The following is a 45,724-nucleotide window of genomic DNA, read 5'->3' on the forward strand; positions in this document are numbered from 1 at the left end:
GCTGCTGGCATGTCCGCAGATGCGAACGCGGGCGACGTCGAGACGCCGGCGGGCAGTGAGACGCCCCGCGAACCCTCGAACGAGACCGTCGCCGTCGACGACTCGATCGTGAGCGCGCTCCGAGCCGAGGGGCGAACGGCGACGGGAAACCGAGACGCCGGACGGGTCGCCGCCCCGCGTCCAGATCAGACCGTCGCCGTCGACGACTCCATCGTCGCGGCGCTCCGGGCGGAAGGCCGCACGGCGACCGGGGACCGCGACGCCGGGCCCGCCGGTCCTGATCGCGACGGGGACGGCGCATCCGCTCCGCAAGTGACGGCCTCCGGCGCACAATCCGGCCAGACGACGCCCCGAACTCCCGCCGATACGGCCCCGCCGACCGCCGCGATGCCGGTCGTGACACAGCTGCGGGACGTCCCCGTCTCCGAAGCGCTCCCGGCGGCGCTCGCCCTGCTCCGCGGCTGGCGCGAGCAGGTGGCCGACGCCGACGCGAAGCGGGCCGCCGCGGTCGAGGCCGCCTCGAGCTCCCGCGCGAAGCGTCGCGCCGACACGACCTCCGAGCTCGACCGTGTGCTCAGCGGGCCGGACGGCGAGGTGTTCCTCCGCTCCCTCATCGACGAGGTCATCCGCCCGGACGACGCGATCGCGGCCGGCAACGGCCTCGGCGACCTCGCCCCCAAGCTCCCCGCGAGCCTCTCGACCGGCACGAAGCGCGTGTTCCAGCTGGGCGCCTTCGCCGGCCCGGGAGTGCCGTGGCTCGCGGTGCCCCTCATGCGCCGGGCGACGGCAGCGTTCTTCGGGGAGGACACCGTCAGGAACGCGCCAGCCGACATCTCGGCCGCAGTCGAACGGGCCGCGTCCCGAGGGGCCGTCCCCCGCATCCGCCTGCTCGGCGACGAGGTCCTCGGTGAGCGCGCCTCCAACGCGCGGCTCGAGACCTACACGCAGCTGCTCGCCGCCGGCCAGATCCGCGAGGTCGAGCTGCGCGTCGTCGACATCGAAGCGCAGCCAGCCCTCTGGGACTTCGACGGAACGCTCGAGCGCGTCGTCTTCAAGCTCTCCGCACTCGGCCGGGCGGCCCTCACCGCGCAGACGCCGCCACTGCTCATGCTGCGAGCTCAGTCGTCGACCGACCTCGAGCTGACCGTGCAGGCCTTCATGCGTACCTTCGAGCAGGACGAGCTGCGCGGCCTCCACGTCGGCATCTCGCTGCCAGCCCAGTTCCCTGAGACGACCGGCCTGCTCCGCCGCATCGGCGGATGGGCGCACATGCGCCGCGAGGACCTCGGCTCCGACATCACGGTCGCGATCACCCGCGACGCGAACCACGAGCTCGAGCGCGCCGACGCCGTCATCAACGGCTGGCGCCTCGCGACCTACGCGTCCGACGCCGACGTCGACGCCAACTTCGCGCGCCTCCTCGACGAGGCGCTCGCGATCGACCACGTCGCCGCGTTCCGGGTCGAGGTCGAGGCGGATGCGCGCCGAGACGTGGCACTCGCCGCCGCCATCGCGAACGCGCGAGGACTGCCGAAACCGGTCAGGGTCGTCGTTCCTCGCTCGGCAGACGACGCGACCCTCGCGCGCATCCGCTCGACCGGCGTCGAACTCATCGAACGCACCCCCGTCGTCGACGGAACCACGCAGCGCCACGCGGCCAGCTACCTGCAGCATCGGGTCGATGTGCGGGCCAGGCAGCTCGGCGCGGAACCGGCCGACGCGGCATCCGTGACGGCCGCCGTCACGCCAGGCGTGGGCGCCGACGTCGTGCATCCCGACGACGAACGACTCCTCAGCGCCACCGCCCGCATGCGGCAGATCGACTCGGGCCCGAACCGCGAGCAGGACCGCGTGCTCGCCGACGACGCCGCCACCGTGACCGCGAGCATCCAGCTCGAGCTCTTCCCCGACGGCCTCTTCGAGGACGAGGAGCCCGCTGCAGAACGGCCGGCGCGCGTGAAGAAGCTGAAGCCGGCCTCGAAGCCCATCATCGACGACGAAGAAGAGGTCACCGAGAACCCGGCGGACACCGGACCGAGCCCACGCCTCACCGAAGTCGTGCTCGGGCTGAAGCGCGGCCGCCTGCTGCGCAACACGTTCCGCAACGCGCCAGGCACCGATCCGTCGCTCGCCAGCAACCGCGACTGGCTCCTCTCCATCCAGCGTCGAGTGCCTCGCAGCGAACTCGGCATCGACGAGGTCGAGCGGCACCTGCTGCACGAACCAGACGACGTGGACGCGCTGCTGTCGCGCGCCGAGCGCGCAGCCGAACCCTGGGCGCAGAAGCCGGGTTGGGAGCGGGCGGCCGTGCTCGAGAAGGTGGCGAAGGCGCTCGAAGCGAACCGGGCGCGCCTCATCGAGGTGGCCGTCTCCGAGACGGGGACCCCACTCCCCGACGTCGATGCCGACGTGAGCCGCTGCATCGACCTCGCCAACTACTACGCGCACCTCGCCCGCCAGCTCGACCGCATGCAGGGCGCCGACTTCGAACCCGTCGCCGTGACCGTCGTCACTCCATCCTGGGTGCCCGCCGTCGCCGGCAGCGCGGGGCACACGGCGCAGGCGCTCGCGGCCGGCAGCGCCGTCGTCCTGAAGCCCTCGCCCCGAACGCGCCGCACGGCGGCCGTCTTCGCCGAGGTGCTGTGGGATGCGGACATCCCGCGCGACCTCGTGCAGCTCGCGATCTGCGACGAGAGCCTCCTCTCGGACGAGCAGCTCGGACAGATGCTCATCACCGACGACCGCGTGCAGCGGGTGCTGCTCAGCGGCAACTGGGAGACGGCGCGATCGTTCCTGCGGTGGCGACCCGACCTGCCGCTCATCGCCGCGACGAGCGGCAAGAACTCCATGATCATCACGCCGAGCGCTGATCTCGACCGGGCCGCCCTCGATGTCGCCCGCAGCGCGTTCCTCAGCGCGGGGCAGCGCCCCGGTCACGCCGGCACGGTCATCCTCGTCGGCTCCGTGGCACGCTCGAAGCGCTTCCACGAGCAGCTCGCCGACGCCGTCGCATCACTGCGCATCGGCTACCCGAGCGACCCGGGCGCCGTCGTCGGCCCGCTCGTGTCCCCGCCCGACTCGCAGCTGCGTTTCGCGCTCACCTCCCTCGGCGAGGGCGAATCGTGGCTCGTCGAGCCGCGCCAGCTCGACGACACCGGTCGCCTCTGGTCGCCCGGCATCCGCGTCGGCGTCAAGCCGGGCAGCTATCAGCACGTCACCGAGTTCTTCGGCCCAGTGCTGAGCGTCATGCACACGCACACCCTCGACGAGGCCATCCGCCTGCAGAACTCGACCCAGTACGGGCTGACAGCTGGCATCCACTCGCTCGACCGCACCGAGATCGCCGAATGGCTGCGGCGCGTCGAGGCCGGCAACCTCTACGTGAACCGAGACATCCTCGGCAACACGCCTCAGCGGCAGCCGTTCGGCGGCTGGCTCCGCTCCATGGTCGGAACCGCCACGAAGTTCGGGGGCCCCAACTCGCTGCTCTCCCTCGGCGCGTGGCGCCCGAACCATGGCGAGCAGTCCCAGACCCTCCACCTGCGCGGCATCGACGAGCAGGCGACGGCGCTCATCGAGTCGGCGGCACCCTTCATGGACTACGAGACCTTCGACCGCCTCCGCCGTGCATCCCTCAGCGACCAGATCGCCTGGAACGAGGAGTTCGGCGAGGTCTCCGACGTCTCCAACCTGAAGTTCGAGCGCAACCTCATGCGGTACATCCCGGCGCGCGCGACGATCCGCGCGGCCGAGGACGCAACCCTCGCCGACCTGATCCGCGTCATCGTCGCCGCCCGCATCGTGCGTTCGAAACCGCTCGTCACGTCAGGCGTCGAGGTGCCGGATGCGGTGCTCGCCGAGCTGCACGCGCAGGGCCTGACCGTGCAGAGGGAGACCGACGCCGAGTTCGCCGAGCGCGCCCGCAGCGGCGGCATCGAGACGTTGCGCGTGCGCCTCATCGGCGGCAAGCGGCGTGAGTTCTGCGACGCCCTCCAGGGCGACCCGGATATCTCCATCTGGTCAGACGAGGTCACGCCCGCCGGTCGCATCGAGGCGCTCCCGTTCCTGCGCGAGCAGGCGATCTCCATCACCGCGCACCGGAACGGGCACCCCGATCCGCGCATGCAGCAGCTCTTCCCGTACGAGCAGACCATCGACCCGGACGCGCCCATCACGCAGGGGCCTATCAAGTCCCGCGGGTAGTGCGCTCGGGATTCCCGGGAGCGCTGTCCAACATCAGTGCGATTTCGAGCCGAAATTGCGGTTGGAAGGTTTCAGCCGAGGATTCTGCACTGATGTTGGTCAGGTGTTGGGCGGACGGCGCAGAAGCCGCGCCGAGGCAGCGCTTCGCGTGATGAGGGCACGCCGGCTGTGGCGTGCAGAGCATGTGCGCGCACCGACCAGGCGGACTTCTTCCGAGGCTGATGGGTTTCTACCCATCACCGGTCAGAGAAACCCAGCACGCCTATCCGCAGAACCCATCACCGTCGGAGAAACCCCGCACGTGGCGGCACGGCGTGGGGGAGGGCTGCTGCGGCCTCGGCCATCAGGGGACTGAGCGGTCGGATGCGGGTGTCCTCGGTGCTCCGAGGCCGGTCGCCTACGATCGAGCGCATGACTGTCGACGCCGCCGGAACCCCCGACTCCCCGCGAACGCCTGACCTCGCGCGAGCCTTGGAGGCCCTGTCCCGCGAGCTGCCTGGCAGGGTGGTCACCGACCCGGAGGCTCTTGAGCCGCTGCGCGTCGATCGCTCCGGTGTGGTCGCCGCCGGCGTTCCGCTCGCGCTGGTCGAGGCGGAGTCGGTCGAGGATGTGCAGGCCGCGTGCCGCGTCGCGAGCGAGTTCGGCGTCCCCATCGTCACGCGCGGAGCCGGCACTGGCCTCGCGGGAGGCGGCGCGGGCGGCGAGGGCGAGATCGTGCTGTCGACGCTGCGCATGAACCGGGTCCTCGAGATCTCCCCGGCGAACCAGCTCGCGGTCGTGCAACCGGGAATCCTGAACGGCGCCCTCAACGAGCAGCTCGAGGGGCACGGCTTCTGGTGGGCGCCCGACCCGGCCTCCAAGCACATCTCGACGGTGGGTGGCAACATCGCGACGAACGCCGGTGGCCTGCTGTGCGCGAAGTACGGGGTGACGCGCGAGGCGGTGCTCGGGCTCAAGGTCGTGCTCATCGACGGCTCGGTCATCGAGGTCGGCCACCGCACGGTCAAGGGGGTCACGGGTCTCGACCTGTGCGCGCTCATGGTCGGCTCGGAGGGCACGCTCGGCGTGATCGTCGAGTGCACGCTCAAGCTGCGTCCGCTCGTGGCCGGGGTCGTGCCGACCATCGGCGCGTACTTCACGGATGTGCGGCGTGCGGCCCGTGCATCCGCCGCCGTAACCGCGTCTGGCATCCAGCCGGCGATCATGGAGCTCATGGACAAGGGCGTGCTGGCCGCCGTCTCCGCGTACACGGGCGTCGACCTCGCCTCGCACGGCGACTCGTATCTGCTGATCCAGACCGACGGCGCGAACGCGGTCGCCGAGGCCGAGGGCATCGTCGAGGTGCTGCGCGCGAACGGCGGCACGGTCGAGATGACCACCGACCCGCAGTCGGCGCTGACGCTCGTGGATGTGCGGCGGCAGGCGTACGCCGCGAAGGAGGCGCTCGGGAACGTGCTGGTCGAGGACGTCTCCGTGCCCCGCGACCGGCTGCCGGACATGTTCGCGAAGATCGACGAGGTCGCGGCGCGCACCGGCACCACGATCGTCACGGTCGCGCACGCCGGAGACGGCAACCTGCATCCGACGTTCATCTACGACCGCGCGGAGACGGTCGTGCCGCGGGCGGTGTGGGATGCCGCCGACGAGCTCTTCACGTACGCCATCTCGATCGGCGGCACGCTCACGGGCGAGCACGGCGTGGGCCTGCTCAAGCGCCAATGGCTGGGTGAGGAGCTCGGCGAGCGTCAGTACGAGCTGCAGCGCGGCATCAAGCGCCTCTTCGACCCGCAGGGGCTTCTCAACCCGGGCAAGGTCTTCGCCGAGTAGGTCCCGCCGTCCCGCCGTCCCGCCGTCGCGCCGTCGCGCCGCGTGAGATCGCGGCTTGGCAGCCCGCGCGGTCTGGTTTCGGGATGGGTTCAGGGCTTCCGGATGGGTTGCAACCCATCCGCAATCGCTGAACCCATCCCGAGACCCTGCGTCGGGTCCTGCCCGACCAGCTTCCGTGATGGCTGCCGCAGCGGCGCCTCCTTGCGCGATCTCGACAGGATCGGTCACGCGAGTCGGACGCGCTCAACCCGAAACCTCCCAATTGACGGGAAATTTTGCGGGACCTCGGGCGTGCCGTTCAGGAGGATCGTCCGCGAAACAAGGGCGTCACATTCCGTCCACTAGTCTCGGGACATGGGTGACCTCTTCGACGGCTACAGCCAGGCTCTGACCAGGCAATCCCAAGCGGCGCTGTCGCCGCCATTCGACGAGATGTTCATGGGGGAGGCGCCTGAGGGCGAGCTGGATCCGCGGCGCACGTACCGAGATCTCTACGACGTCCTCTCGGGGATGACGCAGGAGCAGATCCGCCACCGCTCCGATTCGCTTGCCGACTCGTACCTCGCGCAGGGCGTCACGTTCGACTTCGCCGGCGAGGAGCGTCCGTTCCCGCTCGACGTGGTCCCGCGCGTCATCGAGCGCGCCGAGTGGCAGAAGACGGAAGCGGGCATCAAGCAGCGCGTGCGCGCGCTCGAGGCGTTCCTCGACGACGTGTACGGCGACCAGCGGGCGATCGCCGACGGCGTGATCCCGGCGAGCCTCATCGCCTCCTCGGTGCACTACCACCGGGTCGCGAAGGGCATCCGCACGGCGAACGGGGTGCGCATCCACGTCTCCGGCATCGACCTGATCCGGGATGAGCATGGCGAGATGCGCGTGCTGGAAGACAACGTTCGCGTGCCGTCCGGCGTCTCCTATGTCATCTCCAACCGCCGCGCCATGGCGCAGACACTGCCGGAGCTCTTCTCCCGCATGCGCGTCCGCCCGGTCGGCGACTACCCGAACCGTCTGCTCGGCGCGCTGCGTGCATCCGCGCCGGACGGCATCGAGGACCCGACGGTGGTCGTCCTCACGCCAGGCGTCTACAACTCGGCGTACTTCGAGCACACCCTGCTCGCGCGCCTCATGGGCGTCGAGCTCGTCGAGGGCCGCGACCTGTTCTGCTCCGGCGGTCGGGTGTGGATGCGCACGACGGCTGGCCCCCAGCGCGTGGACGTCATCTACCGCCGCGTCGACGACGACTACCTCGACCCGCTGCAGTTCCGCCGCGACTCGATGCTCGGCTCGCCCGGCCTCATGATGGCGGCGCGTCTCGGCAACGTGACGATCGCGAACGCGGTCGGCAACGGCGTCGCCGACGACAAGCTCGTCTACACGTACATGCCCGACCTCATCCGCTACTACCTGTCGGAAGAGGCGATCCTGCCGAACGTCGACACGTGGCGCCTCGAGGAGCCGGACGCGCTCGAGGAGGTGCTCGACCGCCTCGACGAGCTCGTCGTGAAGCCGGTCGACGGCTCCGGCGGCAAGGGCCTCATGATCGGCCCGAACGCCAGCAAGCAGGAGCTGGACGAGATGCGGGTGCGGCTGCTCGCCGACCCGCGCGGCTGGATCGCGCAGCCGGTCGTGCAGCTGTCGACGATCCCGACGCTCGTGGACGACGGGATGCGGCCGCGTCACGCCGACCTGCGTCCGTTCGCCATCAACGACGGCCACGACGTGTGGGTGCTGCCTGGCGGCCTCACGCGCGTCGCGCTGCCCGAGGGCCAGCTCGTCGTGAACTCGAGCCAGGGCGGCGGGTCGAAGGACACGTGGGTGGTCGGTGCCGAGCGCAGCTTCTCCAAGCCTGTGCCGCACGGCGTCGAGGAACTGCTCGACGACCAGGCCGACGTGTCGGAGACGCCGCACCCCGTGACGGGTGTGCTGCGCATCATCCCGCACCGTCAGGACCACATGCCGCAGGATGCCCCGAAGCGCAGCGACCAGCAGCAGACGCAGCAGCAGACGCAGGGTCGGGCCTCGCAGGCCCAGTCGCATTCGCACGCTCAGTCAGAGCAGATCCAGCAACAGCAGCAGGCGCGCACGGAAGCGCCGGCTGCGGCTGGAGCAGCCGACACGAACCAGAAGGGAACGGACGCATGCTGAGCCGTATCGCCGAGTCGCTCTTCTGGATCGGCCGCTATGTCGAGCGGGCCGACGGCACCGCCCGCATCCTGGACGTGCACCTGCAGCTGCTGCTCGAAGACCCGTGGGTCGACGAGGCGACGGCCTGCCGCTCGCTCCTGAGCGTCATGGGCGCTGCGGATGTGCAGCCGGACGCCGAGCTGACCCGCTCGGACGTGCTGAACCTCATGGCCGTCGACCGCTCGCAGCCCGCTTCGATCGCCTACTCGGTGAACGCGGCCCGCGAGAACGCCCGCCGCGCTCGCGAGATCGTGTCGACGGAGCTGTGGGAGTGCCTCAACGCCACCTACTCGCGCATGCCGTTCAGTGTGCGCCAGGAGAAGGTGCACGACCTGTTCGCGTGGGTTCGCGAGCGCTCGGCGCTCGCGGTCGGTGTCGTCAACTCGGCGGCGAGCCGCGACGACGCGTACCAGTTCATGATGCTCGGCCGCTCGCTCGAGCGCGCCGACATGACGGCACGTCTCCTCGCGACGCGCTCGCTCACCGAGGCGTCTGGCGCATCCTGGACGACGATCCTCCGCTCGTGCGGCGCGTACGAGTCGTACCTGCGCACGTACCACGGCATGCCGTCCGCGGCGAACGCGGCGGAGTTCCTGCTCCTCGACCGGCTCTTCCCGCGGTCGATCCAGTACTCGGTGTCGACGGCGCTCTCCTGCCTCTACGACATCCAGCCCCGCCACGAGCGCGGCGGCCGCGTGGGAGTCACCGACCAGGCGCAGCGCCTGCTCGGCCAGATCTCCTCAGACCTCGAGTACCGGCCCATCCACGACACCCTCGCCGACCTGCCCCGCTACATGGATGGCGTGCAGGATGCGGTGTCCCGGGCTTCCGAGGCCATCCGCCAGCGCTACTTCCCGTCGATCACAGCCCCGAGCTGGGTGGGAGACAACTCATGAGCCGTATCCGCATCCGCCACTCCACGGGTTTCCGGTACGAGGGCGACGTCACGACCTCGTACAACGAGGCCCGCATGCTGCCGATGGCCAACAACGGCCAGTTCGTGCTGTTCGGGCACCTCGATGTCACGCCGCACTCGTCGACGCACAACTACTCCGACTACTGGGGTACGAAGGTGACGGCGTTCGAGGTGCTGAACCCGCACTCCGAGCTGTCGCTGACGGCGTCGAGCCTCGTGGAGGTGCGGCAGCGTCCCGAGGCCGGGCAGCTGTCGCTGAGCTGGGATGAGCTGGCCCGTGAGCGGCTCCGCAGCGTGGAGCTCGTCGAGCAGACGGCGCAGACGCGCCTCACGATGCCGCCGGAGGATGTGAAGGCGCTCGCGGCCGAGGTGAAGGGCGCGAACACCGGACCGGCATCCACGGCGATGGAGATCCTGCACCTCGTCTACGAGGCGGTCGCCTACGAGGGCGGCGTGACGGGCGTCCGCACGACGGCCGCCGAGGCGTGGGAGCACAAGCGCGGCGTCTGCCAGGACATCTCGCATATCGCGCTCGGAGCGCTTCGAGCAGCCGGCATTCCCGCGATCTACGTGTCGGGCTACCTGCACCCTCGCCCGAACGCGGAGATCGGTGAGACCGTGAGCGGCGAGTCGCACGCGTGGATCGAGTACTGGGACGGTGAGTGGCGCGGCTGGGATCCGACGAACGACATTCCGATCGGCGAGCGCCACGTGCTCGTCGGCCGGGGCCGCGACTACAACGACGTGCCTCCGCTGCGCGGTGTGTACGCGGGACCGTTCTCCTCGCAGCTGTTCGTGAAGGTCGACATCACGCGGGAGGCCTAGTCATGCCGGGCTCGGGCACCGGCCCGCAGGGCGGATCTGCCGGCGGTTCGCACGGCGGCTCGCAGGGTCGTGCGGATGCGCGCGGTCCGGCTGCCCCGAAGCCCGACCGGACCGGTGCGCCGACGACGTTCGTGGTCCCGACCGGCCACGGCGTGGACGTGCACGTCTACGAATGGGCGTGCGCATCGCCGCGCGGTGTGGTCCACCTTTCGCACGGCTCGGGTGAGCACGCGAAGCGCTACGACGCGTATGCGCGCGACCTGGTGGCTGCGAGTTACGCGGTCGTCGCGCACGACCAGCTCGGGCACGGGCAGACGGGCCTCGGCTCTCTTGGGCTCTCAGTGCTGCCGGCGACCGAGAATCGGGCGGCGCTCGAGGCGCTCGAGGACATCTCCGCCTGGGTTCGGGACCGCTACCCGCAGCTCCCGCTGATCCTGCAGGGGCACTCGTGGGGCTCGTTGCTCGCGCAGCAGCTCCTGGTGCGCGATTCGGCGTTCTTCTCGGCGTGCATCCTGACCGGCACCGCCCTCGCGTTGCCCGGCTTCACGAACCCGGGCAACCTCAACAAGCGGTTCGAGCCCGACGAGACCGGACTCATGTGGCTGAGCCGCAACCCGGAGGCGCGGCGCGCGTTCGCGTACGACGAGCTGTGCTTCGACATCGCGAAGACGCCCGTGTGGTCGACGCGGGGCGCGTTGCAGCTCATCCATGTGCCACCCCGCGCCGCCTCAGGGACGCTCGACGACGTGCCGGTGCTGATCATGGCCGGCTCGGAGGACTCGGTCGGCTACGGCGAGCGCGGGCCTCGTGCCCTCGCGCGGCTGTATCGGAAGCGCTCGAAGCTCAGCGACGTGACCCTCAAGATCTACCCGGAGGCGCGGCACGAGCTGCTCAACGAGCTGAACCGCGACGAGGTCATCGCGGACATCGTCGCGTGGCTGGATACGCGCATCCCGCTGCCCGCCTGACTTCGCGCCCGCCCCGCCGCCGCCGAACGGGGCGTTTCCGGCCCGTCCTCGGGGTCTCGATGGGGGAAATCGACCCATTCGGAGTCGGCGCGGGCAAGGTGGAGGACGGATGCTCGCGGATGGGGTGCGAGCGGATGGCGCGGACGCGGAGAGCAGGTGCGAGCGGAGCGCCGTAGAGTGCTTCCATGCACGGTGAGTACAAGGTTCCTGGCGGGAAGCTCGTCACGGTCGACCTCGAGGTGGAGGGCGGTCGGATCGTCGATGCGCACCTCGCGGGCGATTTCTTCCTCGAGCCGGACGAGGCTCTGGATGACATCAACGGCGCGCTGAACGGGTTGCCTGCGGACGCGAGCGCAGAGGAGATCACGGCCGCGGTGCGCGATGGTCTTCGGGAGGATGCGCAGCTGCTCGGCGTCACGCCTGAGGCCGTCGGCGTGGTCGTTCGTCGGGCCGTGCTCGGCGCCCGCGACTGGCGCGCGTACGACTGGCAGATCCTGCATCCGGGGCCCCTGACGCCTCGCGAGCATGTCGCTCTCGACCAGGTGCTGACCGAGGAGGTCGGCGCGGGCCGACGCCCCGCGACGCTGCGCCTGTGGGAGTGGGACGAGACGGCCGTCGTGCTCGGCTCGTTCCAGTCGGTGAAGAACGAGGTCGACCAGGAGAACCTCGACAAGTACGGGGTGCAGCTCGTGCGGCGCATCACGGGTGGCGGCGCGATGTTCATGGAGGCCGGCTCGGTGGTGACGTACTCGCTGTACGTGCCAAGCGACCTCGTGCACGGGATGTCGTTCGCGGAGTCGTACGCGTTCCTCGACTCGTGGGTGCTGGATGCGCTGCACGGCCTCGGCATCAACGCCAGGTACGAGCCGCTCAATGACATCGCGAGCCCGTCTGGCAAGATCGGCGGGGCCGCGCAGAAGCGCCTCGGCTCCGGCGCGGTGCTGCACCACGCGACGCTCAGCTACGACATCGACGGCGACCGTATGACGGAGGTGCTGCGCATCGGCCGCGAGAAGCTGAGCGACAAGGGCACGCAGTCCGCGAACAAGCGCGTGAGCCCCCTGCGGTCGCAGACGGGGATGGAGCGCTCGGCGATCATCGACCACTTCAAGGCGACGTTCGTGGAGCACTACGGCGGGACGCCAGGCGAGGTGACGGACGAGGAGATGGCGAGGGCCAGCGAGCTGGCGCAGTCGAAGTTCGCGTCGCGGGAATGGACGCACCGGGTTCCGTAGGCAGCGGATGCGCGTGGCCGGGGGGACACAGCAAGAGGGGAGAAGTACCCATCGCGTGACGCGGGATGCGTGGTTACGCTGGCGATTCATCCGAGAACTCTCCGGAGGATTCCCGTGCCTCACATTCGTCGTCGTGCCCTCGTCTCCCAGGAGGCGGCTTCGTGACCGCGTTCATCGACCCGCTCTCCGACGAGCGCGGCTCTGATGGCGCGGGCGGCGGGTACACCGTCTACTGGGCTTCCGCCGAGCGCGTCACGCTCAGCCGTCCCCTGCAGCGGTTCCTCATCGACGCGCAGTTCTCGCGCCTTCGACCGATCCTGGTCACGACAGATCAGGCGCACGTCTCAAGTTTCGTTGCGGATGCGTTCCAGGCGGCAGGCGGGTACTGGGCCGTGTCGCACGGCGGCGCGATGTTCGACGCGTTCCGGGGAACGCGCATCCGCAGCTTCGGCGACTTCTGGGCGCCGAGGTCCGATACGGTGTCCGAGGCGCATCCCACGCTGTCGCGCCTGCGCGAGCACACGACGCGGTCGTTCGTCTTCGATGTGTACGTGCGCGACCGCGCCGATGACCGCACCCTCATCGGCGGCACGGCCGACCTCCTCGTAGCGGGCCTGGGCGGGGGCGCCCTCGAGCGCTGGGGTCTCGTCGAGCCGCTCGCACAGCGCTGGTCGCACGCCGCCGTCACCGAGTCGATGCGCCGGCAGATGCCCGTCACCGAACGCCACTTCGCGGCGGGCGGCGACGGTTCGGCCGTCAGCCTCGCGGTCTCGCGGACGAAGTCGGGGATCCTCGAGCACGTGCGCGGTACCGTCCCCGTCCGTGACGCCGAGCTCGCGGCGCTGGCTCGCGATCCCCGCGGGTCTCTCGCCGCGCACCCGCGCGTGATCGACACCCTGCGCGAGCTCGCCGAGACGAGCCGCGTCAACGTCGCCCTGCTCTCGTGCGGCGAGGTCGAAGAGCGCCAGGGCTCGTTCGGTCGCCTGCCTGGGGTGCGCCGCCCAGAGCAGCCGCTCGCCGTGCTCCTCGGTGCACGCGCGGTGCGCGACCTCGCGATCGACGTGGACGCGCTCGCGGAGCAGCACGACGTCACCACCGTCGGACTCCGCCGTGCCCCGGCCCTCATCGTCCGGCTCACGGGCGACGACCAGCTCTGGTATCAGCTGCGCGCGTTCGCGACGGACCTCGACCAGGAGCGTCTCGCATCCGCCCTCGCCGTGGAGTTCGCCACGGGTGACGCGAACGTCGGGAGGAGCTGACCGTGCCCATCGAACTGGTCCTGCTGAGCGAGGTCGCACCCAGCGACGAGGCCATCGCGCGCGCCATCGCCGAAACCCACCCCGAGGGGCAGCTCGTCTCCTTCGAGGACGGCGTCGTGCGCCACGCCGTCGACGCGGCGGGAGCGTCCCTGCTGACGGTGTTCGAGAGCCAGCCGATCGCCGACCCCACGAGCGCGGTCGCCGCCATCGCGCATCCACCCGCAGCGTTCGGGTTGTGGACAGACATGACCGTGCCGAGGAGCGAGCCCCGACGCGGGCGAGCCCTGGCCGAGCAGATCGCCGCCGCTGTCGGCGGAACCGTGACAGAGAGGGTGTGACGTGTCGGATTGGAAGATCGACCCCACCGGGGTGCAGACGGTGCTCACGAGCGTGCAGACCACGCAGGGCGAGCTCGCGACCGTCATCACGGAAGCGGGCATGAACGGCGTCATGGCGGGCGTCGCGTGGGGTGGCGGCATCACGGCCGGCGTCTCCGAGGCCCTCGCCGGCCTGCTCACCGAGCAGCAGTCGAACGTCACGGCCGTCGGCAACACCGTCAACGCGAGCGTCACGGGCGTCGCCAACGCCGTCTACGCCTACAACAACGGGCAGGAGCAGATGGCCCTCGAGTTCCAGGGCGCCATCGCGGACGGCTCCGACGGCGACTTCAGCTTCTTCGAGCAGCACGGCTACCGGGGGGACGCATGACCATCGAAGTCTGCACGGGAGACGGTCTCATCGACCCGTCGGCGTTCGTCCTGAAGAGCGCCGATCTGGACACGTCGCTGATCGAGGGATCGGCCACGGCCCTGCAGGGCATGGGGTCTGGTCTCGTCGAGAAGGTGTCGACGATCAGCACGACGTGGTCTGGCATCGGCGCCTCCTACCAGGCACCCGAGCAGGAGTCCGTCTATGCAGCGATCACGCCCGCGACGAACGCGGCGGCGGATGTGGAGACCAGCTTCTCCAGCGCAGCCGGCTACCTGAACACCTACGCCGAGGCGCTGGAAGCGGTGAAACCGACGCTCAAGGACCTCGAGGACCGCGCGGCGGCGTTCCGTCAGGAGGCGCTGGCCGGCTACAACGTGACGGTGTGGGATGCGCACGGCCTGTCGATGGAGTGGATGACCACTTCTTTCAGCGATATGGACAAGAAGTCCGAGCACATCCCTTGGGGTGAGCACGGCCCGGCGAAGGAGAAGAACACAGAGCTGCTCGCCGAGTACGCGGCGATCGTCGAGACCGTCTCGCAGGCCGCGACGACGTGCGCGGCTGGCCTCGAGACGCTCAGCACGGCGCACTACGTGACCGAGGACGAGGCCATCACCGCCGAGGCGATCATGGCGTCGACGGAGCTGCCGTGGGGCTACCCGTCGGAAGAGGACCGCAACTGCTCGGAGTCGGTCGCGCACGGGGCCGGCAACTTCTGGCACGGCACGTGGACGGGAGCGGCGTCGCTCATCGGCCGCGACCCCGTCTCCGGCGACTGGGGCTGGGACAATGCGGGGGCCGCGTGGGGCGGGCTCGGCAACTTCGCCCTGTCGACGGCCGTCGTGCTGTCCCCGACGACGTGGGCCGTGAAGCTCGTCGCACCGGGCTCCGAGGCTGACCAGTGGTTCGACGACCGCGTCAACGTCGCCGCGACCGGCTGGGGCAGCCTCATCGGCTACGACCACCAGGCTGCGCTCGCCGGTGAGAACGGCTTCCACGCGTGGGAGGAGGACGCGGTGGCGACGGGCACCGAGACGCTCGCGAACATCGGCACCTTCTTCATCCCAGGCGCGAACGTCGCGAAGGGCGTCTCGACGGCCGGCAAGGTCGGCTCGATCGTGACGCGTGTCGGCGGGGCCGCCGCTGACTTCGCGATTCCCGGCGGCTCGCTCGCGGTCGGCCTCGCGACCAAGGGCATCAAGTTCTCGCCGGACGGCCTGAAGATCACGCCGTACGTGGGCGCGACCGGGGTCGTGGATGCGCTCTCGCCGTCTGGCGGGGTGCCTCCCGTCTCGAACGTGTTCGGGTTGGATGCGCCGGGCGCTGTTCCCGGCGGGCCGAAGGGCGGAACGCCGGAACTGCCGACGGAGACCGGTACACCCGGAACCGGGCAGACGCAGCCTGGCGCAGGGGGACAGGGCCAGCCTGGGGGACAGGGCCAGCCGGGTGGACAGGGCCAGCCGGGTGGACAGGGCCAGCCGGGGCCGTCGTCCGCAGGTGCGACGCCCGGCGCAGATGGCCCAGGAGGTTCCTCGACGTCGCCGACCGGTGTCCCCGAAATCCGGGAGCCGGGTTCGGCCCCCGAAGGTGCTGGCGGCCAGGAGCCTTCAGGAGGTGATCGGTCGCCGGACGCGACGGGTAAGCCCGCATCCACCGGCGGCGTGGAAGACCCGTCGAGCATCGATCCGAAGGGCGTGACGAAAGGGACCAACGACACGGTCCCCGTGCTCTCCGAGGACTACCACGGTGCGGTCGCGGATCGCGTCGAGGCGGTCGCGGCCCACCAGGAGGCCGTCGGGGCGCAGCAGTCGGTCATCGAGAAGCTCGGGGAGCAGGGTGTCGATGTGGATCCCAAGGGGCTGACGAAGGGGAAGATCGACAGCACCATCGACGCGCTCCTCGAAGAGGCCGAACTCGACACTTCGCTGACGGACGCGCAGTTCGAAGCTCGCGTCGATGCCCTCGAAGAGCTGAGGGACACGTCCTGGGATGAGCGCGATACCGCGGTCACACAAGTGGAGAAGTCGGAGGCGATGGGCGATCAGGCTGCGCTTGATGTCATCGCCTCGCAAGACGCGACGGTCGTCGTCGACGGGTCTGGGGGAGGGAAGGGCACCTTCGACCAGGTTGGGCTCACGCACGACGGCAGTACTCTCATCGTCACCGAGGCCAAAGGTGGCACCGCCACGCTCAGCAAGGACGGGCGTGTGCTGCCAGACGGGACTCGCGCGCCGCAGGGCTCGACCCACTATTTCAACGATGTCTTCCAGAACGATCCGAATCTGGCTGCGTATCTGCGGGACAACCCCCACATCGCGCAGGGACTCGCGGACGGCTCCGTGACCGTCTCCTATCAGCTGGTGAAGGCGACCCCCACGGGAATGGTTAAGATCAACGAGCTGGTATTGAACCCGAATGAGCTCGACCTCGGGCTTGGGAAGGAGACGACGCAATGACGACGCAGAACATCGCGGACCGAGGCAGCGTTGCCCGCCTGAGTGAGGTGCTGACGGGGCTCAGCTGGCCGGTCTCGAAGCAAGAGCTGGGTGGGGTAGCCGCGGAGCTGGGATGGTCGGAAGCTCGGTCGACGAGCCGCAGCGCTCGCTACCGGACCGGATACATCGAGTCGCCCGAACGCGTCTCGAACGCCTCAGCGTCCGTCAAGGACGAGTCGGTCACCGAGATCCAGGTGAAGCTCAGCGGCGCGGACGCCAGTGGTGCAGTCGATGTCGCAGGTGCCCGGAGCCAACTCGGCGCGGAGCTCGCGGAGATCCTCGGTGAGGGATCCGCACGCCATGGCAGCGACGTCGCATGGGACCTCGACAACGGCGGGCGCCTGTGGCTGAAGTCGCTCGACACGAGCGTGGCGCTCATCGCGCTCCAGCCGGCCTACGCTGAAATTGAGCGCCGCGAGGAACGGTCGGGCATCAGCCCGGACCGGGTGCCGGGCGAGGCCATCTGATCCCGGGCACGGCACCGTTCGAGGCCACCGCAGTCGACGACGAGCGGTCGGTGGCGCCGACGAGCACAGCGTCGTCGGCGCACGGTTCCCGCTGTTGAAAGCGGATCCTTCGACGAGGATCGAAGTGACGATCTCGGCAGAGTACGGTGCGAATGGTCGAGTTCCTGATTCGGGAGTGGGAGTACTCGATCGACGGCGGCCTTCGGCGCGCTCGGGCGTCAGTTGCACGCGCTGCTTGCCCCGGGGGACGTCGATGTGCGCGTCGACGCCTCGGTGCTGGCGCCGGTCGCGCTTCTCCAGGTTCGGACTGATCCCGTGGTCCGACGAAGCGGCGGCGAGCATCCAGTGCCGGATGCCCGCCGCCGCTTCGTCGTTGCGTTGAGGTGCTGCCTAGCTCGGGATCGACGCGCGTGCCGCGGACAGAGCGCGGCGGGCCACGTCGTCGTTCTCGACCAGCGAGTTGCGGATGGCGGCGATGACGTCGCGAACCTGCTGGCCTGCTGAGTTCCACTGCTGCTCGAGGTGCGCGTACTCCTCCGAGACGCCGTCGGCCTGGTAGTCGGCCATGGCCGACTTGACGTCGGCATCGCGGCGGTCGAGCGCCGACTCGAGGCGGGCGGCGACCTGCTCGAAGTTCGCCTGCGTCGCCTCGGACGAGCCGATGTTGTAGTCGTTGCGATCCATCTGGTTCGTGAACATGCGTGTTCTCCTCGTTCTCGTCGCGTCGGTGTCTGAGCGCTAGGCCTGCGGGCGGATGCGCGTCAGGAAGGACTCGGAGCTGAAGTCGGTCGATCCGGCCGCGGCCTCGTGCGTCGCGGCTCCGTCGTCGGCGGCGGCGACGAAGGCCTTGTTCTGGCCGCTGATGGAGGTGACGATGCCGACGAGCGCCGAGTTGAGGGCGTTCGAGATCTCGTCGGTCTTCGACTTGAAGTTGTTGAAGCTGGCCTTCGCGGGACCGTTGAAGGTCGAGGAGAGCGGCTCGGCGGCGTCGAAGAGCTGCTTCACGAGCTCGCCGAGGTCGTCCGATTCGGTCTGCGACTTGTTGCCGAGCGTGACCAGGGTCTGGTCTTCCATTGCGAACTTCATGGCATCCTCTCCAGCACCGCGATCGGCGCGCGTTCTTATCCGGAGACGCCAGTCCAGCACGGGATGCCCGCCGTCGTCCAACTTTTTACCGGGGAGTTCTCCCCTCCCGGCGTCAGGTTTGGCCGACTAGCCTTGCGACTCGTGTGGAAAACGGCCGAGCTCCCAGCGGCGACCGCCCAGCTCGCCTGGTCGATCGCGCTCGACGTGGCGCTCGCGCTCGTGGTGGTTGCCGGCTTCTCGCTGCTTGCCGCGGGCCACAGCCTCGCGTTGGCGGTGCTCGTCGGGGGGTTCGTGGCGCTCGTCCTGTTCGCGGTCTGGTGGTGGATGCGCGCTGCGCTCGGCGCGAGCGCGGGGCACGCGCTGCTGGGGCTCCGGACCGTCGCCCGTTCGACGGGCATGCCCGCACATCCGTTCTCGGGCGCACGCGCCACGCTGAACGTGCGGAAGGGGAGTGACCCCCTGCGGCTGGTGCCAGCCGTGATCGAGCTCGCCCCGCCCACTCGCGTGCCCCAGCGGTTCTCGAGTCCAGACCTCGAACTGCACTTCGATGACGGGTCACGTCACGTCGTCCGCGGCGTGATCGTCGTCGGCCGCGCCCCGCAGGTCTCGTCGAGGAGCCAGCGGCCGGTCGCCGTGCCGGACTTCTCGCGCAGCCTCGCCCCGACGCACGTGCGCCTCGAGCCGAACTTCGAGGGCGTGCTCGTCACCGATCTCGGCAGTGTCGCCGGCACGTGGGCGTTCGCGGGCGGCGACCCGCAGCGCTTGCAGGCGGAGACCGCCGTCACCGTGCCCTTCGGAACGGTGCTTGCCCTCGGTTCGAGGCGCGTGCGCCTCGGCCGGCCCGGCGCGACAGGAACGGGGGTGGCCGCGTGAGTGAGACGGACCGCACGCTCATCGACACGACGCGAGCGCACCGCGAGCGGATGCTCGGCGCGCTCGCGCATGGACCGCAGGCGACGAGACGCACCGTCAACACCAACGTGGGTCGTCTGCTCGGCTCGGTGATCCTGGGCGCCGTCATCTGCTGCGCTTGCCTCGGCACGAGCTTCGTCGTGAACCTGCTCGAGGACCGCAAGCAGCAGGAGGCGATCTCCGCGTTCCAGGCGGCGGCCGCAGCGAATCCCGTGCAGCCGGGTGGCACGGTCGTGAAGGACGAGGCGACCGGCTTCCTGCTCGACCAGGCGACGGGCCAGTACACCGACCCGCGTACGGGGTTCGTCGTCGACCCGGCCACCGGCTACGCGACGGACCCGGCCGGCAAGCTCATCGACACGAGGATCGGCTGGTACATCGACCCGGCTACGGGGTACTACACCAACCCGACGAGCGGCATCACGATAGACCCGCAGACGCTGACGGTGGTCGAGTGAGCAGCGCCAGCCCTGGCATCCGGCGAGCGAACCGCGACGCCCGGCGACAGAACCCTGAGGAGCACTGAGTGTCGTACACGCGACTCACCGTCATCGGCAGCGAGCGGAAGGCAGAGCTCGCGCTGCCGAGCACCGAGCCCGTCGGAGTGCTCCTTCCTCACGTCCTCGAGCTGCTCGAGGAGCAGCCCCGCGGCGGTGACGTGCTGATCCTGACGACGCTCACCGGCGCGTCCCTCGACTTCGACGCGACCCTCGAAGAGCAGGGGGTGCGGCCGGGCGCGATGCTGCGCGTGACGACCGCCGACGATGCCCCGCAGGCGCCAGAGGTCATCGACATCACCGACGCCATCACGGAGGCCGGCGCCACGAGGCGGGACGCCTGGGGAGAGGCGCACACGCGCACGACGCTGGCCGTCACGGCCGGGATCGCCGCAGCGGGTGCTGCCATGTGGGCCATGGGCGCGTTCGCGCTACCGGCGCAGTGGATGCTCGCCGCCGTGGCACTGCTCGCGGCCGTCGGCGCGGGACTCGCGCGGTCGGGCCAGCGGGTCGCTGCGGTCGCCGTCGCGAGCGCAGCGATCGGGATCGCGCTGCCCGCCGCGTTCGGGCTCGCCGCGGAGGTCGGCGGTGCCGGCGGCACCGGCGGCACCGAGGCTCTGGTGCCGAACACGGTGCTCGTCGCCGCCATGTCCGCCTGGTTCGTGCTCGGACTCGTGTGGGGCATCGGGTTCCAACGGGGGTCTGCGAGGTACGGCGCCGCAGTCGGGCTGCTCGCCAGCAGCATCCTCTTCTTCCTGAGCCTTGCGGGCTTCGATCGCGGAGGCGTCGCGGTGATCGTGTCCGTGCTGAGCGTCGCGGCCCTCGGCGTGCTCCCTGGCGTCGCTCTCTCCCTCAGCGGCCTCACGTCCTACGACGACCGCATCATGCGCGGTGAGCGCGCCTCGACGGTTGACGTGCGCGCTGCCATCAGCGAGTCGTTCGCGCAGCTCACCTGGACCGTCATCGCCGTGTCGGTCGTCGCCGCGCTGTCGCTCACCGAGCTGCTGCTCTCGGCCGACCCGTGGCGGCAGGGGCTCGCGGGGGCCCTCGCCATCGTCGCGCTCCTGCGCATGCGCACGTTCCCACTCGCACCTCCCCGTCTCGCACTGCTGGCCGCCGCCGTCGTGCCCGGCATCCTGTGGCTGCTCTCGACGCCGCTCCTCGGCGACGGCGAGAAGGCCCTCGCCGCGGGCGTCGCGGCGCTGGTCGCGGTCGCCACCGCCGCGTGGAGCCCGAGCGGGGTCGTCGCCGCCAAGCTCAGGCGCTGGGCCGACATCGTCGAGCTGCTCGTGGTGCTCACAGTTGTGCCCCTCGCGCTCGGTTCGTTCGGGATCTTCGCCGACCTCCTCGAGGCGTTCCGTTGAGCCGAACGAGCGCCCTGAACCTCGCCTGGCCGCACGCGCTCACGGCGCGCGGGGCGGCCGAGCTGCGCGACCTTCGAGAGCACGCCACCGTGCCGCTGGCGCTCCGCCGCCGTGTCGGGGTCGCCTCGCTCGCGGTCGGCGCCGGATGCACGACGGTCGCCGTGGAGCTCGCCCGCTTCCTCTCGTCCGTGCGACGTGACCGGGTGCGCTTCGTCAGCGCGCAGGGCGGGAGCCCCCGCCCCGAGCGCGGCCTCGATGGCACGGCCGTCGAGGCGCTCGAGCTGTCACCGGCGGAGTGGCCCGCCGACGTCGACGCCTGGTGGCGACTGCACCGCGCATCCAGCGACGCCCACGACCTCACGGTCACGGACTGGGGCGCGACTCCGCTGGAGCGCATCCGCGACCTCGCCGAGCACTCGCACGTGCTGTGCCTCGTGACCCCGGCCGACCGGTCGAGCGTCCAGCAGGCGCTCGACGTCGCCGCCGCCATCGGCGCCCACACCAGGGTCGTGCTCGTCGCGGTCGACGTGCAGCGCGTCGCCGGCGTCGCGACCGAGATGCTCGTCGACAACCTCCCCTTCCCGTCTGTGCTCCTGCGACACGACCGGAAGCTGCGCGAGGGCGCTGGGCGGGGACTCGACGGCGTGCGGATGCTGCGCCTCGGCGCCAGGGTCATCGATGCGGCCGCGGGGGTGGCGGCGCCGCCGGTGCCCACGCCGGTCGCGCCGTCGGTCCCTGGTCAGGCTGCGACTCCGGTCCCGCCCTCGGCTGCAGATCCCGCGCCGCCTTCCGCACCCGCGCCGCCCGCACAGGCGCCGGTGTTCCCCCCAGCACCCAGCCGACCCGCACCCACCCCCGACCGATCAGGGAGGCGACCGTGAGCATCCGCGACGCGCACCGGCCCACCCGGACCGTCTTCCCGGCCCAGAGACCCGAGCCGCGTCAGCTCGCCTCGCCGCCCACGTTGAGCGACGAGGCCAGCGCGACGCCATTCCAATTCCTGCTGCCGGTCGTCGGCGCGCTCACATCCGTCACGATGATGGTCGTCATGCGCAACGGCCAGCCGCTGTTCCTCTTCATCGCCGGCATCGTGTTCGTCGTCGCCATCGTCTCGGGCGTCGGCTTCGCGATCTCGGCCAGGGGACGCGCCGGCCGGGCGCTGCGCATCCGCCGCAAGCGCTACCTCGACTACCTCGAACGGCAGCGCACCGAGCTGCGCGATGAGGCGACCAGGGCGGCGCGGGCCGCGAGGCTCGTGCACCCCGACCGCAGCGGCCTGGCGTCCCTGGTGCAGGACCCGGCCCGCCTCTGGGACCGTCGCCGCGGCGACCCCGACCACCTGCAGGCGCGTGTCGGCACGGCGACCGTGCCATGGTTCCAACTCGGGGTCTCCGCTGAGGACTCTCCGACCGAACCCGCCGACCCCATCCTGCTCCGCGAGGCGCAGCTGCTCGCCGAGACGCACAGCGAGGTGCCCGGGATGCCCGCGGTCGCGGAGCTACGGGGCGCATCCGTCGTCGCGATCATCGGCCCGCGGGAGCGCACCGTGCCGCTCGCGAGGGGACTCGTCGCCCAGCTGGCGAGCCACCAGCTCCCGGACGACGTGCAGCTCGCCGCGGCCTTCGCTCCGGACCGGCGCGAGGACTGGCGTGGCTTCGACCTGCTGCCGCACGCCCAGAACCCGCGCCTCTTCGACGGTCCCATGCCGGCTCGCCGCGTCGCACCTGACCTCCGCCAGCTCGCCGCCGTGATCGGGAGCGAGCTCCTCGACCGCACCCAGACGGCCGCTGCGGCGAGGCGTCGCGGTGGCACGGCGACAACGCTGACCAGTCTCGTCGTGGTCGACGACCGCCACGGCGAGCCCGCCCGCCCGCTGCAGCTCCCCGACCGCAGCTACGCGCCGAGCGAGATCGGCGTGACCATCGTCCACCTCGTCGACGAGCGGCTCCACGAGCCGGACGACGTCGACGTGCGCATCGAGCTCGATGCCGACGGCGGCGCGGCGCTCACGCACAACGCGGGCGGCAGCGAACAGCACTCGCTCGCGTTCGAAGCCGACGAGGTGACGTCGACTGCCTTCGAGAGCCTCGCCCGCGCCCTGGCCGCACGGCGCACCTTCGCCACCGCGGGGGCCCGCGACGACGAGGGCCCAGCAGCCGACATCGCCGAGATCCTCGGCGTGCCCCTCGACAAGCCAGTTGCCCTCGACCGCGTCTGGGCGCCGCGGCAGCCCTCGGAGTTCCTCCGCGTCGCGTTCGGCGTCAACGACCAGGGCCGCCCGGTGCACCTCGACCTCAAGGAGAGCGCGCAGCAGGGCATGGGCCCGCACGGCATCTGCATCGGCGCGACCGGCTCCGGAAAGTCGGAGATGCTGCGCACCCTCATCCTGTCGCTCGCCGTGTCCCACCCGCCGGAAGACCTCGCGATGATCCTCGTCGACTACAAGGGCGGGGCGGCCTTCGCGCCGTTCGAGGGCCTGCCGCATCTCGCGGGCCTCATCGACAACCTCGCCGACGACCCGCAGCTGACGGTGCGAGCGAAGGCCTCGCTCCAGGGTGAGGTCGTGCGACGACAGCAGCTGCTGAAGTCCGCCGACTCATCGCCGTCCATCTCGCACTACCGCGAGCTGCGCCGCACCCGCCCCGAGCTCGCACCCATGCCGCACCTGTTCGTCGTCATCGACGAGTTCGGCGAGCTGCTCACGGCGGAACCCGACTTCATCGACCTGTTCCTGCAGATCGGTCGCATCGGCCGGTCCATCGGCGTGCACCTGCTGCTCTCGAGCCAGCGCATCGAGGGTGGCAAGCTGCGCGGCCTCGACACCTACCTGTCCTACCGCCTCGGTCTGCGCACGTTCAGCGAGGCAGAGTCGCAGGTCGTGCTCGGGTCGGGCGACGCCTTCCACCTGCCGCCGATCCCCGGCTACGGGTACCTGAAGGTCGACACGAGCGTCTACCAGCGCTTCCACGCCGGCTACGTCTCCGGTCCGATCGACGAGGTCGCTGAGGCGCGCCCAGTCACGGACGACGAGCAGCCGCGCATCGTCGAGGTCCCCCTCTTCAACGGCATCGACAGCGGGGGAGACCCTGACGCGCCGCTCGTGCTGCGCGCCCCGGAGACCCGCCGCACCCTCATCGACGACCTCGTCGCCCAGCTGGACCGGCCGAAGAAGGTCAGGCCGGTCTGGCTGCCCCCGCTCGCCGAGCGCATCTCGCTCGGCGAGGCGTTCGCGGCCGGCGCGGACAACTCGGCGGACCCCAGCGATTCCGGCGACCACCCCCACGGCCCTTCTGCCCCAGGGGGAGCGCATCCGCTTCGCTTCGTCATCGGAGTCGAGGACGAACCCGGGAACCAGCGGCAGGAGCCGTGGGTGCTCGACCTCACGAAGTCGGGTGGCCACGTCGCCATCATCGGTGGCCCGCAGTCGGGTCGGAGCACGGCGCTGCGCACGATCGCCGCATCGCTGGCCCTCAGCGGCGCGCCGGGCGCCGTCGGCATCTACGGCATGGACCTGACGGGCGGTGGTCTCCGCAGGCTCGAAGCGTTCCCGCACGTCGGCGGCGTCGCCACGCGAGGAGACGACTCCAGGCTCGTGCGCCTCGTCGAGGAGCTCACCGCGATGCTGCGGATGCGCGAGGAGCTCTTCAAACGTCACAGCATCGACAGCACGGCGCAGCTCCGCGCCATGCACGCCGCGGGAAAGCTGCCCGGGCTGCCGACCGCCGACATCGTGCTCCTCGTCGACGGCTACGGCGCGCTCCGCCAGGACTTCGAGCACCTCGACGGGCCGTTCACGAAGCTCATGCTGCAGGCGTCCAGCTACGGCATCCACCTCATCGTGACGCTCGGCCGCTGGAGCGAGCTGCGCATGGCGCACCAGTCGCTGTTCGGGACGCGCATCGAGCTGCGCCTCAACGACCCCTCCGACTCGGCCATCGACCGCAAGCTCGCCAAGTCGGTGCCACCCGACTCCAGGGGGCGCGCCCTCACCGACGCGAAGACCCTGGCCCAGTTCGCGCTCCCGACCCTCGAAGCCGTCGACCCCGACCAGGTCGGCGACGCCCTCGAGGAGCTCGCGGCCCGAGCGGCGGAGTCGTGGAGCGGGCCGGCCGCAGCGCCCATCCGCCTCCTGCCGAGCGTCGTCGACCCATCGAGCCTGCCGGATGCAGCCGACGAGCCAGCCGCCGTGCCCCTCGGCCTCCGCCAGGACACCATGGACACCGCGCTATGGGACTTCCTCGACTCCGACCAGCACCTGGTCGTGCTCGGGGATGCGAAGAGCGGCAAGTCGACGGCGCTGCGCGTCATCGCCAAGGGGCTCGTCGATCGGTTCACTCCCGACGAGCTCGCGATCGCCGTCGTCGACCCGCGCGGCAAGGTGCCCGGCGTGATTCCCGAGGAGTACCTCGCGGCACACGCCAAGTCGGCGGCGCAGGCGAGCGGGCTCGCGGCGTCCATCGCGAGCGAACTCGCCGAGCGGCCAGCCCGTACGGCCGAGGAGCTCCGGAAGACGCCACGGGTCGTGCTTCTCGTCGACGACTACGACATCGTCGCCGCCGGCGGCACCGACCCGCTCGGAGCGCTCGTCCCTCACCTGCCTGCAGCTCGCGACCTGGGCATCCACATCGTCGTCACGAGGCCCGTCGCCGGGTCGACCAGGGCCATGTACGCGCCGTTCCTGCAGAGCACGCGGGATACAGGCGGGGCGCTGCTGCTGCTCTCCGGCGACCGCAGCGAGGGGCAGATCGCGCCTCGCCTCTACGCCGAGCGGATGCCCCCGGGACGCGGCAAGTACGTGCGACGCGGAGAAGCTCCCGCGGTCGTGCAGCTCGCGAACCTCCCGGAGCGCGCCTGACGGCTCGGCTCTTCCTCGGCGGGCGCCTGGACTGCTGCGTCGCTCAGCGGGTGGTGAGCGGCTGGAACTCGGGATGCTTGCGGATGAACGCCGCCACGTACGGGCATTGCGGGACGATGGTGAGCGCCGACTGCTCGCCGAGCGTCGTCAGCGCCGCATCCGTCAGGACCGCGGCGAGTCCCTGCCCCTGGTAGGCGGGGTCGACGACGGTGTGATCGATGACGATCGCGTCGGCGGTCGTGACGTAGCTCAGGTATCCGATTTCGGTGCCGTCGCCGTCGTTGAGGGCGAACCGCGAGCGATCGTGCTGGTGCTGGACGGAATTTGACATGCGCAGAGGCTACGCCGTCCCACCGACAGATGACTCAGTGGTTCCGCCGGCGACGCCGAACGCGAGCATCAGTGTCCGCAGCCCTCGGCCAGTCCCGGACGACCCCGCCAGCGCCTGTGCAAGGGTTGACCGGTGACCGAGGAGCAGCAGGACCACACGCCGGACGGCCAGGCACCGCGCGGCGGGGCGTCGGATGACCGGACGACGGATGTTCAGGCGCCGGGCGACCAGGGCCGGCGCGCCGAGCGTGCCGGACGGACCAAGCGCCGTGCCTCAGCGCGCGTGCGCCGGAACCGGAAGATCGCCGCGGCGGGCCTCGCGGTTGTCGTGCTCCTGGGAGGCGGCTTCATCTACTGGGCCGTGACGGCGGCATCGAACGGTGACGCGAGCGTGCCGACCATCGCATCCACCTCGACCCCAGCGACGCCAACGCTCACCCCGACTCCCACAGCCACCCCGACCCCGGAGCCGACCGCCACGGCCGAACCGACTCCGACCGAGACTCAGCCACCGGCCTCCGCGCTCGACACCACGGACCCCAACAGCATCACGGTGCTCGTGAACAAGCAGACACCGCTGATCCCCGCCGACTACGCGCCCGCCGACCTCGTCGCCATGTCGGAGATCGGCGTCCCGTCCGCCAACGGCCACTCGCTCCGCTCGGAGGCGGCGACCGCGGTGCAGACGATGTTCGCGGCGGCCAGTGCCGAGGCGGGGCTCACCCTGGACATGACCAGCGGATACCGCGACTACGGGCTGCAGACCGAGCTCTACACCGGGTACGTCGCCGACCTCGGCCAGGAGGCGGCCGACCTCACGTCGGCTCGTCCCGGGTACAGCGAGCATCAGACGGGGCTCGCCGCCGACATCTCATCGCAGGGTGAGGGATGCGTGCTCGAGCAGTGCTTCTCGACGACGGCGGGCGGTCAGTGGCTCGCCGCGAACGCCCACCGCTTCGGCTTCATCCTGCGCTTCCCGGACGGGGCGACCGCTACCACCGGGTACGAGTTCGAACCCTGGCACTACCGCTACGTCGGCACGGAGACATCCGCCGCGATGCAGGCGGCTGGCACCACCACGTACGAGGAATTCCTGGGCGCTCCCGCGGCGCCAGGCTACTGAAGAGGCCAGGCTCGGTAGAGTTCTGCCAGAGCTTTGGAAGCAGAAGCACTCCAAGACCAGGAGGTCGAGATGGCAACGTGCCCAACGTGTGGTGCCGAAGCGCAGGTCGGACAGAGATTCTGCGCCGAATGCGGTACCAAGCTGACGGCCGTGCGCCCTCGCGCCGCCGAGAGCGACGGCAGCAACGCTGCTCCGCGCCGACCCGCTGATATCGGTGCGGGCGGGTTCCGCTGGAACGCCTCGGCCCCCACACCTCCCTCGGAGGTCGTGGGCCGCGCTCGCGAGGAGGCGGAGCAGAAGACGCCGACCAATGACGGTGACGACTTCTTCGCACGGTACCGCCCGAAGACCTCGTCGCCGAGCGCGCCAGAGACGGACGACGCCGGCACCGAACCGGAGCCCGTTGTTCCGGAGCCCCCGTCGTTCCTCCGCTCGCGCCGCCGCTTCAACCCCGACCTGCGCGCGACAGGTGAGCGAGGAATCGTCACGCCCGAGACGGTCATCCCTCCCACTCCGGCACGCCCACGCACCCCCGCGCCAGCTGAGCCGCCCGTCGCGGCACCGACCGCCGAGGACGCCGCGGCCCCGCAGATCCCGGAGGCGCCGCGGGCTCCTGCAGCGTCCACGCCGAACGCGACGGGTCCAGTGCGGGACGCCTTCGCGTTCGAGCCGCCGACAACCGAGTTCGACGTGCTCCCCATGAACACCCCGCCGGCACGGTCGCCCTCCCAGCCGGGCGTGCACGGCGCAGACGACAGCGAGCCGCGCGGACAGGTGCCGAGCTGGTTCTCCGACCTCGACGGCACGGGCGACCCCGCGCCCGTGGAGCCGGCCGCATCGGCCCCGTCCGCGCCGGCTCCATCGGCCCCCGCATCCGCACCACGTGGCGTGACGCCGGCGAGCGCCGAGCCAGCCAGTGCCGCACCGCAGTTCGGCAGGCCGCCTGAGCGGCCGGCTGCGGCAGCTGGTTCCGACGAGCCACGAGACGCCCGCGGCTCAGCCGCTGGCCCCGCGGCGTCGGCCGATGCCGGCATCGAGGATGCCGGTGCGCAGTCGGGCCCCGGCGGCGACGCCCCACGCATTCCCTCGTTCCGCGCCGAGCCGCCGGCGCTCCCGACGCCGCGCGTCGTCCCCTCTCCGCCGCCGATGCCCGCAACGGGAGACCCGTTCCGCGGCGCATCTGCTGCCCCCGTCTTCCCGAGCGGGCCGGCGGTCGTTCCCGGTGAGCCGCCCCGCGCGGCACCTGCCGGGACGAGCGCCTTCGATGAGCTCCTTGCCGGCGAGCGCAGCGACGGCAGCGTCCTCGACGACTCCGACCGCCCGATCGTGTCGCGCGACTTCGAGCAGACCGGCATCGTGCCGCTGCCGTCTCGCAAGCGCGAGAGCTTCGGTGAGGCGCGCGACTCCGAGCGGCAGGATGCGGCCGAGCTGTTCGGCGCCTCCAGCGCCCCGGCGGCGCAGACCCCGCAGATGCCGGAGGCCGCAGCGCACGAGCCGAACGCCGCGCAGGCGCCCAGTGCGCCTGAGGCGGAGCCATCGACGCGCGCGCTGCCGAAGCAGCACACCGGACCCGCTTTCGGCGAGGACGTCGACCAAGGCCAGGGCGCCGGCCAGGGCCAGGGCTTCGCGCCGGATCGCGACAGCGACCGGAATGCGCGCGTCGCCCCACCCGAGGCGCCTCGGGGAGGTCAGCGCGAGCAGGACCCTGCCAAGGAGCTGCTCTCCAGCTGGTTCGACGAGGACGAAGCGGACGACTCGTCGTCCGCACCGGCGTCCGCCGGCGTGCGAGCGCCTCGGGCTCCTCGACGCCCCGGGCCCGCGGCTCGCGCGACTGGTGCCCCTGCTGCCGCCCCGTCGCGGTCGACGGGGCCCGTCTCCTCGGGGCCAGTCAGTGACGAACCAGACGTCCAGCCGTCTGATCGGAACCCCTTCGACCGAGTTGGTGCCGCGCTCGGCGGTGGAAGCGGTGGAGGCGGTGGACGCGTCGGTGCGGCCGTGCGTGGCCTCGACAACCGCAACCGTCGACGACTCGGCATCATCGCCCTCTCGGTGGTCGGCTCGATCCTGCTGATCCTCTCGGCCATCATGATCGGCAACGTCGTCGGAGCGAACCGAGACGACCCCATCGCTGGCGGCGACCCCTCCGCGAGCGAGACCGCCGCTGAGCAGCCCGCTACGGAGGAACCGGCACCACCCGCGGGACCGGCCGCCGTCGCCGACCCCAACTTCGCGCCGGTCACCTTCACGAGCGAGACCGGCAACATCCGCTGCCAGATCACCCCGGAGACGGGCGTCGCCTGCCAGCAGTACACGGTTGACTTCCCGGTTCCGGAACAGGCGTGCGAGGCCGGCGCGACGGGCGTCGTCGTCGGGCTCGACTCCAACGGCTACACGTTCCCGTGCCTCACGGCCGACATTCCACTCGAGGGTGCCGTCGTGCAGCCCTACAACTCGCCCGTGGTGCTTGGCGAGTTCGTGTGCGAGATCACCTTCGAAACCGGCGTGACCTGCTTCAACGCGTCGGGGGACATCGTGAGCGTCGAGTTCTCGGCTGGTGTCGGACAGGCCGGCCGCCTCAGCGCGACCAACCCAACGCCCGCCGAAGGTCAGTAGCCGCGCGTCAGCGCAGCGCGAAGACTTCGACGAAGCAGAACGCTGCGTGCGTTGCCAACCTCTCGAGTTCGTCGAGGAGCTGGAAACGCAGGCAGCGTCTCTGCGGCGGGTGGTGCGCCGGGGTGCGCGGTCAGGAACCGAGCGCCGCGTCGACGATCGCCTTGGCCTCCGCCTGCACGAGCTTCAGGTGCTCGGGGCCCTTGAACGACTCGGCGTAGATCTTGTAGACGTCCTCGGTACCGGACGGGCGGGCGGCGAACCATGCGTTCTCGGTGGTGACCTTCACTCCGCCGATTGCCGCACCGTTGCCAGGTGCGTGGCTGAGGCGTGCCGTGATGGGGTCGCCGGCGACCGCGACCGCGGAGATCGCGTCGCCGTCGAGCTTGCCGAGCACCGCCTTCTGGGCGGGGGTGGCCGGCGCGTCGACGCGCTCGTAGGCGGGGCGACCGAATTCGGCGACGAGCTCCTCGTACCGCTGCGACGGCGTCTTGCCGGTGACGGCGATGATCTCCGCGGCGAGGAGGGCGAGGAGGATGCCGTCCTTGTCGGTGGTCCAGACGGTGCCGTCCTTGCGGAGGAACGAGGCTCCGGCGGATTCTTCGCCGCCGAACACGATGGAGCCGTCGATGAGGCCTGGCACGAACCACTTGAAGCCGACGGGCACCTCGACGAGCGTGCGGCCGAGCGATGCTGCGACGAAGTCGATCATGGTGCTCGACACGAGCGTCTTGCCGATGCCGGCCGACTCGGACCACTCGGGGCGGTTCGCGCACAGGTAGTCGATGGCGACGGCGAGGTAGTGGTTGGGGTTCATGAGCCCCGCGTCTGGGGTGACGATGCCGTGGCGGTCGGCGTCGGCGTCGTTGCCCGTGAGGATGTCGTAGTCGTGGCGGCGTGCGAGCACGGAGGCCATAGCGGACTGCGACGACGGGTCCATGCGGATCTTGCCGTCCCAGTCGAGCGTCATGAACGGCCAGCGCGCGTCCACGTCCGGGTTCACGACCGTGAGGTCGAGGCCGTACTCGTCGGCGATGGCCTGCCAGTAGCGCACGCTGGCCCCTCCGAGCGGGTCGGCGCCGATGCGCACACCCTCGCGCTTGATGGCGTCGACGTCGATGATGTTCTTCAGGTCGCGCACGTAGTCGCCCTTGAAGTCGTGGCGGCCCACGTTGCTCGTGTCCGGGGTGCCGCGCTTCACGCCTTCGAGGCCAGCCTCGATGAGCTCGTTGGCGCGGTTCGCGATCCAACCGGTCGCGTCGCTGTCCGCCGGCCCGCCGTGAGGGGGGTTGTACTTGAAGCCGCCGTCTTGCGGGGGGTTGTGGCTCGGGGTGACGACGATGCCGTCTGCCTGCTCGGTGTTGGCCGGGTCGGCGTTGTAGCGGATGATCGCGTGCGAGAGCGCGGGGGTCGGTACCCATTCGTCGTCGAGATCGGCGAGTACGGTGACGCCGTTGCCGACGAGCACCTCGAGGGCGCTGCGCTCGGCCGGTTCGCTGAGTCCGTGCGTGTCACGTCCGATGAAGAGCGGGCCGGTGATGCCCTGAGCCGCTCGATACTCGACGATGGCCTGCGTGATGGCGAGGATGTGCGTCTCGTTGAACGAGGAGTTCAGGCTCGAGCCGCGGTGGCCGCTCGTGCCGAAGGCGACGCGCTGCGTCGACACGGCGGGGTCGGGGATCTTCTCGGCGTACGCAGCGATGAGTGCGTCGAGATCGATGAGGTCAGTTTCAAGGGCGAGGCTGCCAGCGCGATCGTGCATGCCCTCAGTCTGGCACCGTGCGGTGTCTCGTGGGGAGGAACTCATGCATCGGCATAGGCTGAACCCCATGACCGATGCCAGCACCGTGCCAGATGAGCGAGAGACGTACTCCTACCTCGGGCCGGCTGGCACGTTCACGGAGGCGGCGCTTCGCCAGGTCGAGGCGGCCGAGGGGCAGATCTGGCGTCCAGTGAGCAACGTCGGCGAGGCGCTCGCCGATGTCACCTCCGGGCGCAGCGTGGCGGCCATGATCGCGATCGAGAACAGCATCGAGGGTGGCGTGACGGCGTCGCAGGATGCGCTCGCGACGATCCCGGGGCTTCGTATCGCGGGCGAGTACGAGGTCTCGATCTCGTTCAGCCTCGTCGTGCGGCCGGGAACGCGTCTCGAGGATGTACGCACGGTGTCGGCGCATCCGGTTGCGTACGGCCAGTGCCGCAGGTGGTTGCACGTCAACGTGCCGGGTCATGAGCACGTCGTTGCGAACTCGAACATCTCGAGCGTCAACGCGCTCTTCGACGAGCGGGGCGACATCGACGCCGCGATCGCGCCGCGAGGGGTCGAGGACCGCTTCGACGTGTCCGTGCTTGGCGAGAGCATCCAGGACAACAAGACAGCGCGCACTCGGTTCGCGCTCGTGAGCCTCAGCCGTGGGCTTCCGGCTCGGACTGGGGCTGACAAGACGAGTCTCATCGTGGAGCTTCCAGAGGAGTTCCCGGGGTCGCTCATGGTCATGCTCGAGCAGTTCGCGACTCGCGGCGTGAACCTGTCGATGATCACGTCTCGCCCTCTGCCTGACCGCATCGGCTCGTATCGCTTCGTGCTCGATCTCGATGGCCACATCGACGACGCGAGGGTCGCAGATGCGCTGCTCGGCCTTCGCCGGTTCAGCCCGCACGTCATCTTCCTCGGCTCGTACCCGCGGGCGGACCGCAAGCCGGTCGTCGTCGACCCCAAGTGGGGCGACGAGCACTTCGGCGAGGCGGTCGACTGGCTGAGCTCGCTGCGCGGCTGACGCTCATCGCGCGCTGGCTTCGGTGAGGTTCGTGCCGAGACGGTGTGCGCTGTCGATCGTGAGATCGAGCACCGGGCCGCCTCGCAGCAGGATCGCGAGCCAAGGAACGCGTTCGTGGCGTTCTTGATGCTGGACGAGCACCAGCGTGTCGATGGCGAACGCGTGCTGACGTTCGCGGTGGGACGCCGGGGCTCGCGTGACCACGGAGACCTCTCTGCTGGCGCCATAGTGCAGCGTCTCATCGGCGTCGAGGTGCAGGGCGATGCACCACGCTGGGCAGAGCGGGGTGCCGGATCGCGTGATCATGCGCGTTCTCCTCTGGTGTGCACGCGGAAGGCTGCCCCGGTCCGGCACAGCCGGGGCGGCTGCCGCGCGTAGCGGTTGCTGGGCTGTTCGGACACCGTAGAAGTGACCGCCGACATTCTGTGCCGCCTGGCGTCGGGCCGGTCTCGCGTGCCCTCCGCTCTGGGCTGCCTAGCGCACCGCGTATTCCGGCGCCAGAGGGAGAAGTACCCGAAATTCGCCCCTTGCAAAAGGTCACGGTCCTGTTACGTTGGTCAAGCACTTTGCTGACTCCCACCTTCGCGTGCTAACCAACCCCGGTTCCCGGACGGCTCCGGTGGGATGGCGGGACACCGCCTCAGCGACGCAGAGCGAGAGCATGACCACCACGCGGGTGGCCGCCCCTTGCGAAGCGGTGCCTCGCAGCACCGACACGACCCGCAACCAACGAAGGGGCCCACGCTTGAAGAAGCAGCTCGAACAGCTTGAGTCGGAGACGGGCTCGCGCTCGATGTCGGCTCGCGGCGGCGTCCGCAAGACGCTCGCATCCATCGGACTCATCGGCGGCATCGTCGCGATCTCCGCCGGCCTCGGCTCGGCCCCTGCGCTCGCCGACACCCCGAGCGAGGACCTCACCGGATCTCGCACGGAGCCGGTCGCGGCACCGTCGCGCCACGGAGACGACACCCGCTCGCACCTGTCGCGCTCGACGGAGCCCGTGCGCAACTACGTCATCCAGCCGGGAGCAGAGCTCCCAGCGGGCGTCACGCCCGACGAGGCAGCCATCTGGGAGATCTACGTCAAGATCGCGACGCCTGCCTTCATCAACGAGCACATGTCGACGTACGAGACCTACAACAACCCGAGCAGCAACACCGCCGCTTCGGTCAACCAGGACAGCGCCGACCCCTCCAAGTGGCAGCTGAAGGTCAACCTCGCCTACGCGGACGACCAGGCGATCCTCACCGAGACCCTCATCCACGAGTTCGCCCACGTGCTCTCGCTCAACACGGACGAGGTCGACCTCACCTACGCGTCCTGCGAGAAGCTCGAGCTCTGGGAAGGCTGCCCGCAGCCCGACTCGCAGATCCTCGGCTTCCACGAGAACTTCTGGGAGCCCTACGGCGACGCCGCGCCCCCGCAGGACAACTACGACTGGAACGTCGCCAACGCCTGGTACGCGACCCACGAGTCGGACTACGTCAGCAACTACGCGGCGATGAACATCGTCGAGGACTACGCCGAGACCTGGGCGGCGTTCGTCGTCACCGACGTCCAGCCCACGGGTGACACGGTGCTTGCCGACAAGTTCGAGTTCCTGTGGAGCGACGCGGAGCAGCTCGAGCTGCGCAAGAACATCCGCATCGCCCTCGGCTTCGACGTGGCCCCGACTCCGACGGCGACGCCGACGGCAACCCCCACGGCTACGGCGACGCCGACAGCGACGGCAACCCCGACGCCCACGGCTACCGCGACGACGGAGCCCACGGCGACGGCGACGACCGAGCCGACGGCAACCACGGAGCCCACGGCCACCGCAACGACGGAGCCCACGGCCACCGCAACGACGGAGCCCACGGCGACCGCGACGACCGAGCCGACGGCAACCACGGAGCCCACGGCTACCGCGACGACCGAGCCCACGCCCACGGCCACCACGGAGCCGACGTCGACGCCGGGCACGACCATCACGGTCACGCCTTCGCCTTCGGAATCCGCGTCGACGTCGGCGACCCCGACTGAGACTGCGGCGGCCGCTGGCGGCGACGACACGCTCGCAACCACGGGTGGCGAGTTCGACGCGACGCTTGCATTCGGCATCGCCGGTTCGGTGCTGCTCGCCGGTACCGTGCTCCTCCTCGCGCAGAAGAAGCGCAAGCAGGACGCCTAGGCGCCAGCAGGTCCAGGTCCGGCGCACGCCGGTCTGAGAGACTGGGCGGCCTACCCCGACACGGGGTGGGCCGCCCTTTTTCGCGCACGGAAGGACGCAGTCGTGTCTCCGGATGCGCGCGTCCTGGCGTCCGCAGCCGCATTTGGAGAAGAGACAGACGTGTCGTCAGCTACTCGCCACAGCCCTCGCCACACCCCTCGCCACACCCCGCATCGACGCATGCGTCACGTCGGGCTCGCCATCATCGCCGCCCTCCTCGGCGCGGCACTGTTCTTCTGGGGGCCCGTGCAGGCACAGGCCGTCGAGGTGGCTTCGGATGCCGCGGAGCAGGCTGTTCCCCGGGCTGCGGTGGTCACGATCGCCGTGCTCTCCGGGGTGATCGTCGTGCTGCTCGTCGCCTTCGTCGTGTGGATGCGGCGGCACGCGCGCTCCGAGCAGGATGAGGTCGACGAGCCGGGCGGGGGAGCGGCCCGTTCGGACTGACGACCGAGGCTGTCCGCGGCGTTCAGCGACGCGCGGCGTTCAGCGACGCGTATCGGCCGCGAGGTCGCGGAGGGCCGAGGCGAGGTGCTCGGCGCTCACCGTGGTGAGGTCGAGGGCGGCCGCGCCCTCGTGGAGGACCGCGATCCACGGCCCAGGCTCACCCGCCTCTTGATGGGCGACGAGCTCGAGCGTGATCGGCGTCGCGGGCAGCTCCGGTCGGAACAGGCGCTCACCGGGACTGGGGCGCCGCATGACCGCGAGCTCGATGCTCGCTCCGTGGTGCAGGGTGTCGCCGTCGAGGTGCAGCGCGATGCACCAGGTCGGGCAGGTGTTCGTGCCGGTGGCGTGCGTCATCGATCGCTCCAGGTGTCGGCGGATCAGCGGGAGGGAAGCGAGGGGACCCGGCACAGTCTGTTCTCGTTGCCCTGCACCGACAAGCTACGGCTTGCCACCGACATTGTTGCGATGGGGCTGCGAGGTCAGGTGCTGGGGGTCGCGCCCGGTTGCGCTGAGGTGTCGTCGTCGAGGAGCTCCATGGCGGCAACGCCGAGGAGCTCTGCCATGCCTTCGAGCGTCTGGAGAGTGATGTTCCGCTCGCCACGCTCGACGGAGCCGATGTACGTGCGGTGCAGTCCCACGACCGCGCCGAGGGCCTCTTGGCTGATGCCGCGCGCGAGCCGAATTCGACGGATGTTCTTGCCCACGCTTCGCTGGAGTTCACCGACCATGTCCCAAATGATGGAGGAATGCTACTCATGAGTCTACAGAGTTATAAGTAGCATTCTCGCCCTTCGCTCCCCGAACATGCAAGCTGCCGGGCGAGACCGGTGAGAAAGTTAGGCGCGCGACCGGTGAAGCCGCCCGTCTCGAGCGTGCTCCCCGGGCGCGCCGCCTCAGGTGAGCGCAGGCTGATCGGGCGACTTCTCCTCTGAAGCCAGGCCGAGCCGTCGCGCGAGTGTGCGCAGACCCTCGTTCTCGGGGATGGGCTTCGGGGTGCGCACGGTGAGGCTCGACGGCTCGATCCAGATGCGCGCCGCCGTGATCCGGCCGGCCGCGTCGCCGTCGACCTCGAACTCCTCCGGCCCCGAGTCGAGGCGGAAGGTGACCTCCTCGACCTGCGCGTACGTGAGCGCACGCACGTGCTTGCGACCTTCCAGCAGGATGCGCCGGCCCACGTCGGTGCGGCGCATGATGCCGGACTGCACGACGATGCGCCCGTAGATCTGCAGCCAGCCGAGGAGTCCGTTTGGGCGCATGATGGCGAGGTCGAGTCGTCCGTCGTCGATCTCGGCGTCAGGGAGCAGGTGGAGTCCGCCGGGCATCAGGCCGCAGTTGCCGACCATCACGGTGGCGGCGCGCAGCGTGCTGGCATGCGATTTGCCGTCGACGCGCAGTCGCAGGTGGAAGTTGGGTCCGTTGGCCACGGAGCGCAGGATGCCCCCCAGGTATGCGACCCAACCGACCTTCTTCTTGAGGTCCTCCGAGGTGTTCGCGATCATGCCGGCGTCGATCCCGACGCCACCCATGACGGTGAAGGCCATGCGCTCGCGGGTCTTGTCCTCGCGTTCGACGGCGGCCCAGCCGAGGTCGATGCGAGCATCCACTCCGCCGAAGGCCACTTCCACGGCGCGAGCGACGGTGGTCATGGGCAGCGAGGAGGGCTTCGCGCCCGGCAGGATGGTCGAGGCGCTCTGCACCATCTCGGAGACCGTGTCGGTCACACCCCCGGCGACCTCGATGCCGATGTTGCGGGCGAGCAGGTTGCCGGTCCCGCCTGGTACGACGCCGAGTGCGACGTCGGTGCCGGCGAGCGTCTCGGCGACGAGCCGAACGGTTCCGTCGCCTCCCGCGGCGATGACCATGGTCGCGCCGGCGGCGATAGCCTCCTTCGTCTGCCCGGCACCGGGATCCTCGACGGTCGTCTCGAACCAGAGCGGCTCTGGCCAGTCGTACCGCTCGGCGCTCTCGGCGGCAGCTGCGCGCAGCGCCTTCGTGTCGACTTTCACTGGGTTGACGACGATGGCGGCGAGCTTGTCTGAACCCTGTTGGGCGGTATGCGGCATGCAGTGAGCCTAGGACAGCCATGGTGTGCGTGAGCGCCGAGCTTCGCTCGTGCTCGCGTCACCTGCGCCAGCTAGGCTTGGCGCGTGATCGACGCCCAGCTTCTCCGTGACCAGCCCGACCTTCTCAAGCGCTCGCAGCTCTCGCGCGGCAACGACCCGGCGACGGTCGACGCGGCCCTCGAGGCGGATGCGGCTCGCCGGTCGGCGATCTCCGAGTTCGAGCGTCTGCGGGCCGAGCAGAACGCGGCGTCCAAGCTGGTCGCGAAGGCCAGCAAGGAGGAGAAGCCGGCGATCCTCGCCTCGGTGAAGGAGCTCGCCGCGAGCGTCAAGGCCGCGAGCCAGGCCGCCAACGAGGCGAGCGCGGCTGCGGATGCTGCGATGGGGCGCATCCAGAACCTCGTCATCGAGGGGGTCCCGGCCGGGGGCGAGGAGAACTTCGAGGTGCTCAAGACCGTCGGGGAGCGGCCGAGCTTCGACTTCGAGCCGCGCGACCACCTCGAGCTGGGCGAGATGCTCGGCGCGATCGACATGCAGCGCGGCGCGAAGGTCTCCGGTGCGCGCTTCTACTTCCTCCGCGGCATCGGCGCGCGCCTGGAGCTGGCCCTCATGTCGTACGCCCTCGACGTCGCGATCCGCAACGGCTTCGTGATGCTCACGACGCCGACGCTCGTGAAGCCCGAGATCATGCGCGGCACCGGATTCCTCGGCGAGCACGCCGACGAGGTGTACCACCTGCAGGACGACGACCTGTACCTGACGGGCACCAGCGAGGTCGCGCTCGCGGGGTACCACTCAGATGAGATCCTCGACCTCGAAGGCGGCCCGCTTCGCTACGCCGGCTGGTCGACCTGCTACCGCCGCGAGGCCGGCTCGCACGGCAAGGACACTCGCGGCATCATCCGCGTGCACCAGTTCAACAAGCTTGAGATGTTCGTCTACGCGAAGCCAGAGGAGGCGGAGGCGGAGCATGAGCGGCTCCTCGGCTGGCAGGAGGAGGTGCTGCAGTCGCTTGGCCTGAGCTACCGCGTCATCGACACTGCCGCTGGAGACCTCGGCTCCTCGGCTGCCCGCAAGTTCGACGTGGAGGCCTGGGTGCCCACGCAGGACGCATACCGCGAGCTCACGTCGACGTCGAACTGCACGACCTACCAGGCGCGACGTCTGTCGACGCGTCACCGCACCGAGTCGGGGAAGACCACGCCGGTCGCGACGCTCAACGGAACGCTGGCGACGACTCGCTGGCTCGTCGCACTGTTCGAGACGCATCAGCGCGCGGACGGCTCGGTGCTCATCCCGGAGCCCCTGCGCCCGTACCTCGGCGGCCTCGAGGTCATGGAGCCCGTCGCGTGAGCGCGGAGAGCCTGACGGGCTTGGGCGCCTCGAACGAGGCGGGTGCCGTAGGCGAGCGGATGCTCGTGGCGCTCGACATCGACGGAACGATCCTGGGCATCGACGGCGCTATCCCAGAGGCCACATTCGAGCAGGTCCGTCGCCTGCGGGCGGCAGGCCACGAGGTCATGCTCGCGACGGGCCGCAGCTGGGCAGACACGCGCCCCATCGCGGAGCGGCTCGGCCTCGACTCCCGGTTCCATGTCTCTGCGAACGGGGCCATGACGCTCGAGCGGGATGCCGTCGCTCAGGGCGGCTACGCGACCCGGTGGATCGAGACGTTCGACCCCACCGAGGTGCTCGTGAGCCTGCGCGGCGCCCTCGAGAACGCCATGTTCGCGGTCGAGGACCCGCACGGCGTGTTCAAGTACAGCGGGCACTTCCCCGACGGCAGCTTCGAGGCGCGGGGGCAGGAAGTCCCCTTCGAGCAGCTGCTCGACGCCGAGGCGACGCGACTCGTCGTCATCTCGCCCGACCACTCGATCGAGGAGTTCACGGCGGTCATCGAACGGCTCGGCTTGCACGAGGTGAGCTACTCGGTGGGGTGGACGGCGTGGCTCGACATCGCGCCGGACGGCGTCAACAAGGGCACCGCGCTCGAGCGTGTGCGTCGTGAGCTCGGCATCCCGATGGAGCGGGTCGTCGTCGCCGGCGACGGGCGCAACGACATCGAGATGCTGCAGTGGGCGGCCGACGGGGGAACTGCCATCGCCATGGGCGACGCGCCGCAGAGGGTCATCGACGCCGGCAATGTGCTGGCGCCGGACTTCGCCCACGACGGCCTCGGCACGGCGCTGAGCAAGCTCGGCTAGGCACGAGCATGACCGTCGACGTGCCACGGAGGCGGAAGCACCCGCTCGCCGCCATCGGGCAGGGCCTCGACGGCTTCTTCTTCGTGTTCGCGGGGCTGGCCGCGATCTGGCTCGCCTTCCTCGTCGCCGACGACTCCCTGCAGGTCGGCTGGTGGGGGATCCTGCTCCTGGTCATCTTCTGGGCGCTCCTCGCCTACCTGGTGCTGCCGCGCATGCACCGCATCCTGACGACCGTGTACGTGCCCGACTACTTCATCGGCAGGGCCCGCACGAGCGATGGCCTGCTGGGCGACCCCATCAACCTGGGCCTGCTGGGTCACGAGGCCGAGCTGCATGAGGCGATGCGGGCCGCGGGCTGGACTCGGGCCGACGACATCTCGCTGCGCACGAGCCTCGGGATCATCTCCTCGACCGTCACACGGCGCAGCTACGACGAGGCACCGGTGAGCCCCCTGTTCCTCTTCGGGCGGCAGCAGGATTTCGCCTACCAGCAGGAAGTCGCCGGGAACCCGGCGAAGCGGCACCACGTGCGGTTCTGGAAGTGTCCGGATGGCTGGCTCCTCCCAGGCGGCACGCGTGTCGACTGGCTCGCGGCCGGCACGTTCGACCGTGCCGTCGGCTTCTCCCTCTTCACGCTGCAGGTCACGCACAAGATCGACGCGGACACCGATGTCGAGCGAGACCACATCGTCGCGACCGTGCTCGAGGGCACGCCGCGGGCGTCGGTCGCGATCCTGAAGGACTTCTCCACCGGCTACCACTCGCGCAACGGGGGCGGCGACTCGATTCGCACCGACGGCAACCTTCCGGTGCTCCAGCTCCCGAGCGCTGTGGATGCTGCGACGGGCGTCTCCTTCCCGGCGCTCGAGCCGCTGGCGAACGCCGCGTCCGAGCGCCGGGCCACGGTCGCTCCTGACTCTGACTCTGACTCTGTCTCTGACTCTGCCCCGGGGCCCGTGGCCTCGGGCCCCGCATCCGTGCACGCGCGTCCGGAGCGTTCGGCGAGGAAGCGGGCGGCGTTCGAGCCCCTCAGCTCATCGAATCCGGTCGAGGCCTCCGTCGGCGAGGCCGTGCGGAGGCACGGGCGTCCGATCACGACGACGTTCGGCGCCATCGTCGTCTTCGGGCGAGGGGTCCTCGCCCTGCTCTTCTTCGGGGCGCTGGCCCTGCTCGGGCCGGACGGCATGCGGGTGGTGCTCGCTGATGCGGACCTCGCCGGGGCGGACGCGGCGACGCTCGCGGAACCCGCGTGGATCGTGACGATGATCGCGGGCGCCATCATCGTCATCACGTCGCTGCTGCTCGGGGTGCTCGTATTGCGCGGCGTCAACTGGGCCCGCATCACGCTGCTGCTCTACGCGGCGGCGTCGATCGCGCTGCAGTTCGGCAGCTGGTGGGCCGGCGACGAGGAAATCAGGTTCAGCACTACCCTCGCGTTCACGGCTCTGGATATCCTGTCCCTGCTGGCTCTGTCAGGGAAGCCAGCGCGTCAGTACTCGCGGCAGCGTTCGTGAGGTCGCGGGTCCTCGCCGTGTAACCAGAGATTTCACTTTCGGTTACCATGGACACGCGACAAGCTCGAAAACGATACTGAATCGTTGTGAGCAATCCTGGAGGGCTGTCCGAGCGGCCGATGGAGCTGGTCTTGAAAACCAGTGGGCAGCAATGTCTCGTGGGTTCGAATCCCACGCCCTCCGCCACCAAGCCCCTGACGTGAGGAACCCCGCCTGTGACGCACTCCGGACCTTCCCGCGCACGGCGCGGCTTCGTCCCGGGCCAGGGCGTCAAGGACGAAGTGCCGAAGGTCACCTCGGCACGCCACGGCAAGCTGCACGTGACGACGCCGACGAACTCGGTGGTGAAGACGGGGACGATCGCTCTGTGCGTCGCGCTCGTCAGCGTCATGTTCGTCGGGGCGCTCGCCTGGATCAACCTGCAGGCGAAGGTCACGACCTTCGACATCGCCGACCCGTCAGGTTCGGAGGAGCCCGCGAGCTTCGCCGAGATCGAGGGCGGCATCAACGTGCTGCTCGTCGGCAGCGATGACCGCACCGGGCAGGGTGCCGAGTTCGGCGAGGGCGAAGCTGATGCGGACGGCGTGCTGAACGACGTCAACATGCTCCTGCACATCGCGGAGGACCGCTCGAGCGCATCCGTCGTCAGCATCCCGCGAGACACGATCGTGAACAAGCCGGCCTGCACCAACGACCAGGGCGTTGCCATGGAAAAGGCCTACGAGGTCCCCATGAACAGCATCCTCGGCGAGGGCGGCATGAACTGCGTCGTCTCCACGGTCGAGGCGATGAGCGGCATCGAGATCCCGTACGCGGCGATGGTGAAGTTCCGCGGCGTCATCGAGATGTCCAACGCCGTCGGCGGCGTCGACGTCTGCGTGGCGAACGAGATCAACGACGACTACGTCGGCCTGTACCTTCAGCCGGGCGACTACACGCTGCAGGGCGAGGATGCACTCAAGTTCCTCCGCACCCGCCACGGCGTCGGCGACGGCAGCGACCTCACCCGCATCGCGAACCAGCAGGTGTTCCTGTCCTCCCTCATCCGCGAAGTCAAGAGCGCGGGCACGCTCACGAACCCCGTCAAGCTCTACGGCCTCGGTGTCGCGGCGACGCAGAACATGACCATGTCGAGCTCGCTCACCGACCCCAACACGCTCGTCAGCATGGCGATGGCGCTCTCGCAGGTGCCGCTCGACAAGATCACGTTCGTGCAGCTGCCGACGGGCGAGTACGACTCGGCGCGCGTGCAGCCGCTCGAGCCGGACGCGACGGCCATGTGGGAGCTGCTGCGCACCGACCAGTCGCTCGAGGTCGCTGGTGCTCCAGAGGCGACGGAGACGCCCGCGGATCCGAACGCGACGGTCAACATCGATCCGGAGACGGGCTGGGTCATCGACCCCACCACCGGCTTCCCGATCGACCCGGCCACGGGCATCCCGGTCGACCCGGCAACTGGTCTTCCGGTCGAGACGGCGCCGACGACAGCCGTGCCGCAGCCAACGCTCGCCGGTCAGCGCGCCGACGAGGAGTCGTGCTCCAACGCGAGCACGTCGCTCTTCTGAGCTCACCGAACCGCGCCGCGCGCCGCTCGGGCGTGGTCAGGTGATCCACGTTCGCGCGGCCTATGCTGACGAACTCCACGTACGCTTCGGGGGAGGCCCGCACCTGTGACGACTTCTCGACGACGGGGGAGCAGCGCTCAGCGCTTCGACCGCGCCGGTGACGACGGCATCCTGCACCCGGATGCGCGCGGTGGGGTCGCCCAGCACGGCCGGCTCCCGGTGACGTCCGCGGCTCGCTCGCTTGGCAAGGGGCTGCTCATCGCGCTGTCGGTGGCGCTCGTGAGCGTGCTCGCCATCGGCGGCATCGCTGTCGCCGGCCTCTGGGGGCGGCTCGACGTGCTGCCGAATCCTGGCGGAGATGACGAGGACACCGTGGCGTTCGACGAGATCGAGGGCGGCTTCAACATCCTCCTCGTCGGCAGCGATGACCGCACAGGCCAGGGTGCCGAGTACGGGGAGGGTGACGAGGACGCGTCCGGCGTGCTCAACGACGTGAACATGCTGCTGCACGTCTCCGCCGACCGCACGCACGCATCCGTCGTCAGCATCCCCCGCGACACGATCGTCGACCAGCCGGCGTGCACCAATGACCAGGGTGTCGCCCAGGAGGAGCGCTTCGAGGTGCCGATGAACAGCATCCTCGGCGAGGGCGGCATGGGCTGCGTCGTCGAGACGGTCGAGGCGATGAGCGGACTGGATGTCCCGTACGCGGCGATGGTGCAGTTCCTCGGGGTCATCGAGATGTCGAACGCCGTGGGCGGCGTCGACGTGTGCGTCGCGAACGAGATCAGTGATGACTACGTGGGCCTCTACCTGCAGCCCGGCAACTACACGCTGCAGGGTGAGGACGCGCTGAAGTTCCTCCGTACCCGCCACGGCGTGGGGGGCAGCGACCTGCAGCGCATCGCGAACCAGCAGGTCTTCCTGTCGTCGCTCATCCGCGAGGTGAAGAGCGCCGGCACCCTCGCGAACCCGACGAAGCTGTACGGCCTCGGGGTCGCGGCGACGCAGAACATGAAGATGACGAAGTCGCTCGCCGACGTGCAGACGCTCATGGGCATGGCGTCCGCGCTCAACCAGGTGGATCTGTCGAAGATCTCCTTCGTGCAGTTGCCGACCGCCGACTACGACGGTTCGCGGGTCATGCCGCTCGAGCCCGACGCGACGGCCATGTGGGACCTGCTCGCGGCCGACCAGCCGCTGTCGGTTGCCGGGGCGCCGACCGGTGAGGACGGCGCGGCCGCCGACGGCACGACTGGTGACGGCACGACCGGAGAGGAGGCGGCCACGGATGCGCCCGTCGACCCGAACGCGCCGGTCGCGACCCCGGCCCCCACCTTCGCGGGGCAGGCAGCCGACCAGGAGTCGTGCTCCAACCCGACGACCCTCTTCGGATAGTCGCTCGACTCCCTTGGCCGGCGCGTGCCGCGAGCAGTCCCGCACCAATTTTTCGCTCGGTTCGGAACTTGGCTCGCGACCCGCTACGATAGGTGAGTCTTGGAGACGTCGCATAGTCCGGCCGAGTGCACCACCCTGCTAAGGTGGAGTCCCCTTTGAGGGGACCAGGGGTTCAAATCCCCTCGTCTCCGCTCTGCAGAGAACACCAAGATGAAACCCCGGTTCGAGCCCAGCTCGGAGCCGGGGTTTCGTGCATCCGGTGGCGGCACTGCGGCAGCGACCACCCGCCGGTCCTGGGGTGGCGCGCACGGCATATGGTTGGTTGGTCAGTGCCCCTGCACTCCGAACCAACGTGAGGTCACATGCCAGAACGCTCAACCAGTCCCAAGATCGCCTTCCTCGACGTCGACGGAACGATCCTCGACCACGGGCGTCGGATCGCTCCCTCAACCGTGCGAGCAGTGCGCGAGGCGCGCGCCGCGGGGCACCTCGTCTACCTCTGCACTGGCCGAGCGGCGGGGCACATCCCGCAGGCGGTGCTCGATATCGGGTTCGACGGGGCTGTGACCAATGGCGGGGCCTTCGCGGATGTGGGAGACGTTCGCGTGCACGAGGAGACGATGCCGCGGGCCGAGCTCGATGCCCTCATCGCGCACTTCGAGAAGCACGACCTCCACTACTTGCTGCAGAGCGACAAGCGCGTCTACGCACCTGAGGCCACACGAGCGGCACTCATGCAGCACCTGCAGACCGCGCAGGTCGGGAAGGTCGAACCGCAGACCTCGCCGCAAGAGGGCTTCTCCGCTGAGCCCATCGCGGACGCACCGCTTGCCCGGATCGCGAAGGCGGTGTTCTTCACCGAGCAGCCCGGAGCAGTCGACCGGGCGAAGGCCGAGTTCGGCGGGCGCTTCCACATCGTGCGGGGGAGCATGCCGCTGCCCGGTGGTTCCGACGGGGAGATCGGTCTTCCCGGCACCACGAAGGGTGCCGCCATAGACAAGGTGCTCGAGCACCTTGGGCTGGACCGCGCTGATGCCATCGGCATCGGTGACAGCTGGAACGACATCGAGATGTTCGACGTGTGCGGCGTCGGGATCGCGATGGGGAACGCCGACCCCGAACTGCAGAAGCTTGCCGATGAGGTCACCACCACTGTGCTGGAGGACGGCATCTTCACTGCATTCGCCCGCCACGGCCTGGTCGGGTAGGGCTCGGAGCCGTCCATCCGTGCGTGGTCTGCGTGCCCGCCCACGGGTGCGACACGCCCGGGTTCGTGGGTGGTTTGACCTCTGGATCGAAACGCGGGTAAGTTACACAGGTTGCTTCCGAGCGGCAGGGAAACCGGCCAGGAAGAGGCGCACACAACTCAACATCAGGACCACGAACGTCCAGTAGCAATTGCGAATCTCGCACAGCTCGAGTTGACAAGGTTCAAATCCTGATGTAGGTTAGAGAGGTTGCTCTCGGGAGATGGTCGAATAGACCGGAAACGAGAAGCGTCCGATTCTTGAGAACTCAACAGCGTGCACTATGTCAAATGCCAATTTGATCCCGTGCCTCTTCTTTTTGGAGGGGCAAGGATTTCTTTTGGAAACATATTTGGACAATACAAGTCAGTACTGAGCCTTCGGGTTTGGTGTTGTTTTGTTTTTTGTCAGTTTCAAACTTGTCATCGCACTTCGG

General features: G+C 69.9%; 36 protein-coding genes and 2 tRNA genes (1 of these 38 running past the window's edge). 30 read left to right on the forward strand and 8 right to left on the reverse strand.

The features are described from left to right. The 12 genes from C5C17_RS17120 to C5C17_RS17175 all read left to right on the forward strand — a co-directional run. Positions 1–4,203: the 3' portion of a proline dehydrogenase family protein gene (locus tag C5C17_RS17120; RefSeq protein ID WP_104254564.1), read on the forward strand. Its footprint begins 387 nt before the window's first position; 4,203 of the gene's 4,590 nt are visible here — the last part of the coding sequence; the start codon falls outside the window, past its left edge; its stop codon occupies positions 4,201–4,203. A 411-nt stretch (positions 4,204–4,614) separates the two neighbouring features. Continuing rightward, positions 4,615–6,030 (forward strand): FAD-binding oxidoreductase, encoded by a 1,416-nt coding sequence (locus C5C17_RS17125; RefSeq protein ID WP_104254565.1) that lies wholly within the window; start codon positions 4,615–4,617, stop codon positions 6,028–6,030. A gap of 354 nt (positions 6,031–6,384) precedes the next feature. Then, positions 6,385–8,175 carry a circularly permuted type 2 ATP-grasp protein gene (locus C5C17_RS17130; protein ID WP_104254566.1) on the forward strand — a complete coding sequence of 597 codons (1,791 nt, stop codon included), beginning with the start codon at positions 6,385–6,387 and terminating at the stop codon, positions 8,173–8,175. Next, positions 8,169–9,110 (forward strand): alpha-E domain-containing protein, encoded by a 942-nt coding sequence (locus tag C5C17_RS17135; protein ID WP_068478330.1) that lies wholly within the window; start codon positions 8,169–8,171, stop codon positions 9,108–9,110. The genes C5C17_RS17130 and C5C17_RS17135 overlap by 7 nt, the downstream gene beginning before the upstream one ends. Next, a complete protein-coding gene (locus C5C17_RS17140) occupies positions 9,107–9,955 on the forward strand; it encodes a transglutaminase family protein (RefSeq protein WP_104254567.1) in 849 nt (282 codons plus the stop codon). The genes C5C17_RS17135 and C5C17_RS17140 overlap by 4 nt, the downstream gene beginning before the upstream one ends. A 2-nt stretch (positions 9,956–9,957) precedes the next feature. Next, positions 9,958–10,923 carry an alpha/beta fold hydrolase gene (locus C5C17_RS17145; protein ID WP_104254568.1) on the forward strand — a complete coding sequence of 322 codons (966 nt, stop codon included), beginning with the start codon at positions 9,958–9,960 and terminating at the stop codon, positions 10,921–10,923. Between the two features lie 185 nt (positions 10,924–11,108). After that, positions 11,109–12,158, forward strand: coding sequence for a lipoate--protein ligase (locus C5C17_RS17150; RefSeq protein WP_104254569.1), 1,050 nt, complete (start codon positions 11,109–11,111; stop codon positions 12,156–12,158). Positions 12,159–12,319: 161 nt separating this feature from the next. Further along, on the forward strand, positions 12,320–13,417 hold the full coding sequence (locus tag C5C17_RS17155; RefSeq protein ID WP_104254570.1) for a DUF6177 family protein: 1,098 nt from the start codon (positions 12,320–12,322) through the stop codon (positions 13,415–13,417). A 2-nt stretch (positions 13,418–13,419) separates the two neighbouring features. Next, complete coding sequence (locus C5C17_RS17160) at positions 13,420–13,755, forward strand: hypothetical protein (RefSeq protein ID WP_104254571.1); 336 nt, start codon at positions 13,420–13,422, stop codon at positions 13,753–13,755. A gap of 1 nt (position 13,756) precedes the next feature. Further along, the gene (locus C5C17_RS17165) at positions 13,757–14,125 is read left to right on the forward strand and encodes a DUF6507 family protein (RefSeq protein WP_104254572.1); all 369 of its coding nucleotides are present in this window, start codon (positions 13,757–13,759) and stop codon (positions 14,123–14,125) included. After that, positions 14,122–16,584, forward strand: coding sequence for a hypothetical protein (locus C5C17_RS17170; RefSeq protein WP_104254573.1), 2,463 nt, complete (start codon positions 14,122–14,124; stop codon positions 16,582–16,584). The genes C5C17_RS17165 and C5C17_RS17170 overlap by 4 nt, the downstream gene beginning before the upstream one ends. Then, positions 16,581–17,090: a DUF6301 family protein gene (locus tag C5C17_RS17175; RefSeq protein ID WP_104254574.1), complete on the forward strand. Its 510-nt coding sequence runs from the start codon at positions 16,581–16,583 to the stop codon at positions 17,088–17,090. Before C5C17_RS17170 ends, C5C17_RS17175 begins: the two co-directional genes overlap by 4 nt. A gap of 390 nt (positions 17,091–17,480) precedes the next feature. On the opposite strand, the gene C5C17_RS17180 is transcribed toward C5C17_RS17175, so the two are convergent. Both C5C17_RS17180 and C5C17_RS17185 read right to left on the reverse strand, forming a co-directional pair. Then, positions 17,481–17,789 carry a hypothetical protein gene (locus C5C17_RS17180; RefSeq protein WP_104254575.1) on the reverse strand — a complete coding sequence of 103 codons (309 nt, stop codon included), beginning with the start codon at positions 17,787–17,789 and terminating at the stop codon, positions 17,481–17,483. A 39-nt stretch (positions 17,790–17,828) separates the two neighbouring features. Continuing rightward, positions 17,829–18,176, reverse strand: a complete 348-nt coding sequence (locus C5C17_RS17185) for a hypothetical protein (protein ID WP_104254576.1) — start codon at positions 18,174–18,176, stop codon at positions 17,829–17,831. A 141-nt stretch (positions 18,177–18,317) separates the two neighbouring features. Between C5C17_RS17185 and C5C17_RS17190 the strand changes: the two genes are divergently transcribed. From C5C17_RS17190 to eccCa, 5 genes are all read left to right on the forward strand, one after another. Further along, positions 18,318–19,049 (forward strand): hypothetical protein, encoded by a 732-nt coding sequence (locus C5C17_RS17190; RefSeq protein ID WP_146079218.1) that lies wholly within the window; start codon positions 18,318–18,320, stop codon positions 19,047–19,049. Next, positions 19,046–19,546, forward strand: a complete 501-nt coding sequence (locus C5C17_RS17195; protein WP_104254578.1) for an OCRE domain-containing protein — start codon at positions 19,046–19,048, stop codon at positions 19,544–19,546. The genes C5C17_RS17190 and C5C17_RS17195 overlap by 4 nt, the downstream gene beginning before the upstream one ends. 68 nt (positions 19,547–19,614) lie before the next feature. Beyond that, entirely contained in the window at positions 19,615–20,949 is a 1,335-nt protein-coding gene (locus C5C17_RS17200; protein ID WP_104254579.1) for an EsaB/YukD family protein, read from the forward strand. After that, positions 20,946–21,830, forward strand: coding sequence for a hypothetical protein (locus C5C17_RS17205; protein ID WP_104254580.1), 885 nt, complete (start codon positions 20,946–20,948; stop codon positions 21,828–21,830). The genes C5C17_RS17200 and C5C17_RS17205 overlap by 4 nt, the downstream gene beginning before the upstream one ends. Continuing rightward, positions 21,827–25,804 (forward strand): type VII secretion protein EccCa, encoded by a 3,978-nt coding sequence (eccCa, locus tag C5C17_RS17210; protein ID WP_104254581.1) that lies wholly within the window; start codon positions 21,827–21,829, stop codon positions 25,802–25,804. Before C5C17_RS17205 ends, eccCa begins: the two co-directional genes overlap by 4 nt. 43 nt (positions 25,805–25,847) lie before the next feature. Here eccCa and C5C17_RS17215 read toward each other — a convergent pair whose 3' ends face one another. After that, positions 25,848–26,135, reverse strand: a complete 288-nt coding sequence (locus tag C5C17_RS17215) for a GNAT family N-acetyltransferase (protein WP_104254582.1) — start codon at positions 26,133–26,135, stop codon at positions 25,848–25,850. Positions 26,136–26,267: 132 nt separating this feature from the next. Between C5C17_RS17215 and C5C17_RS18710 the strand changes: the two genes are divergently transcribed. Further along, positions 26,268–27,257: a M15 family metallopeptidase gene (locus C5C17_RS18710; protein WP_181028656.1), complete on the forward strand. Its 990-nt coding sequence runs from the start codon at positions 26,268–26,270 to the stop codon at positions 27,255–27,257. 150 nt (positions 27,258–27,407) lie between these two features. Continuing rightward, positions 27,408–29,870 carry a hypothetical protein gene (locus tag C5C17_RS17230; RefSeq protein WP_258066270.1) on the forward strand — a complete coding sequence of 821 codons (2,463 nt, stop codon included), beginning with the start codon at positions 27,408–27,410 and terminating at the stop codon, positions 29,868–29,870. Between the two features lie 130 nt (positions 29,871–30,000). Here the strand turns inward: C5C17_RS17230 and pgm are convergent, their stop codons facing one another. Beyond that, positions 30,001–31,629: a phosphoglucomutase (alpha-D-glucose-1,6-bisphosphate-dependent) gene (gene pgm, locus C5C17_RS17235; protein ID WP_104254585.1), complete on the reverse strand. Its 1,629-nt coding sequence runs from the start codon at positions 31,627–31,629 to the stop codon at positions 30,001–30,003. Between the two features lie 67 nt (positions 31,630–31,696). Between pgm and pheA the strand changes: the two genes are divergently transcribed. Then, positions 31,697–32,644 (forward strand): prephenate dehydratase, encoded by a 948-nt coding sequence (gene pheA / locus C5C17_RS17240; protein ID WP_104254586.1) that lies wholly within the window; start codon positions 31,697–31,699, stop codon positions 32,642–32,644. 3 nt (positions 32,645–32,647) lie between these two features. Here pheA and C5C17_RS17245 read toward each other — a convergent pair whose 3' ends face one another. Continuing rightward, positions 32,648–32,950 carry a DUF6907 domain-containing protein gene (locus C5C17_RS17245; protein ID WP_104254587.1) on the reverse strand — a complete coding sequence of 101 codons (303 nt, stop codon included), beginning with the start codon at positions 32,948–32,950 and terminating at the stop codon, positions 32,648–32,650. A gap of 439 nt (positions 32,951–33,389) precedes the next feature. On the opposite strand from C5C17_RS17245, the gene C5C17_RS17250 reads away from it, so the two are divergent. Continuing rightward, on the forward strand, positions 33,390–34,817 hold the full coding sequence (locus C5C17_RS17250; protein WP_104254588.1) for a hypothetical protein: 1,428 nt from the start codon (positions 33,390–33,392) through the stop codon (positions 34,815–34,817). 219 nt (positions 34,818–35,036) lie between these two features. Further along, positions 35,037–35,300, forward strand: a complete 264-nt coding sequence (locus C5C17_RS17255; protein ID WP_104254589.1) for a hypothetical protein — start codon at positions 35,037–35,039, stop codon at positions 35,298–35,300. A gap of 39 nt (positions 35,301–35,339) precedes the next feature. Here the strand turns inward: C5C17_RS17255 and C5C17_RS17260 are convergent, their stop codons facing one another. From C5C17_RS17260 to C5C17_RS17270, 3 genes are all read right to left on the reverse strand, one after another. Continuing rightward, entirely contained in the window at positions 35,340–35,654 is a 315-nt protein-coding gene (locus C5C17_RS17260; protein WP_104254590.1) for a DUF6907 domain-containing protein, read from the reverse strand. Between the two features lie 125 nt (positions 35,655–35,779). Next, a complete protein-coding gene (locus C5C17_RS17265; protein ID WP_104254591.1) occupies positions 35,780–36,028 on the reverse strand; it encodes a helix-turn-helix domain-containing protein in 249 nt (82 codons plus the stop codon). Between the two features lie 165 nt (positions 36,029–36,193). After that, positions 36,194–37,363: a diacylglycerol kinase family protein gene (locus tag C5C17_RS17270; protein WP_104254592.1), complete on the reverse strand. Its 1,170-nt coding sequence runs from the start codon at positions 37,361–37,363 to the stop codon at positions 36,194–36,196. An 84-nt stretch (positions 37,364–37,447) separates the two neighbouring features. Between C5C17_RS17270 and serS the strand changes: the two genes are divergently transcribed. The 8 genes from serS (at position 37,448) to C5C17_RS17310 (ending at position 45,249) form a co-directional block, all read left to right on the forward strand. Then, the gene (serS, locus tag C5C17_RS17275) at positions 37,448–38,713 is read left to right on the forward strand and encodes a serine--tRNA ligase (protein WP_104254593.1); all 1,266 of its coding nucleotides are present in this window, start codon (positions 37,448–37,450) and stop codon (positions 38,711–38,713) included. Further along, positions 38,710–39,564, forward strand: a complete 855-nt coding sequence (locus C5C17_RS17280) for an HAD family hydrolase (protein ID WP_258066271.1) — start codon at positions 38,710–38,712, stop codon at positions 39,562–39,564. Before serS ends, C5C17_RS17280 begins: the two co-directional genes overlap by 4 nt. A gap of 8 nt (positions 39,565–39,572) precedes the next feature. Then, positions 39,573–41,078, forward strand: a complete 1,506-nt coding sequence (locus C5C17_RS17285; protein WP_104254594.1) for an LssY C-terminal domain-containing protein — start codon at positions 39,573–39,575, stop codon at positions 41,076–41,078. Between the two features lie 98 nt (positions 41,079–41,176). Beyond that, positions 41,177–41,264 (forward strand) — tRNA-Ser (locus C5C17_RS17290). A 29-nt stretch (positions 41,265–41,293) separates the two neighbouring features. Further along, positions 41,294–42,643 carry an LCP family protein gene (locus C5C17_RS17295; protein ID WP_104254595.1) on the forward strand — a complete coding sequence of 450 codons (1,350 nt, stop codon included), beginning with the start codon at positions 41,294–41,296 and terminating at the stop codon, positions 42,641–42,643. Between the two features lie 105 nt (positions 42,644–42,748). Then, entirely contained in the window at positions 42,749–44,041 is a 1,293-nt protein-coding gene (locus C5C17_RS17300) for an LCP family protein (protein WP_258066272.1), read from the forward strand. Between the two features lie 101 nt (positions 44,042–44,142). Next, positions 44,143–44,232: transfer RNA gene (locus C5C17_RS17305), tRNA-Ser, on the forward strand. A 171-nt stretch (positions 44,233–44,403) separates the two neighbouring features. Beyond that, positions 44,404–45,249 carry a Cof-type HAD-IIB family hydrolase gene (locus C5C17_RS17310; RefSeq protein WP_104254596.1) on the forward strand — a complete coding sequence of 282 codons (846 nt, stop codon included), beginning with the start codon at positions 44,404–44,406 and terminating at the stop codon, positions 45,247–45,249. Positions 45,250–45,724: the final 475 nt, after the last annotated feature.

This window comes from Pseudoclavibacter sp. RFBA6, from assembly GCF_002931575.1.
Lineage (GTDB): Bacteria > Actinomycetota > Actinomycetes > Actinomycetales > Microbacteriaceae > Pseudoclavibacter > Pseudoclavibacter terrae.

Coding starts and splice junctions, on each gene's coding strand:
- C5C17_RS17285 (WP_104254594.1), top strand. CDS start 39,573: ATGACCGTCGACGTGCCACGGAGGCGGAAGCACCCGCTCGCCGCCATC.
- C5C17_RS17180 (WP_104254575.1), bottom strand. CDS start 17,789: ATGTTCACGAACCAGATGGATCGCAACGACTACAACATCGGCTCGTCC.
- C5C17_RS17130 (WP_104254566.1), top strand. CDS start 6,385: ATGGGTGACCTCTTCGACGGCTACAGCCAGGCTCTGACCAGGCAATCC.
- C5C17_RS17125 (WP_104254565.1), top strand. CDS start 4,615: ATGACTGTCGACGCCGCCGGAACCCCCGACTCCCCGCGAACGCCTGAC.
- C5C17_RS17135 (WP_068478330.1), top strand. CDS start 8,169: ATGCTGAGCCGTATCGCCGAGTCGCTCTTCTGGATCGGCCGCTATGTC.
- C5C17_RS17255 (WP_104254589.1), top strand. CDS start 35,037: ATGCGTCACGTCGGGCTCGCCATCATCGCCGCCCTCCTCGGCGCGGCA.
- C5C17_RS17145 (WP_104254568.1), top strand. CDS start 9,958: ATGCCGGGCTCGGGCACCGGCCCGCAGGGCGGATCTGCCGGCGGTTCG.
- C5C17_RS17140 (WP_104254567.1), top strand. CDS start 9,107: ATGAGCCGTATCCGCATCCGCCACTCCACGGGTTTCCGGTACGAGGGC.
- C5C17_RS17170 (WP_104254573.1), top strand. CDS start 14,122: ATGACCATCGAAGTCTGCACGGGAGACGGTCTCATCGACCCGTCGGCG.
- C5C17_RS17215 (WP_104254582.1), bottom strand. CDS start 26,135: ATGTCAAATTCCGTCCAGCACCAGCACGATCGCTCGCGGTTCGCCCTC.
- C5C17_RS17260 (WP_104254590.1), bottom strand. CDS start 35,654: ATGACGCACGCCACCGGCACGAACACCTGCCCGACCTGGTGCATCGCG.
- C5C17_RS17185 (WP_104254576.1), bottom strand. CDS start 18,176: ATGAAGTTCGCAATGGAAGACCAGACCCTGGTCACGCTCGGCAACAAG.
- C5C17_RS17150 (WP_104254569.1), top strand. CDS start 11,109: ATGCACGGTGAGTACAAGGTTCCTGGCGGGAAGCTCGTCACGGTCGAC.
- C5C17_RS17310 (WP_104254596.1), top strand. CDS start 44,404: ATGCCAGAACGCTCAACCAGTCCCAAGATCGCCTTCCTCGACGTCGAC.
- pheA (WP_104254586.1), top strand. CDS start 31,697: ATGACCGATGCCAGCACCGTGCCAGATGAGCGAGAGACGTACTCCTAC.
- pgm (WP_104254585.1), bottom strand. CDS start 31,629: ATGCACGATCGCGCTGGCAGCCTCGCCCTTGAAACTGACCTCATCGAT.
- C5C17_RS17265 (WP_104254591.1), bottom strand. CDS start 36,028: ATGGTCGGTGAACTCCAGCGAAGCGTGGGCAAGAACATCCGTCGAATT.
- C5C17_RS17270 (WP_104254592.1), bottom strand. CDS start 37,363: ATGCCGCATACCGCCCAACAGGGTTCAGACAAGCTCGCCGCCATCGTC.
- C5C17_RS17245 (WP_104254587.1), bottom strand. CDS start 32,950: ATGATCACGCGATCCGGCACCCCGCTCTGCCCAGCGTGGTGCATCGCC.
- C5C17_RS17175 (WP_104254574.1), top strand. CDS start 16,581: ATGACGACGCAGAACATCGCGGACCGAGGCAGCGTTGCCCGCCTGAGT.